Below are 57671 nucleotides of genomic sequence, written 5' to 3'. Positions count from 1 at the left end.
ATTGCACGAGGTGTCCGAATGTCGGGAGCTATTTCGCCCTGCGTTGACCCAGATGCGGGAGCCATTGCCTCTATTAGAAAACAAAAGCCCTCTTTCATTACAAGGGAAAATCTGATTGAGTGGGATACGGCTACAGCAGAGGAACTGGACTTTCTGACTCTATGTGTTAATAACGGCGTATCAGTTGCAATAGCCGGAGCAACCGGCAGCGGGAAAACCGCTGATATGGGATACATACTAAGCTGTGTACCTCCGGACAAACGCATTGTCACAATAGAGGACACCCGTGAACTGTCACTGGCAAAGTTTGATGAAAACGGTGTAATGATAAATGATGTCATACATCTTTTAACCAAGGAAGAACCTAATCCTATTTCCATGCTGGATTTATTGAAACTATCACTAAGGCTGCATCCTGAAATCCTTGTACCTGCAGAGATGCGTGGAAAAGAAGCATTGACCGTGCAGGAAGCCGGACGGACAGGGCACACCATTGTCAGTACCCTCCATGCCAACAGTGCACGGACGGCATACGACAGAATCCTTACAATGTGCCTTGAGGCAGGAACATCCTTATCAGAAGAAAGACTTCTGAAAAACATTGTTGAAGCTTTTCCCATTATGCTTTTCAAAATGCAGCTTCCGGACAAATCCCGCAAATACATGGAAATCTTTGAGGCTACAGGGGTAGAAAATGGTGAGGTAACAGGAAATACCTTATATAAATATGTTATTGACCATTATGAACGGGATAAAGACGGTAAGATTATTAAGGCTGTGGGCACCCATAAGCGTTTAGGTTGCATTTCCCCGGCACTTGCGGAAAAACTGCTGATAGGCGGTGTCCCTCAAGAAGAGATTCTTCGCTTTACGAAAGGGGGAGCAGAATGAATCTGATTTATATATCTTATGTCCTTGTTTTCACACTCATCAGCCTTTCCCTGATTCTCTTGCTTAATTTGAACCCGTTTATTAAAGAGCAGAATCTACTGAAAAAACGTCGTATGGATCTGGTGGGGACAAAGCTTAAAGTAACGGAGAGAATCTCAATACGTTTTGAAACCCTGTTTCGTCAGACTCGGTGCACTACGAGAAAATTTGTCATTATGATCCTTATATCAGTAGCAGGTGGCTTTGTTGCAGGAACCCTATTATTTGATAATACCAGCCTGGCGGCGGTAATGGCGGCCTGTATGTTCCCTGCCCCGTATTTATATCTGACAGTGAGAAGTTCTACGGCAGCAAGGGAAGAAATCGAAGGGCTGGAAAACACCATGTCCATCATTACCAATGCCTATGCAGGAAATAATGACATAATTAAGGCAGTGGAAACCTATGTGGAGGAAAAGAATCGGTATATTCCAGAACATTTAAGAATTCCTACACCTTTTGATGAATTTGTGTCGGAAATTCGGTTTATCAATCCCAATGTGGAGCATGGACTGTATCGGTTGGCAGCTAAAGTTAAAAACAGGTACTTTACAGAGTGGGTAAAAACCCTCATCCTTTGCCATCATGACCGAAGACTGAAATTTGCTTTGTTTCCCATCATTAAGGCCATGAATGATGCTAAATCCATGCAGATTGAAAGTGACAGTATGATGGTAAAGGTATGGCGTGACTATCTTATGACGGCAGGACTCATGTTCTCTGTGATCCCTATGATGCGCTTTTCCAATGCCGAGTGGTTTTCACTTCTCACCAAGACTGCCATAGGTAAGTTCCTAATTATTCTCATGCTTTTAACAGCTCTCGCTACAGCCTTTTATGTGATGAAGGCTACTAAACCGTCAAACAGATAAGGAGGTTTTCCTTTGTTTTATCAGTTTATTATATTTGTCCTGCTGACTTCGGCAGGCTTTTTAATATGCAGGCAGCTTCTTAAAATCCCGAAGCTTAGTATGAAAAAGAACATCAAAATCTTGCAGGCTGAAAAGGAAAAATCAAGCCAGCGGCTAGTAAACCGGATAATTATGCCGTTATCAAAGCCACTTGCAAGGTTCATCCCGATTGACCCGGTAAAGGAAGCAAGAATGGCATCTACACTGAGGCGCGGAGGGCTTGAACTGACTCCGAAAGAATATTACGCAAGAGCTATTTTATGTGCTTTTTTTACATTACCGCTTGCCTTGCTCCTTTTTGCCATTGGAGCGGCAAACCTTGCCCCTGTAGTTCTAATCTTTGCGGTAGTGGTGTACTTCCACTTCATGACAGACCTTAAAGACAAGATGAAGGAAAAGAAAAACCGGATCGAAATAGAGCTTCCGGGTTTTATCCGTTCCATCCTGTATAAGCTAGATGACATTAAGGATGATAGTAAAAGGGCAGTTGTTCAGGTGGATTTAATCCAGATATTCGAAGATTACCTGAAGGTAGCCAGTGATGTATTCCACTATGATGTCTCGGTTTTGGTCATGGAGATGAAAGCGAAGGATATTGAAACAGCTCTCCGGAATTTCAATGAACGCATTGGAATGACAGAAGTATCTTTTTTAGTGAATGCCCTTATAGGGCTGTACCGGGGCGAGCATCAGGGAGAAGCTCTGGCATACCTTGCAAGAGATATGGACATCAAAGCCAGAGAAGCACTCAGAAAAAAACTTCATAAGCTGCCACGAAGGGTCAAGATTGCATCCATACCCCTTGTGGCTGTGACGCTTGCCTGCCTGCTCTATGTTATAGGCTCCCACATGATTAGATCAATGGGGAGCCTTTTTTAATGTGAAAAAGGGAATCACCCTTTTCAAAATACAATTTCAGGAGGTATTACCTGTGAGAAACACTACAACTACAAACTCTATTACGCAAGAAAGGAGGGCAAATCCTGTGAGGAAACGCATTGCAAATGCTATATCGAATGCCGGAAATGTTCTGGCAAACAAGTCGGGTGACCAGATGACCGGCTGGCTTATTGTTGTGCTGGTTGTTGTGGTAGTAGGCGCAGTGTTTATGACGTTGTACCAGGGCTCTATCACCACTATCTGGAACAGCATTGTAGACAAAATCACCGGCCTTTTAAGTTAATCGCAGCTAAAAGGCAGCAGTACAGGGGGAGCATATCCAGTATGGCTTCCCTTTTTTCTTTTACCAAAATCTAAATTAACGGAGGTATTTACTATGCTTTTAACAGTGAAAAACAAAATACGGATGGCAGGACTTAAATGCAGGAATGTTTTGGCAAACAAATTCGGTGACCAGATGACCGGCTGGCTCATCGTAGTCCTGATCGTTGTGGTGGTTGGTGCAGTCTTCCTGACGCTGTATAAGGATTCAATATCTACAATCTGGAACAGCATTGTCACCAAGATTACCAGCCTTTTGAACTAAACGAAATTGCTTCTAAAGGCTCATGACACTCGGGGAGCTCTGCTCCCCCCTAAATTAAAACTAAGTTTAGAATAATGGAGGGATTAATTATGATGACTGCTTTGAAAAACAAAATGAGAATAGCAACTTTAAAGGGCAAAAACATATTGGCAAATAAGTCCGGCGACCAGATGACCGGTTGGCTTATCGTGGTCTTGATTGTTGTAGTAGTAGGTGCGGTGTTCATGACACTGTATCAAGGTTCCATAACACAGATCTGGAACAGTATCGTCAGCAAAATCACCGGTTTACTGAGTTGATGAAAAAATTAAAGGTAAACCTGCAGATGCGGGAGGTGCAACGCATATGAACAGCAGGCACCAAAGCACGGGGGAGAGAAATTCTCCCCTTCTGCTTTTTCAAAGACTCCTTCACGACAGAAAAGGCAGCAGCTATTTTGACCTGATGATTAAAACACTGGTTGTGATTACACTCATGGTTACGGTTTTGAGCTTTTTGAGTATCTTCACTACTTACCTTAATTTGAACCATATCTGTCGGCGTGTTGTACGGGTAGTTGAACTGGAGGGACAGGTATCAGATAAAGCCTATGATGTTTTCTACCGGCTTAAGCAGCAGACCGGCCTCTCACCGGAGATGACCGTCGAGGATGTGAATTACCATGACGGTCAGAAAATACAGTTAAGGGATACCTTCACGATTACGATGACATACAGTCATCCATTTACCATCTTTACACCATCCTTTGCACCTCCAGTTAAGATTATGATTCCTATGAGAGTAAGCATTACCGGTATGTCGGAAAAGTATTGGAAGCTCTCCGACTGAGATTGCTGAGGAGGATGGACGTGAACAGCTATAAATACATTTTGCAAAACCGTAAGGGCGATGTTTTTATTTTCATCGTGATTCTAGTCTTTTTCATCCTGACGCTTTCAGCTATCCTGATTGAATATTTCCGTATGGAAAGTCTGTACCAGCAGGTGGAATATGTCCTTCAAAGGGGTGTGAATGCCTCAGTGGAATATGCCATGCTGGACGAATACCGCAGGGACGGTCATGCCAGGATGGACAGCGCCCTTGCGGAAGAAAGATTATATGAGTACCTGCATGAAAGCATGAAACTTGATGCGGATTTAAGCAAATATATCGACGAAGAATGGGTTTACGAGCTTGAAATAAAGCACATTAATGCTACCGACATTCCGCCCCGGCTGACGCTGGAGGGGGCACTGAAGACCCGCAGTATCTTCAGTTTTCTGACCGGCGATGTGAGGCTTCCCTTTAGAATATCCAGCGTTAATACAAGAATTGAGGAAGGAGGTTTTTAATGAAAATAAAGTTATTTTATACCGTATCGCTTGTTTTTATATTTTGCCTGCTCCTTTCGGGCAAAGCATTTGCTTCAGTAAACAGTGACATTGAAATCAATATTACCTCTCCAATAGACAGCTTGCAAAGCGAAAGCGGTATGGTAGCCATAGAGCATTTTCCGGAGGAAATCTCAATTCAAGTAACGGCAAAAATCGGGACAATTACAGATATTCAACTGGAATATGGTAGACAGAGCATAAAGATAACACCGAAATATATTTTGACTGTTGAGAATAAGGAGTCATGCGGCCCGTATACAATAACAGCAAAAACAGATCAGGGTGCAGTCCTCACCATCACAGCTAATGTTATTTTTCAAGTGAAAGCTGTCTACGACATCCGGTATCGCACCATCGGAATGAATGTCAGAGAAATATATGATGGAGAGACGCTTATAAAGACCTTCCCGGAGCCGCAGAGAATTGATCTTGTGAATGCAAATACCGTTGCAGACTATGAAAAGGAACGGATTGCCGGGTGGATCGGTAAGTGTGACGGGAGGACTTATACACTAAAAGGCAGCAATGTTGTGGAGATTCACAATTTCAGTTCCGGCAAAATATATGGAACCTATGATACCAATACGCAATTTGAAACACTGACCACCAGTTACGGCTGGACACCTAAAAGTCTAACAGCCTTTGAAACCATGAGAAATACAGCACTATCCTACCAGGCTCCTGTTAAAGTTGACATAGAGGCTACCTGGTGCGATGTGAACAAACAGAAGGTTTACGGTAAGCTCACTGCTCAGGACAAGGGAGTGCCGGAGCTGCTCTATCCCTATCAGACTACTTCTGTTACTTTCACCAAGGATGATGTGCTGCTGTCCCGCAATTTTCAATACATGGGGCTCGAATGGGATTATACACCGGAGAGTGATGAATATTATGACGGAGAAAATAAAACGCAGACCAGTATCACGCAGAATATTCATTACAGGATTCCAGCAGCAGACTTCTATTTTAAGTTCAAAGCATGTGAAGGCAACGACCTATCGGTTGTCATTCGTGCCCCTGTTACAGTGAAACGTGGCGACAGCTATTCATTTACTATAATCTACATGAACAGCGGAACGAGTACAGCTTATGATGTACCTTTGAAAGGCACGATAGATGAAGTTCTGATTGAAGGAATACCTGAGATGAAGGACTTTTCACCCAATTCAAGTGTAACTTATGATGTTAAACGTACGGCTGATACTGATGCCGATGAAATTCACTTGTGGGCAAACATTGGTGTGCCTGAAGGCTTTATAGACGGAAATCTTAACAACAACACGGCTACAGCAGTTATACGGATAGTTAACCCCAAACCGGATGAAACGCCTGATAATTCTGATGATCCAGATGATCCTGACGACCCGGATAATCCCGATGACCTGAATAATCCTGATAATCCGGATAACCCGGACGAACCAGATGATCCACCAGGTTTACCTGATCTTTGCGATCTGTCTGCGTGTATCTTTGCACCGCCTACGGTATATGAACATGAGAATTACAGCTATACCGTAAGCTTTACCAATAACACTGATGTAGAACTAAAAGCTGTACACTTAAAGGGAAAAAATAATGAGATTGCATTGACGCAAATCCACGAATTAGCCAATTTCAAGCCCCGGGAGACAAAAGCTTATACTGTTACAGATAATGCTGGAAGTGCAGGTGAGGTTTATGGCTTGTGGGCTAATGTGGAGGCACCGGAAGGCTTTAGGGATGTAAATATCATCAACAATACTGCTGTTTCAAGCATTAAAGTTGTTAAGCAACCTGATGATGATTCAGATGATCCTGACGACCCTGACAATCCTGACGAACCGGATGACCCAGATAAACCCGACGAACCAGATGAGCCTCATAATCAGGATGACCCTGAAAAACCTGATGACCCCAATAATCCTGATGAGCCAAAAAAACCTGACAATCCGGATGACCCTGAGATACCTACCATAGTAAACCTATGCGATGTGTGGGTAAATTTGTCGTCTCCCCCGACTGTATATGAGCATGAGGAATACAGCTTTACAGTATACTTCGCCAACTCCACCGACAAGGATTTGTATGATGTTGAGCTAAATGTCACCATTAACGGTAAGAAGATTCCTGATGTGCCCGGTACATCTAATTTCAAAGCATTTGAAAAGAAAGCCTTTCTTGTAACAAAAACAGCTGGAGATAAAAGAGAGCGTATTCGTTTATCTGCTAAGGTGTCCGCACCTGCAGGCTACAAGGACAGCAATACCGGCAACAATCAGGTTTCGGCGGAAATCATGGTACTGGAACGTCCTTACGATTTGGATGTACAGAGAATCACCCCCGATGAGTATAAGGAAAACCAGTCTGTTATAACCACTGTTAAAGTATCCAACAAAGGCAGCCTGGACTTTACACCGGGACAAAATGTTACTGTACTGTTTCAAATACCTGAATTGTCTTTGTCAAAGCGAATTGATGCGATAGTAATGGAAAGGGATACTTGGAATGTTGTATCCATCCGCTGGGACACTCCTAATGTGCAGGCTGACAAAAATGTTACCTTGATTGCGATTATTAATCCTGAGCAGTCGCTGAGAAATGAAAGCACTGCTGAAAACAACACTTATACTCAAAAGGCTGTGATAAAGAATATATCCTATGGAGAACCGGAGGAAAGCCGGTCATTGCCTAACCCGCCGAAAAGAAGTGAACAGCCCAGGGTGACATGGTGGGAGCAGCGGTATGAGGGTGGAAAGTTTGTATGGAGGCAATTCTATGCCGAGTTGAAGGTAAACGCTGTGCTGGAATATGATACAAAAGCTAAAGGTTTTCTCAAGTCAGGCTATGGATACTCAATCCGTGTTACAGCCTATGTTGACACCAATTATGACAGGCCGGAGCTGATTACTGCTCCACAGACTGCAGAAGTCTATCTGCCGGAATATCGCTATGAAACCGCTATCCCTTTAATAAAGGAAAACGGTCAATTTATCTTTAAGGAAAATCCCGCATCTCCCTTCCGTTACAGGAAACATTACATACCGCTGTGGTTCCCGGATAACAGGGACTATATAGTACAGCTTCTTGTTACCGATGTGCATACTCCCGGAGGTACGCTGTCCCGCTGGATTACCGGAGGGGAACTAAAAATTCACGTAGTGGACAGTATGTATTCCGATGATGTCACTACTGGAAACTGATATAATAATACTTCTTTTTGCTGTTCCTCTATTGTGGGCAGCAGTAATGGATTATATGAAGCGGATTATTCCCGACTGGACATGGATAGCCATTCTCTTGCTCGGCATAATGTCCGCTTTTATTTTGCCGCAGCCCACACTAATGCAGCGAATTGCGGGGTTTTTGCTGCCAGGCATCTGCCTGTTGTTTCTTGCCATGAAATATGGCGGCGTGGGCGGTGGTGATATCAAGCTTACGGCTGCAATTGGTTTTAGCTTTGGCTTATATGGACTTACTTCCATTCTCTTTTTTGCCTTGCTACCGGCCTTGCTTTATTCAAAGCTAACACGGCAGAAAAGTGTTCCGTTGGCAGTATTCTTATGTACCGGCTTTTTTATTCATGCCGGTATTGCTTTGATTAACGGAAGATAATGTGAAAGCACAAATTTATTAGGACAAGGAGGTGCTTTGATGGAGCTAAAAACGATACTTGCCATCGTGATTTGCCTGGTGATTGCAGGTGGTGCATTATACCTGTATATCAGGCAAAGAAAGAAATAACGGTATGGCGGTAAAAGGGACTTGAAAACTGGAGTCCCTTTACTGCTGCCGGTTTGATTGGAGTGATTATAAGGATGGATGATGAAAAACGCTTGATGAATAACAATAAGGAAAATCACGTTGCCAATGCAGATAAGGAAGTCAATGCCGGTTATGTAATTACTGATCGGCTGACCGTTGGGAATTCTGAGTTTGTCATTGGTCAAAACGAAAATGCTCCTGCCAAGTTTGTGACATGGAAATGTACAAAGGGCGAAAAGAATTACTATTGGGGGCATTACTGTAAGGACCGCCTGACAGCCCTTGAAGATTTATGCAACCGTGCTCTCGATGAGATCCATTATTTAAAAAGTTATAAACAGGAAAAAGAGAATATAGAAAAAACGGCGCAGAGGGTTGAAAAGAAATGTGAACCGGTGCGATAAGGAGGGATAAAAGTTGGCAACAAAGCTGCAGCTGATTACAGAGCTTTCTCAAAATACGGCAAAAGATATTGTTAAAACACCTGGCAACTGGATATCCTTTCTGAAAACTGCTGCCTGGAACTATAAATATCCGTTTCAAGATCAATTGCTTATTTTTGCCCAGCGCCCTGATGCAACAGCCTGTGCTCCCATTGAAATATGGAATGAGAAGTTCGGCAGATGGGTAAACCGGGGTGCGAAAGGCATTGCCCTTATAAATGACAGCGGAAGCCGTTTAACCCTTCGTCATGTGTTTGATGTATCGGATACTAACAGCCGGTATAACCGTCCAGTTGTCCTTTGGTCATTAAGGAATGAATATTCTGAAGATGTGACAGAAACGCTGGAAAATGCTTTTGGTGATCTTAAGGACAAAAGTAATATCCCTGCAACACTTATTTCAGCAGCTTTCAACGCTGTCGAAGATAATTTCCCTGATTACCTCTCTGACCTGATGTATAGCAGGGAAAACAGCTTTCTCGAAGAACTGGATGATCTTAATGTTGAAGTCATCTTTAAAAATGCACTGAAAAATTCTGTGGCATATATGCTTTTAGTCCGTTGCGGCTATCCTGCAGATGAATTTTTCAGCTTTGATGATTTTCAGAGCATTATTAATTTCAACACACTTGAAACAATATCCGGTTTAGGTGCTGCAACAAGTGATATTTCAGAAATGATTTTAAAGGAAATCAGTGCAACAGTAAAAAGTATTCAGAGAGCAGAAAGAAATCAAAACCGTACATTTGCAAAAAGCCAGGATATACGACAGAATAAAAGTGAAGATAACAGGGTTGAAAGGAAGGATGATCATGGAGTTGACATACACGATGCAGGGCGATTATCTGGTACCGGATCTGGCGCTGCCGGAGGAAGAGATGCACATCGGCAAATATGGGATGTTGCGCAGGACATACCTGAAAAATCACAGGAAAGGAACATACGCCAGTCTGATGATGTCAGGGAAATTGAACAGCCATCTGATGGAAATCGATCGGATAGCGAAGGAACAAATAGAGATGATCACGACGGAACTTCTGGAGAGCAATCCGGCACCGGACAAAGCGATAGACCCGATGGGCTGGGCGGGACACATGAACAACCTGCGACACTCAGCAGAAGAGTCAGTGCTGACGGAGCTGGTTTACAGCTAAACCTTTTCCCTACAGTAGAACAGCAAATTGAAGCCATAGAACAGGCGGAGGATAAAAAAACCTCCGCTTTTTCTGTTTCGCAGGAAGAAATCGATCATTTGCTTTGCAGCGGTACAGGCTTTCAGGATGGAAAGTACCGTGTATACCTGCACTATCAGGAACCGCACAGTACAAAAGAAACTATTGATTTTCTAAAACGTGAGTATGGAATTGGCGGCGGCACACATATTTTCATCGATGGAACCAGAGGAAACCAATGGCATGACGGAAAAGGGATCTTCCTTAGCAAAAGCGGCAGCTTTATAACAAACCCTGAAATAAGACTATCATGGAATCAGGTTGCAAAACGACTTGGTGAGCTGATCGCTGCGGACAGGTATTTAAACAGCAAGGAAAAGGAGCGCCTTCCTGTAGCACAGCAGGAAATGGAAGAACAGCGTCGGAGACTTGCCGAGGAAGCATATGCACGACAAATCCTGAACCGGGAACCTACACCTACGGAACCTGAGCAAACTGTATCTAAAGATACGGCTAATTATGTCTTCCACCTTGGAGATACGGTGTACATAGGTGCGGAGGAATATGAGATCTTATCATTTAACAATAATTCGGTAGAGCTTCGTGATTTAAACTGTCCCCTGTTTACTAAACAATTTCAGCGTGAAACCTTTGAGGAAATGCTTAGAGATAACCCTCTGAATGATCATCTTCTTATGCGGGGGGAAATAACGGAGCAGCCGACTGTACTTAAAGCTGAAAAACTGTCTCCTCGCGACATCTACCAGGCATACCTGCCTGAAATCATCAACAAGATACGAAACGATGAGATTTACCCCTACCTGCGGGACAGGGATACCGATCCAGACAGTGCAAAATTGGAGCTTGATACTGCAATCGATCGCATTGTTCACTCTATGAAAGAGACACATCCGGATTTTTACGAAGCTTACATCAACCTGCCGCAGTTTAAAGAATGGTTTAGCGAGGATGTATTCCAGCGAACGTACCAGGACTATCTTACGGAAAAAAGGGATAGTGTAACCATTCATGCGGATGACCCCAACGCACCGGAATGGGTAAAGCAAACAGGGAATGTAACCATCACCCATGAGGGAGATACATTCACCATTGAACTTGAAAAAGGAAAAGAAGATAAAAAGCAATATGTAGAATTTAACATGGAGCTTGAGCTCCCAGAAGGTCAGAAAGATAAAAAGGAACCTGCCGAAAAAGAAGTAACTGTATCGGGAAAACCAAAACAGGAGCGTATCAACTTTCATATCACCGACAATGAGTTGGGGCATGGTGGTCAAAAGGCCAAATATGCCTGGAATGTTGCTGCTATCAGACTTTTATACAAGCTTGAAGAAGAAAACCGGCTTGCGACACCGGAAGAACAGGAAGTTCTGTCCCGGTATGTAGGATGGGGTGGTTTGCCACAGGTCTTTGATGAAAAGAACAGCCTATGGGTTAAGGAATATACTGAGCTGAAGGAACTGCTTGACGCAGATGAATATGCTTCCGCAAGAGCCTCTACATTAAACGCCCATTATACTTCCCCCACTGTCATCAAAGCCATGTATGCTTGTCTGGAAAACATGGGCTTTCAGACGGGCAACATTTTAGAGCCTGCTTGCGGTATCGGCAACTTTTTTGGGCTTATCCCCGACAGGATGAAAAACTCTAAACTGTATGGTATTGAACTGGATAGTATTTCAGGCAGGATCGCAAAACAGCTTTATCAGCAGGCAAACATTGCAATACAAGGTTTTGAGGAAACGAATCTGCCTGACAGCTTTTTTGACCTTGCTATTGGAAATGTACCTTTTGGCAGTTATGGAGTAGCTGATAAAAAGTATGATAAATATAAGTTTCTTATCCATGACTACTTTTTTGCCAAAACACTGGATAAGGTACGACCTGGGGGAATCATTGCATTTATTACTTCTAAAGGCACAATGGATAAGCAGAATCCGGAAGTCCGTAAATATATCGCGCAGAGGGCTGAACTTTTGGGTGCTGTACGCCTTCCGAACAATGCTTTTCTTGCGAATGCCGGCACTGAAGTAACGACCGACATCATATTCCTGCAAAAGCGCGACCGAGTGATTGATATTGAACCGGATTGGGTACACCTCTCTACCACTGAGGATGGCATACCTATTAACAGTTACTTTGCAGATAACCCTGATATGGTGCTGGGCACGATGGCATATGATAACAGGATGTATGGCAACGCCAGTGAAACCACCTGTATGCCTTATGAGAATGCTGATCTTGCAGAACTTCTACGTGAAGCGTTGGAGAATATCCATGCGGAAATAACCGAATATGAGCCAGAGGAAATAGTTGAGGAAGAAGATGCCTCCATTCCGGCAGATCCTAATGTGCGTAATTTCAGTTATACCGTTGTGGATGGCGAGATTTACTACCGGGAAAACAGCCGGATGAACAAGGTGGAAGTTTCAGTTACGGCAGCCAACCGTATAAAAGGCATGATTGCCATTAGAGATTGTGTCCGGGAACTTATTGAATACCAAACTGAAGACTATAGCGATGATGTTATATATGAACAGCAGCGCAAGCTGAATAAGTTGTATGATGAATTTACTGCGAAATACGGACTTTTAAGCAGCCGCGGCAACAACATGGCCTTTTCGGATGATTCTTCCTACTGCTTGCTTTGTTCCCTTGAAATTCTGGACGAAGATGGCAATCTGGAACGTAAGGCTGACATGTTCACCAAACGCACTATCCGGCAGCGAGCTGTTGTTACCCATGTAGACACTGCAACTGAGGCATTAGCGATCTCCATAGCGGAAAAAGCCTGCGTGGATATTGGTTTTATGCAAAGCCTTACCGGTCTTTCAGAGGAACAGCTTATAAAGGACCTGGAAGGTGTTATATTCCGCAATCCTGAAAAGCTGGACAGTGAAGGAAAGCCGGTATTTGAAACCTCCGATGCCTATCTTTCCGGTAATGTACGGGAAAAGCTTAAAACCGCCAGGCAGTTTGCCGAAATGCAGCCCGATCTTTACAGTATAAATGTTGCAGCACTTGAAAAGGTACAACCAAAGGATTTAAGTGCGTCTGAAATCGATGTCAGGCTGGGTGCCACCTGGCTTCCTCCAGATGTAATAAAGGATTTTATATTTGAGCTTTTGGAAACCCCATATATGTACAGGCGATATATTGATGTTTTCTATTCATCTTATACCGCCAACTGGAACATCAAGGGTAAAAACGACGACCGCAGCGGCAATATCAGGGCAGTAATGACCTATGGTACCAGCCGCATTAACGCCTATAAGATTATTGAAGAAACTTTGAACCTCAAGGATGTACGGGTTTTTGATACGGTTTATGAGGACGGTGTGGAAAAGCGTGTTCTGAACAAAAAGGAAACCGCGATCGCTCAACAGAAGCAGGAAGCCATTAAAGAAGCATTTCAAAGCTGGATATGGAAAGATCCCGGCCGCAGGGAACGCCTGACACGAATTTACAATGACCGTTTTAATTCTGTCCGTCCTCGTGAATATGATGGCAGCCACATCCGGTTTACAGGAATGAACCCGGAAATCACCCTGCGTAAGCACCAGGTGGATGCAGTAGCGCACATACTGTATGGAGGTAATACACTGTTAGCTCACTGTGTAGGTGCAGGCAAGACCTATGAAATGGCAGCTGCAGCGATGGAAAGCAAGCATCTGGGACTATGCCAGAAAAGCATGTTTGTTGTTCCAAACCACCTTACCGAGCAATGGGCAGCTGAATTTTTGCAGCTCTACCCTTCCGCTAATATCTTAGTGGCAACGAAAAAGGACTTTGAAACTAAAAACCGTAAGAAATTTTGTGCCCGTATTGCTACCGGCGACTATGATGCTGTAATTATCGGTCACAGCCAGTTTGAGAAAATACCGATTTCGGTCGAAAGACAAAAAAAGTTGCTTGAAGAACAGATTGATGAGATCACCAACGGCATCCGCGAACTTAAAGAAGAACGCGGAGAGCGCTTCGCTATCAAGCAGCTTGAAAAGACTAAAAAGACATTGAAGCTAAAGCTGGATAAACTTAATGATACCAGCCGAAAAGATGATGTAGTCACCTTTGAGGAATTAGGAGTTGACCGGCTGTTTGTGGATGAAGCTGACTTCTACAAGAACCTGTTTCTTTATACAAAGATGCGTAATGTGGCTGGTTTATCCCAGACAGAGGCGCAAAAATCATCCGACTTGTTTATGAAATGCCGCTACCTTGATGAACTGACTGAAGGGCGCGGCATTATTTTTGCAACTGGAACACCAATCAGCAATTCTATTACCGAGATGTACACCATGCAAAGATACTTGCAATATGAAACCTTACGTAAGAACGGACTTCAGCATTTTGATTGCTGGGCAAGTACATTTGGGGAGACGGTAACTGCTATAGAGCTTGCACCGGAAGGTACGGGATATCGGGCCAAAACAAGGTTCGCACGATTCTATAACCTGCCGGAGCTCATGAACATGTTCAAAGAAATTGCAGATATAAAAACTGCGGATATGTTAAACCTCCCTGTGCCAAAAGCCAATTACTGCAATATCGCTGTAAAGCCAAGCGAATTCCAGCAAGATATGGTAGCTGAGCTTGCTGTTCGAGCTGAACGGGTACGTGCCAAGGAGGTAGAGCCATACGAGGATAACATGCTCAAAATAACCAACGATGGTCGCAAACTGGCACTTGACCAAAGACTAGCTAATTCTGCACTTCCTGACCATGAAGAAAGCAAAGTAAATGCCTGTGTAGAGAATGTATTCCGTATTTGGCAGGAGAATAGCGATGATAAGCTGACACAGCTTGTATTCTGTGATTTATCCACGCCGAAGAATGACGGAAATTTTAACGTCTATGATGATATTAGACAAAAACTCATAGAGCGTGGTGTTCCTGCTGATGAGATTGCTTTCATTCACGATGCCAACACTGAAATCAGGAAAAAGGAACTGTATGCAAAGGTACGAAAAGGGCAGGTACGAGTCCTGTTAGGTTCTACATTTAAGATGGGCGCAGGAACCAATGTACAGGATCGCTTGATTGCGCTCCATGACCTGGATTGTCCATGGCGGCCAAGGGATTTGGAACAGCGTTCCGGACGTATTGTACGGCAAGGTAACAAAAATGATGAAGTGTATATTTTCCGGTATGTAACCGAAAACACCTTTGATGCTTATCTCTACCAGATACTTGAGAACAAGCAGCGTTTCATATCGCAAATTATGACTTCGAAGTCCCCGGTGCGTTCTGCCGAGGACATTGACGAAACGGCACTCTCCTATGCCGAGGTGAAGGCGCTGGCTACAGGCAACCCGTACATAAAAGAAAAGATGGATCTGGATATTCAGGTTTCCAAGTTGAAATTACTGAAAGCAAATCATCTGAGCCAGAAATATGCTTTGGAAGACAGGCTGCTAAAGTATTTCCCCCAGCAAATCAAATCCACAAAGGAACGCATAGCAGGCTATGAAAAAGATCTTGCTTTGTACAAGCAGCAAAGTGAATTGGAACATGCAGTGGACAGTTCAGAGGACAGTAAATTTGCTGGTATGTCTGTGAAAGGTACTTACTATACCGAAAAAGCAAAAGCAGGCGCAGCCATCCTGGAAGCCTGCAAGCAGATGACTTCCCCGGAACCACAGGAATTAGGCAGCTACATGGGCTTTCCGATGTTGTTTTCTTTTGATAGTTTCAATAAGCAGTACCAAATCACTTTGAGGGGTTCTATGAGCCATACGGTTACACTGGGCACGGACATCTACGGCAATATTACAAGGCTCAATAATATTCTTGCTGAAATCCCGAAGAAGCTTGAATATTGCAAAGAGCAGTTAAAAACTCTCCACCAGCAGATAGAAACAGCAAGGCAGCAGGTTGATGTCCCATTTGAAAAGGAAGAAGAGCTGCAAACAAAGTCTGCGCGGCTTGCAGAGCTGAATATTTTACTCAATATGGATAAGCATGAAAATGAAGTGTTGGATGCTGAACCGGACGAGGATATGGATGCACCTGAAAAAAAGAACATTGACTATGAAAGACCAGCTAATTAAAGTCAAGAGTTTTTAAGAAAAAGCTTTATGAATTTTTGAAAACTCCTGACATAGAAAAAATGCATAACAACAAGACCACCTTTGCGAAGTAGACATAAAATAGCTGGTCTAAAATGAAATACTGATCCTTGAAAACTAAACATCAAGTGCAGGTACTGCTAAGCTGCTATATGCTTTGCTGCTAATATCTGAGCATGTTCCTGAGGACTGCGTAACTGGTACGGTTTTCTGTCCCTTAGAACAGCAAAGATGTAAATGATGATCTTACGCATAACTGCTCCCAAAGCTACCTTCTTAGGTTTACTCTGGCATTTTTGCTTGTAGAATTCAAGTAATACAGGGTTGCAAGCCTCTTTATTCCGCTTAGTTCGGATATTGGCAAGAGCAGTTGTAAAAAGAACCCTGCGAAGTAGCCTGGAACCTCTCTTGGACATTTTATTCCGTGTGCCGGTAAATTCTCCGGATTGCATCACAGAGGGGTCAATGCCAAAGTAAGCAACCAGTTTTCCCGGCTTAGAGAAAGCGGAAAAATCGCCGATTTCTGCTAGAATGGTGGCAGCAGTAAGAAGGCCAATACCTGGCAGGCTCTGAAAAAGTTCAAGAGTTAATGCTAGCATGGGCATATCCTTTGCCATATCTTCAGCGATCAATAGATGAATGGTTTTTAGGACCTTCGCCAAGTTATCTTCCAGAGTTCTGATCATGGATATGTAGACACCCAGCATAGCAATGTTCGAGGAATTATGAACAGTCAAAGGCGCAAACTCTCTGGCTTTGGAGACCAAAAGATTATACTTTGCAGTTGACCACTTAAGGCTTCTGCGAGAATTCTTCTGGATCAGTGCAATCAACTTGTTCCTGTTCGCTTTAAGAATATGCGCAGGCGTAGGATATTTCTCCAATACTGCAAGAGCAGCCTTTGAAAAGATGTTGGGGAATACATCCTTGAAGTTTAACATGAGTTGGTCAACAATACCCGTAAGCCTGTTTTTGTAGGCAGTAAGTTCGTCAGAGAGCTTGTAGTACTGTCGGCAAAGACTTCGCAGGCATTCAATATCCTCATCGGGGATATTAGTAGTTTTAAGCTCCTGAAATCTGTATAGCAGGGCAATTTTCCGGGCATCAGCTTTATCATTTTTCACTTTTCTGATTCCAATATTTTTGATAGAATCAGTCTGGATGGGGTTTATGATGGAGACCTCCAATCCAGCTTTACAAAGTGAATGGAAAAGGATTTTGTGATAGTGCCCGGTGGATTCCATGACGACGAAAGGCCTAGAATCAAAGTCCTTTTCCGTTTTTTTCAGTAATTCAACGACTCTTTCAACGTCAGAACTGGAATCATGGTGGATCTTCATGCGGGCAATCACTTCATTGGATGGAGAAAGAATTGCCATCTCACTGAAGAATTTACCTACATCGATTCCTGCAATAGGTCTGAAATTCATCAAAATGCCTCCTTAAAAAATTAATGGACTTAAAAGCCTCCATTCCTTCTCATGTAAGCAAACAACCTTGCATGTGACACGAGGAACCAGCTAAAAAGCTGGCCTCAACCAGCCAAATCATGTAGACTTACCGGAATGGAAAAATACTCTTTCATACGGGTAATCGGCCCGCCAAGGTCCGTCCCAGGAGGTGAAACACACACCTTCCAAGTCCGGAAGATATTATACATGATTGTCAAAGTTCAGGCCAACAAACGCTGGCATAATGGCTAAGATGTGAAGCCGGATGATGTGCTTGATGTTTGGAAAAGAATAAAATTTGAAGTGTTATGTTAACTATGACTTTTAATGGGTCGAACAGTGGCTTTGGTCACTGATTTAATACAAAATAATTGTACAAGGTGAGGTGATACTGATGCCCTATGTAACACCGGAGCAGATTGAACGTGCAAAGCAAATGGATCTGCTGACTTATCTGCAACATTACGAACCTCAGGAGTTGGTGCGTTTCGCCGGGAATGTTTATACTACCCGTACCCATGATAGCTTGAAGATTAGCAATGGAAAATGGTACTGGTGGTCGCGCAATATAGGCGGACGTTCTGCATTGGATTATTTGATTAAGGTGCGGGGCATGTCGTTCCTGGAAGCTGTAATTCAGATAGACGGACAGGCGGTTGTCATACCGCCTGTTTTACCAAGGCCACAGAAATCCATTGAGCATAAAAAACTGCTTTTGCCGGAGAAAAGCGAAAACAATGACCGTGTGATTTCTTATCTCACTGGACGTGGCATCCACAGAGAAATAATTGATTACTGCATCCAGACCAACCGGCTATATGAGAGCCGTGATTATCACAATGCAGTATTTGTAGGCTTCGATCAGCACGGTATTCCCCGGTATGGTACACTTCGGGGCACATTGGGTAGAAGGTTTATGGGAGAAGTGAACGGAAGCGATAAGCACTTCTCCTTTTCTATCCCGGCCAGGAATGAATGTAGCAAACTGCACCTGTTTGAAAGCGCTATTGATTTATTATCATATTGTACTTTGGAATTACTCTCCGGCAGGGACTGGCGGCAGGATAATTACCTATCTCTCGCAGGAATTTATATGCCGAAGAAAATTATTGAAGAAAGCACCCTACCAGCTGCGCTCACGCAATACTTAAAGGACTCTCCAAAAATCAATGAGATAGCCCTACATTTGGATAACGATATGGCTGGTCGGCTGGCAGCAAAAACGATTCAAACTATACTCCCTATCTCATACACCGTTTATGATGAGCCGCCTAAGCACGGTAAGGATTATAATGATTATTTGAGAATTAAACTGAGGTCACAATGCCCACAAGAATATGTAAGATAACACAATTGCTAATTGATATCATAGCATGAAAGGAGTATAATATGATTAGAATGTTACTACAAGGAGTTGATACCATGCAGATTAAACCATCCGCAAGTATCCGGCAAAACTATAATGAAATTGCAGCTTTGTGCAAGTCCACCGGAGAACCTGTTTTTCTCACCAAGAACGGTGAGGGTGATCTCGTGGTTATGGATATAGAGGCTTTTACCCGTCGAGAAAAAATGCTGAAGCTAAGGGAAGAACTGCTGGCTGTTGAGGAAGACCGCTTGGCTGGCCGTGCCGGAGTTACACCGGATGAATTGGACAGCTATCTCGAAAGCATTATTGACGAGGTGGAACATGGAAAAGAAGAATCAGTATAAGGTTATTGTTTCCGACCGTGCCCGTCAAATGTTGGCGGGTCACGTACGTTTTTTAGCAAAGAAAAGCCCTTCTGCTGCACGTAAAGCAAAAAACGATCTTATGAATGCTATTCGCTCTCTTTCTATAATGCCTGAACGATTCCCATTTCTTACTGCAGAATTTATCCCACTAAATAAGTACCATAAGATGTTTGTTGAAAAATATTATCTGGTTCTGTATCAAATTAAGGATCAGACAGTGTTTGTTGATTATATTGTGGATTGCAGGCAGGATTATGAGTGGCTGGTACAATAAGTAGATTATTCTTACTAAAGTGAAGAATTTATTATCAACAAATAAAGAGAGGTTTTTGTTTTATTAACAGAAAAGATGAAATTGATTTATTTATAGCATGAGTTAAACACTAATAAGTATATATAAAAGGAAGTGGTTAAGTGGATATTCTGAAATTTGAAGATTATTTAAATATCTATGAAAATATATGTGCTCACGAATGGACTACTCTTTATGAAAATGTAAAACAAACTACTAATGGTATCCAAAATGATATTTTTACTTTTTGTGCATTACTTGATAATGATGATGAATATATTAAACAATATTTAAAGGATTTCGAGTGGGGGTTTTCGCCAAATTCTTTTGGGCATTCTTTTTTTGAGCAAGTATCTCGCAATATCGGGAATGGGCAGTTCAAAGATGAAATATATTTTGTTGTCGGAGATAAAAAGGACAAATTTGAATATTTGGTTGCATACAGGTATTTCAATAAAAAATACTCTGCCCAATATGATATAAATCCAAAACTAATCTGGTATAACAATTTAGTTAAGGTTGGAGAAAATTACCATGATCCGATTAGTGATGAAGTTATCATACGAGCTTCCGCTAATAAAGTTGAGGTATTAACAAAATATCTCCGGGATTTTTTATGTGCGCATAATAAAGTTTGTGTTATAGCATTTGACCACAGAAGATTTGCTAATATAAGTGAAAATATGAGAAACATACAAGAACATCGATCTAAAGATTTTTATAATATACTTTATAGTTTGAATAAATATGAATTTGATGACTTTAATGCATTGGCTTCTATTATTGGAAAGACAGTTATAAAGCCCTATAAGGAGTGTCAGCATAATAGTTTAAAATTTTTAATTGAGGATGAAAAGTTCGAAGAATTTATATACGATATTGATAAGGACACGGGTAAACCAGTTACATTTACATGCGATGAAAATAAGCTGGCAAATTACTTCGGCGCAAATCTTGAAGCTCCACACTTTTTAACGCCTGTTTTTTTTAACAAAGCTGTACTCAACAAATATAAGACTGATACTTCAAATTACACCATTAGTGATGGATTGATTCGATACTTGGACGAATGGGATATACCTTTTACCATAAATGAGGAAGATAAGGTTGTTGTTTGGCTAGGTGATTTAGGAAGAATACCTTATAATGAACAAAAATATTGGCGTACCGAGAATATTCCGCCACAAGGTAATATAGAGAAAAACTTTTGGAAACAGCAGATTGAAGCCACTTTTATAGATAATATTCTTCCAGAAAAGTGGATATTTACTTTAATTGACAAGGTAAATGATAAATTCGATAAGAGATACAATATTATAATTTTTAATCCATTATCGGAAGCTGATAAGCTAATTAAAAGTGCTTTTATGACACCTGTTACAAATAATATTGATGAGTTTAAGGAATTCTTAATTCAATTATGCAAAATTACTGTTGAAAGTATCAATAAAAAGGCAATACAAAAATATGTTGATAGTGATAAGCTAAAAGATGAACAAGGACAAACATTAGGAAGTATTGGACAACTGGAGATATTATTTAAAGAGCTAAACATAATTTCTGGTAATAAGTTGATAGATATTTTGAGACTAGTTTATAATTCACGTAACAAACTATCTGGGCACACTGCTTCGATAAAAGCATATAATAAGCTTTGGAGAAGAGAAGAAAATTATTCACCAAACTGGATAACTGACTCCAAAATATTGATAAGCTCTGTTAATGATGCTTTAAATGATTTGATAGAGGAGTTGAGATAAATGCAATTTGGAAAGCTGACTAATGAACAACTCCTCAACCCTAAAATAAGAACATGTTATAATGATATTATCAGAAAAACTAGATATATAGCATATAAAGTTGACATTATCAACGATATACGTAAAGATTTACTAGCGAAGATGCCTGACATATCTGAGACTGACAAGATTATCCTTTGTGGTGAAATCTCAGACTGTTTCGAAAAAATGTATTCTTGTATGGAGTATGCATCCATAATTTTGAAAGAGGTCTTAAGGGATAGAGGAAATTTAAAATCAAAATTTCACGAGATATTGAAAAAAACTTTAGAAAACTCAGATCCATTAAGTATATATGCCGATACTAGAATTGTAAGTTTTATTAGGAGGGCATTAGATTGGTATTCAGTTGTTCATGATATACGTTCTGAAGAAACACACTTTTCTATGGCAAGAATTGAAGTGGTAGATTCAAAAATTTTTTATAAAATTAGAAGGCAAACAAGTAGAGAAACAGTAAGTGACTTAATTCATCGCATAAAAAAACATCTCGAAAGACAGGACACAGAGTATATATTAGAAATAGGAGATGTAATTAAGCTTTATATTGGTTTTGTAGATTCAATAAGACAACTGGAAACAATTATACTTTCGAAAACAAACTAACCTTATAAATTATTAATAACAGGTAAAATAAAAGGCACTAAAATCAGTGCCTTTTTCTTTACCCAAAAATCAAGAAAGGAGGCTTCGTTTTATGATGAAAACCTATCAAGTGGAAATCAAAGAAACCCTTTGCATGACAGTTGAAATCGAGGCGGAAAATGAGCAACAGGCCGAAGAAAAGGTTCGGCAGGCGTACAGAAATGAAGAATACATCCTTGATTCAGAACACTTTGCCGGTGTGGAGTTTATCGCTCAAGAAAAAGAGATGGAAGAACGGTTTAGGAAGCAAAAACGACATGGACATGTGCGATAACGGCTCTTATTTTCGGCAGGTAATCTAATACCTGCCGTAAGTATTTCAACATAAGACAGGTGTCTTATGTTGTAGCAAGCACTGAATTTTGTCTCCCAAAATTCACTTGTTAAGGGGATACCCCCTAATACCCCCGTAAAAATGCAAATAGAAAGTGTGGTGATAACCATAGGAGCGTTTTTGCTAGGCATATTTATAGGCGGCATTGTCGGCGTTGCTTTTATGTGTCTTTTCCAAATCAACATCCCATATGCAAGGGATGAAGATATGATTTCAGCAGAAAGGAGTGGAAACGTTGAGAAAACGTAGTATTCGTGTTCAAGTGTGGCTGAACAAAGAAGAAAAGGCGAAGCTGGAAGCCAGCGCAAAGAAAGCAGGACTATCACAGGAAACCTATTTGCGTGCACTTATCAACGGTTATGTACCAAAGGAACTTCCGCCTCCCGATTATTACGCTGTAATGAAAGAGCTTCACGCTATTGGCAGCAACTTAAACCAGATTGCTGCAAGGGCAAATGCTATAGGGCATATTGACCGCACAACATTTCAGTATGAAGCCAACAGGCTCCGAAAAGCCGTGCTGGATATACAGACGGCAGTTACTTCGCCGGAAAGGAGAGTTGAAAATGGACAGAATGATTGATAAGCAGGAAAAACTTATGCGCCGTATAGAAAGGAATTTTGCAGACTACAAAGCGGCAGTTTTGAAACTTGATAAACAGAGCATTTTTGATAAAGCTGCTGAAATTGCCGCTGTTAAGCGTGTTGTGCATTATATGACCGATATTCACGGGTATTATGAAAGAGATATTGATTATCTTCTGAAATTTCAAAACCCATTGAAGCTTATTGTTGACCGCTATCAGGTCAATACCCGTGCATACCTGCATGATGTTGTTGCCAGAGTGTGTGATACTCACGACATGTCAGGTGAGTATCCCTTCAGACCGACGATAAGGGCAAAAGAGCTGGTGCGATAATCTATGGCGACCACAGCGATATGGGATGTTACAGACCGCCTTGACCGGGTAATTGACTATACCACAAATCCGGATAAAACAGAGAACCTTGATTTTAATAGTTCTGACTTTCGAGGCCTTCAGGAGGTTCTAAAATATACTGTAAAGGATGCAAAGACTGAGAAACAGTTTTATGTTACCGGTATCAACTGTTATCCTGAAACTGCCTGTACGCAGATGTCCAAGACTAAACTACAATTCCAGAAAACGGGCGGCATTCTTGCCTTCCACGGTTATCAGTCATTCGCGCCTGGGGAAGCTACTCCCGAAACTGCTCATGCTATTGGTGTAAAAATGGCACAAGAGTTATGGGGTGACCGTTTTGAAGTGGTTGTTTCCACCCATCTTGATAAAAATCATCTCCATAATCATTTTGTGCTTAATTCTGTTTCCTTTAAAGATGGCAAACGGTATTACGATAATAAGACTACCTACTCCCTTATGCGACAAACTTCTGACCGGTTGTGCCGGGAATACTCCCTGTCTGTTATTGAAAACCCGCAGCGGGGCAAATCTAGGCACTATGCTGAATGGAAGGCTGAACAGGAAAGTAAACCTACCTGGCGTGGCTTTATTCGTGAAGATGTAGACAAGGCGATTGATATATCTATGACTTTTACACAGTTTATTGCTAACCTTCGCAAACAGGGATATGAGGTAAAAACCGGTGTGAAATACATGGCAGTGCGTCCGCAGGGAAAGGAACGCTTTGTTCGATTAAAAACTCTGGGCGAGGATTATACTGAGGAAGTTATTAAGGAAAGGATACTCCATAACCGCACGCCGAAAAGGCCACAAATCCTGCCTGAACCAAAACGAAAACGATATACCATACGAGGTGGTATGAAACTAAAAAATAAAAGAAAACTCTCAGGATTGCAAGCTCTCTATTTTCACTATCTTTACAAAATGGGTATCCTACCGAAACAACGTGTGTCCAAGAAACGGACGCATTTTTTATTACGCGAGGATCTCCGGTACATGGAGGAACTAACTGCTCAAACAAGGTTTTTATGTAGCAATCACATTGAAAGCAAAGAGCAGCTTCTTGACTTTCAGAATGGACTTAACCAGGAAATATCAACCTTATTAGATTCTCGTAAATCTCTCTACCATCGACTACGGCGGTGTAAAGATGAATCGCAGAAAACAGAGTACAAAGAACAGATTGCAGAGCTTTCAAAGAAGTTGTCACTGCTTCGAAGGGAGGTGAAGCTTTGTGAGGGTATTCTAAGCCGCTCTGAGGATATGAAACAAAAATTGCTTCAGGTTAGACAGGAGAAAACTCATCATAGAAAGGAGGAAAAGGAATATGAACAGCGGAGCCGACGCAGCGGATCAAATCGTCAATATGAGTCTTAAAGGAATCGAGGTAATGGCGAAAATTTCCGGTGAAGGTGCAAAAAACCTTGCCACCTATTTGTATGCTGTATTGAAAGACCAGAAAAGGACAAAGGGTAAAATCCGCCTGGAAAGCTTATTACGCAGTGGCAAAGAATTAAAAGTCTTTGCTGTACGCAATGTGGACTTGAAAAAGTTTTGTCAGGAGGCTAAGCGCTATGGTGTTCTTTATTGTGCCTTGCGGGATAAAAAAAGTTTGGACGGTATGTGTGACATCATGGTGCGGGCAGAAGATGCATCAAAAATCAACCGTATTGTAGAGCGCTTCAAGCTGGCTACCGTAGATACAGCAAGTATCAAAAATGAAATTGAGAAAAGCAAGGCGGCCAAAGAATCACAAAAAGCACCGGCAGTAAAAGAAACACCTGCCGAAAAAAGTACGGATGCTTTTATCGACGAGCTTATGGCAAAGCCAGACCAGGTAGAACCGGTTATTGAATCAGCCGACAACCCAAACCCCACAACGGCGACGACGGAGAAATCCCGTCCGTCCGAGCCTATCTTAGATCACGAAGGGAAAGCCGCCGAGGGTATTATTGAGCCGGCGAAAAAATCAGTACGCGAAGAACTGAAAGAAATCAAAGCCGCTCGAAAGGAACAGGCGGAGCCTAAACGTGAATCAACAAAAGAACAGCCGCAGGCAGCAAAGCAAAATGCCAGGGCAAATAAGCCGCAACCCAAACCAAATAAACCGAAATCGAAAGCGAGGTAAACTATTATGGGAAGTTTTGATGATCTTTTCCATTATGGAAATGAACAGCCTGTATCCCGGAATAGCAAGTCCTTTGACAAAGAAGCATGGAAAAAACAGAAACAGGAACAGCGGGAAATGGTATATTCCATGATCGAAAATACAGCGGAAGATGTGGCACGGGATGGTGTGAAATTTCAAAGCTACCTGGATGTGCAAAGCCGTTTTGACCACTATAGCGTGGCTAACACTCTTTTAATTCTTTCACAAAAGCCTGATGCTACCCGCATTGCGGATTTTGACACATGGAAGGAACAAGGTGCTTACATTCGCAAGAAGGAAACCGGTTTTTACATTTTAGAGCCCGGTGATGAATATCGGCGTGACGATGGTACTGTCGGTATCAGCTATAACCTGAAGAAGATGTTTGACATTTCACAGACTGGAAACAGCCGCAAACGGGAAACATCTACCTATCCCGACGACCGCACCCGCATCAAGGCGTTAATGGATCATGCACCTGTGCCCATTTGTATCAGTGATACACTACCGGAAGGTACAAATGCCCTGTACCAGCCGGATACACGTGAAATCCAGATCAGAAAAGGCATGGATGCGGGCAGTATTTTCCGAGCCCTTTCCCAGGAACTTGCTCATGCAGAAATGGATACCGGTGATGGCAGGTACCGACGTTCAGATCACACCTTCCACGCTTATTGCGTTTCCTATATACTCTGCAAACAATACGGAGTGGATACGAGCGGTTACAGCTTTGATCGTACTCCCCAGGTGCTGGAGGGAATGAGTGCGAAAGAAATTCGAGCCGAGCTCTCGGCAATAAGGGAAACTGCAGGAGATTTCTGGCAGGATGAAACGGATGATTGCGCAGTATCGGCAGCAAAAACGGCAGGAGCCGGAACATTAGGAGGAATAGCCTATGAAAGAAGAAAGGGTGCTTACCCTTGATAATTATGAGTATGGCGTCGTGGTAAACGCTTTAAATGAGCTTAGAAATGACCTTATTAAAGATGATAAACCCACTGATGCCGTAGATGAACTGCTATTAAAAACTATTGACGCCCCGACAAAAAAACAGAAACGCAGGAGTTATAATGAGGCGCGATGAAACCGCAAGGAGCAACCTGATACTCTTTGTGGTTTTTTTAATTCCAGTCGTATGGGCGGCATTATTAACCGCCCCTTCTCTTTCAGGAGGACTTCCCGAAATCCTTACCAATCTTACGTCGGCAATGAACAATCCATTTCATATCCAATGGGTAGAAGATACACCAAGGTGCATCCTGCTGTTTATCACTGCTTATGGTATGGGCATTGGGATTTATATGTCTACCAAACGTAATTACCGGCGGAGAGAGGAACACGGCAGTGCGCGTTGGGGCGGCGCTGCAGCTGTCAATAAAAAATACCGGGATAAAGTACCACATAAGAATAAAATCCTGACAAGGAATGTCAGCATAGGACTTGACGGAAGAAAACACAGGCGCAACTTAAATGTTATGGTGGTGGGAGGCTCCGGCTCAGGTAAGACCCGATTTTATGCTAAACCTAACGTCATGCAGGCCAATACCTCTTTTGTCATCCTTGACCCAAAGGGTGAAATCCTGAGGGATACAGGGAACCTGTTAAAAGCAAATGGCTACGAAATAAAGGTGCTGGATTTAATCAATATGAATCTGTCCCACTGTTACAATCCTTTTGAATATCTCAAAGATGACAAGGATGTATTAAAGCTTGTAACAAATTTAATCAGAAACACTACACCAAAAGGCAGCAACACCAACGACCCCTTTTGGGAGCGTTCCGAAACTGCACTACTTGAAGCGCTTATCCTCTATCTTCTTTATGAAGCTCCTAAAGATGAACAGAATTTCCCCATGGTCATGGAAATGATTGCTGCCGCTGAAGTTCGGGAGGATGACGAAACTTATCAAAGCCCACTTGACGAACTGTTTGAGCGATTGGAAATGCGGGAACCGGAGCAGCTGGCTGTCAAACAGTACAACATTTTTAAACTTGCCGCAGGCAAAACCGCCAAATCCATTCTAATCGGTTTGGGTGTCCGCTTAGAAAAGTTTAACCTGACTACACTTGCAGGAATCACAACAGTGGACGAAATGGAGCTCTCATCTATCGGAGAGAAAAAGACGGCACTCTTCGCTGTAATACCCGATAACGACAGCAGTTTCAACTTTATAGTCGGTATGCTCTATACTCAGCTTTTTCAAAGCCTTATGTACATAGCTGATTATAAACATGGAGGGCGGTTGCCTGTCCACGTCCATTTTGTTATGGATGAGTTTGCGAATGTTGCCTTACCGGATGAATTTGATAAGTTGCTGTCTACTATGCGATCAAGGGAAATATCGGTATCCATCATACTGCAAAACCTGGCACAGCTAAAAGCCTTGTTCAAGGATACCTGGGAATCCATTGTGGGCAACTGTGACGAGTTTTTGTATCTGGGCGGTAACGAGCAATCCACTCACAAGTATGTGTCTGAGTTTTTGGGTAAAGAAACCATTGACACCAATACCTACGGGATGAGCAAAGGCAGAAACGGAAGCTACTCTACCAATTACCAGCTGTCGGGAAGAGAGCTTCTGACTCCCGATGAAGTACGGATGTTGGATAATCGTTACTCCCTTTTGTTCATTCGGGGTGAGCGGGCAGTAATGGATGAAAAATACGACATTTTAAAGCACCCAAATTTAAAGCTGACAGTTGACGGCGGCAGTGAACCCTATCGGCATGGTAATACTGAAAACGCTCTGGACTGGAAAGCTGTGACATTAAACGAGGAAAGTGATTACGAGCTTCTCTCTGAGGAAGAACTCGAAATAGTTATTCAATCTTAGAATACAAATCAGGAGGTATGATTTTATATGAAAATTTTAATGAAAACCAAAAAGTCAATTGCGATTTACTGTGTATTAGTACTGATGATTACTTTCTTTGCCGTTCCTGTCTATGCTGCAAATGATCCTCTAACCGTTGTTAACAATTTATCGGATTTTATATTTGGACTGATCCGTGCTATCGGATTGATCCTGCTTGGCTTTGGCATTGTGCAGATCGGTCTTTCTCTGAAATCTCACGACCCTTCCCAGAGAGCTAACGGATTTCTTACTCTTGCAGGCGGAGTAATTATTACCTTTGCGAAAGAAATCCTATCTCTCATTACAGGCTGATGAAGCACCTCAGATTTAAGGGGAACAGGCTGCCAACAGTCTGTTCCCCGATACTTTTCAAGGAGGTGAATATATTGTGTCCAGTGGAAATTGGGTAATTGATAATTTAAATAACGCACTTCAAACATGGAATGATAAGATGTCTGAGATCTGGCTACTCGTAACTCAATCTCCTATAGAATTTAAAGGTGGCGGTATCTGGAATGTTATTGTGAATATCCACGGAGCACTGCAGGCTACCGGCTTTGCCTTACTGGTACTGTTTTTTGTGATTGGTGTGGTTAAGACATGCGGCAGCTTTGCGGAGGTAAAAAAGCCGGAACATGCATTAAAGCTGTTTATACGATTTGCCCTGGCCAAAGGAGTTGTAACCTACGGACTGGAACTGATGATGGCGCTGTTCAACATTGTGCAGGGAATTATCTCTACCATAATAAACAGCTCAGGATTGGGTTCAGCCACACAAACTGTTCTGCCAAATACAATCGTTCAGGCTATTGAAGATTGTGGTTTTTTCGCAAGCATACCACTGTGGGCAGTGACACTCATCGGTGGATTGTTCATAACAGTGCTCTCCTTCATTATGATCCTGTCGGTGTACGGCAGGTTCTTTAAACTGTATTTATACACTGCTATTGCTCCTGTTCCTCTGGCCTCTTTTGCAGGAGAGCCAAGCCAGAGTATAGGTAAAGCCTTCCTGAAAGGATATGCTGCTGTATGTCTGGAAGGAGCTATCATTATCCTTGCATGTGTCATATTTTCTGTTTTCGCATCATCTCCGCTGGTGGTGGATACAAGTGTCAGCGCTGTAACGATGGTATGGTCTTATATAGGAGAACTTATTTTTAATATGCTGGTACTAGTGGGAGCTGTAAAAATGGCAGACCGTGTTGTGCGGGAGATGATGGGATTGTAAGGAATACCGGGTATTACAGTCAGGTAACCTTATAAATCCTTGAATTGAACACCATCCCCATAAACAATAGGCTGACCTGTTCTTGGATCCAGCAAATCCCCATGCTCGTTAAACTGAATTTTGTCAAGAGGTACACCCATCTCTCTTGCCCTTTGGATTTGCCATGCAACATCATCTTCAAAGTATTTTTCGTCACGTCTGCGCTGTATCACCTTTATAAGCGATATAATCCAGCTAATAACTGTCAGACCAAGCAAAGAGAAAAGAATGATGAATGCTAAAGTTTCATTTTCTCCTGCCCACTTGTTTAGCACAGTACTGAACAGCAGCAAGCAAAGAAAGGGAACTGCCAGCCGGGTTTTTCCGGCCACTTTAAATATAAAAGAGAGAATAAACAATCCTATCGTAAGGCAAAGGGAAATAACCGCCGCGATTGGCATAATGAAATCTCCTTTCCATGCAATCTGTATATTTACATTATCACATATGGAAGAAATAAATGGAAGGATGCGAACAATTTTAGGTTATTTTACCTCTTGTTCTAAATTAGTAAACAGATCGCTATCAAAAAAATCCCTTATACTTTACCAAGCCCGTCACACAATTTTTTTATAGTAGCAATTCCCGCATTATATGTCGTACCCTTTACAATATCATTTACAGTAGATTGTGTAACACCTGAAATATTGCTAAGAGCGTTAATGGTTAAATTCCTTTCCATGCACAACTCTTCAATTCGTTTAATAACTGCTTGAGAAATATTCATTTTATCACCTCATAAACGTTATTCCGTTAATCAGAGCATATCAGTTTACAATTTATATGTTTAACGGAATACCGTTGAAATAGTCATAAAGGTGACTTATACTACCGGTATACCGTTAATAGGGTTAATAACATGTAAAAAACAAAGGAGGGCCAATAGTGGCAAAAACGAGATATGATAAAGAGCTGGAAAGAGAAAAGGAAAAACTGAATAAGCTTTTGGATGAAGCTTTCAATAAAGGTACTCCCTTTACAGAAGATGATGCGGTTATGGAGCAGAATCGCATAGTTGATACATTGGTAGTCAAGATACAAAAGGGGAAAGGAAAGCAAAATAAGAATCAGATGGAACGTTGAAGTAAACGACACAATAGCGCTTCTTAAAGAGGCGTTATTTTTCATTTGGAGGTGATTGAATTTGGAAGTAAAAATCAATCGGGAGATCCGGGATTATACTGAAAGCCTGTTTTTTGGACTGTCCATGCGGCAGTTCATTTTTTCTGTCCTGGCTGTTGGTGTGGCCATTGGCATATATTTCGGCTTACAGGGATTACTGGGCACGGAGACTGTGAGCTGGATGTGTGTTTTAGGAGCATTCCCCTTTGCAGCTCTGGGATTTATAAAATACCACGGCATGACAGCAGAGCAGTTTTTATGGGCATACATCAAATCTGAGTTTCTCATGCCCAAAAAGCTGACCTTTTACCCTGTGAATGTGTATTACGAGGCGTTGAAACAGACTATTGAGAAGCATGAAAAGGAGGAATTGAGACGTCATGATTAAAACCCTACAAAAAATCATGAAACAGGATAAAGAAAAGTTTATCGTCCCCAAAGGTGTTCAGCAGGCAATTCCCATTCGAACCATATGGCCGGACGGAATTTTCCGGGTGGGCAACAAGTTTTCCAAAACCTTTCGTTTCGAGGATATCAATTATGCGGTAGCCTCCAAAGAGGATAAGGAAGCGATGTTCCTGTGCTATTCTGAGTTACTCAACTCCTTTGACAGCGGGGCGACTACCAAAATCACCATTAATAACCGACGCTTGAATAAAGCAGACTTTGAAAGCTCTATTCTAATCCCCCTAAAAGGTGACAGGCTGGACGAATATCGCAGGGAATATAACCAGATGCTTTTGGATAAAGCAACAGGTGCCAATAGCATTGTGCAGGACAAATATGTTACCGTGTCTGTAATGAAGAAGAATATTGAGGAAGCGCGGAATTACTTTTCCCGTATAGGAACAGACCTCATCACCCATTTCTCCCGCCTTGGATCAAAGTGTGTGGAACTGGATGCTACCGACCGCCTTAGAATCCTGCACGATTTTTTTCGTTCCGGTGAGGAAACGGATTTCTATTTTAACCTGTCTGAATCAATGAAAAAGGGTCATGATTTTAAGGACTATATCTGTCCCGATACTTTTGAGTTTGAGAAAGACCACTTCCGGATGGGAAACAAATACGGCCGTGTCATCTTTCTGCGTGAGTTTGCAAGCTATATAAAAGACAGCATGGTGTCCGAGCTATGTGATTTAAACCGGAATATGATGTTATCACTTGATATTATCCCTATTCCAACCGATGAGGCTGTTCGGGAGGTGGAAAGCCGTCTTCTGGGTGTGGAAACTAACATTACCAACTGGCAGAGAAGACAGAATCAAAGCAACAACTTTTCAGCAGTTGTACCCTATGATATGGAGCAGCAGCGCAAGGAAAGCAAGGAATTTCTCGACGATCTGACCACCCGTGACCAGCGGATGATGTTTGCAGTCCTGACAATGGTGCATATTGCGGACAGCAAAGAGCAACTTGACAGCGATACGGAAACCTTGTTTACTACAGCACGGAAACATCTGTGCCAATTCTCTACACTGACATTCCAGCAGATGGATGGTTTAAATACGGTATTGCCTTATGGCTTGCGAAAAATTGATGCAATCCGGACGCTGACTACCGAAAGCACGGCGGTGTTTATTCCCTTCCGGGCGCAGGAAATCTCCCACCATGGTGGCATTTATTACGGTCAGAACGTTATCAGCAAGAACATGATCATTGCCAACAGGAAACACCTGCTCAATGGGAACTCTTTTCTTTTAGGCGTTTCCGGCTCCGGTAAGAGTTTTACCGCTAAGAGGGAAATTGTTAACCAGATACTGTCCAGTGATGACGACATTATCCTGATTGATCCGGAAAGGGAGTATTCCTCCCTTGTAAAAGCAATGGGCGGTGAGATTATCCATATATCAGCAACTTCTCCCAATCACATCAATGCAATGGATATGAACAAGGACTATGGAGATGGGGCAAATCCTGTCATCCTGAAATCTGAATTTGTCCTGTCCCTGTGTGAGCAGCTTATCGGAGGCCATAACCTGGGAGCAAAGCAGAAGTCTCTGATTGACCGCTGTACTGCCAGCGTGTATAGGAAATATCTTCAAAGCAACTATAATGGAAATCCTCCAACTCTGCAGGATTTTCATGCAGAACTTTTGAGACAGGAAGAACCGGAAGCTCAGGAAATCGGACTTGCCATCGAGCTATTTACCAGCGGCAGCCTGAACACTTTTGCAAAACCAACCAATGTAGATGTAAACAACCGTCTGATCTGTTACGATATCCTTGATCTTGGTAAGCAACTCCTCCCTATTGGGATGCTGGTAGTGCTAGACAGTATTTTTAATCGCATCACGCAAAACCGTGCGAAAGGTAAAAACATCTTTATTATCATTGATGAAATATACCTACTTTTCCAGCATGAGTATAGCGCCAATTTCCTGTTTACTCTTTGGAAACGTGTTCGAAAGTACGGTGCTTTTTGTACCGGTATCACACAAAATGTTGATGATCTTCTGCAAAGCCATACCGCTCGTACCATGCTGGCTAATTCCGAATTCATAGTCATGCTTAATCAGGCAAGTACAGACGGCATAGAGCTTGCGAAGCTCCTAAACATTTCAGATCTTCAGCTTTCCTACATCACCAACGTGGATGCCGGTAACGGACTTATCAAGGTGGGTAGCTCTCTTGTTCCCTTTACCGACCAGTTTCCGAGAAACACTAAGCTCTACCGCCTGATGACCACAAAGCCTGGCGAGCAGGCGTAAATTTCAAAAGGAATAAATCCAAGGAGGGAAATTTAGTGGAGAGTATCCAATTTGCTAGTAAGGAACATGAGACTTTTTATTACAACATGATCAAAGTGGCACGCAACAACGATGTATTCCGCAAAGCGTTTTTCTATACAGTAGGGATTAGTGCAGAAACTAGAAACCATATTACCGCTCTCTTTGACTTTGAGGAGAGCCTTATAAAGCCGGAGGGACTTTCGGCTCCATGGCAGACCGGAAGTACAAAGCGTTTATGCCGGCTTGCATTTAACCTGTGGAACGGATGGACGGAGGAAGGTAAAGAACAATATTCTGCACCGTATTACTTATTTGACTGTAGTTTTGCTCCATACTTTTTCGAAGCAATCAGACTTCGGTATCCTGAGTATTGCAGGAGTTTGGAGCGTTCTGTATTGGGCCCTGCCGGGAAAGAACGATAATACTTGCAATATAAATCGAATGCTAACCATGGGAGGGGGTGTGTGTATTGAAGGAGATCAAAACAAAACAGACCAGGAAGTATATTAAGGTACTAGACAAGACAATGGATGTAACCAGGAGAGCAAAGAATTCTTATATTCGCACCAAAGAGCGGTCTGAACAGCTTGTGCAAAATGATGACAGTAACTATGTGGATTATGCCGAAAACATTGTCAGTGACGGTGCGAAAAACATCACCCGTAAAGGTGAATATATAGCGAAAATATACGGCAAGAAAGTAATAGAAAAAATCAAAAACCGTAAGGCGCAGGATAATGATTCCACTTGGTCTGATACCCATAATACCGATAATGTTTACCAGTCGTCACAGAGCGAAGCAAAGGAATTAGTTCAAAGAAATGCTGCCCGAACAGAAGCACATCAAACCACGCAACAAAATTACGCTCCGGCTAAAGTTAAGGATGCAGCAAAGCAGAAAAACACTCAATTTATATCGAACAAGGCTAATAAACAAAATTCTTCTCAAATGAGGTTAAAAGAAATTGCAAACAGAAAATTTACTCTATCAAAACCAGATGAAGCAAGAAAACGCTGGTTTGTTCAAAGCAGAGTGAATCCACAATTAACTAAGTCCAGTTCAATCCCGGAGGCAAGAAGAACTTTCCGGACGCAGGCAAGACAAACGTCCGGGTATATAACTACACACTCCCCTCAACATCCAGTACCCAGACCGACTGGAAACGCTTTAAGACGAAATACATACTTTTATAGTAAAACTGGCCACACCGTTAAGCAATCTGCTAAAACCAGCATTAAGACAATAAAGGAAGGCTCTAAAGGTACAGTCAAGACAGTAAAAAAATCGGTTATAACTGCTAAACGTACTGCTAAAACCGCCATTAAAACATCACAGGCAGCAGCAAAAGCCGCAGTTAAAACTGCACAGGCTACCCAGAGGGCGGTACAGGCGGCAAGGGCAGCAGCTAGAGCTGCAGCTTTTACGGCAAAGATGACGGTAAAAGCAATGATAGCTGCCATTAAAGCAATTATTTTAGCTGTAAAAGGAACGATTGCTCTCATTGCTGCAGGTGGATGGGTAGTGCTCGTTATTGTTCTTGTTATATGTCTTGCAGGGTTTTTATTAGGATCGGTTTTCGGAGTATTCTTCTCCAATGAAAGCCCAGGTGATAACATGCCGACCATGACAGAGGTAGTACAACAGCTTAATGAGGAATATTATTCAAGAATCGAACAAATACAGGCTGAAAACCCTCATGATACGCTTGAGTTGTCCTCCAATAGCGGGAGCAGTACTACCGTTAACAACTGGAGAGAAATATTGCCTGTTTATGCTGTCAAGACTGCTGCTGATCCCGATAATGGTATGGATGTCGCCACTCTTGATGATACAAAGGTAGGCATCTTGCGCAGTATCTTCTGGGATATGAACCAAATTAACTATTGGATAGAAACGATTGAGCATGAGGAGACCATTATAACCGAAGATGAGGACGGCAACGAGGTAGAAGAGACTATTACCACTACGGAAACAATCCTGCATATAGAATTAGCCTCAAAAACCCATGTTGATATGATTGCCGAATACCACTTCAATTCTGAACAGATTGAACTGTTAAATGAGTTAATGGAGGATGAATATCAGCAGTTATTTATGCAGCTTATTGAAGGTTAAGCATATGTAGCCTTATACAAGTTCCGGTTTCCATAGGGAGAACACCAAAAAGGAATATGTAATTCGTAAAACTAAGTTAAATGAAAGGCGGGATAACTCCATGAATTTAAAAGAAACAAGGAATACGGAATATTCAAAGTGTGTGAATATACTGGCTAAACTAATTGACCTGGACGATAACACAAACGAAAAAATCTACAAATGCTTTCAGTGCATGGGGATAAAAAACTTTTTTATAAATCTGGAATCAATTGATTTACCTCTTGAGACTTGTGAAAAGTTGAAAAGTATAAAGTCCGTCATTGAGATGTTTGATGAAGAAGGGGGGCAAGCATAGCATGAAACAGGAAATGCAACACACCGAAAAATTCTTAAAAGGACTGACAAGCTTAACAGGACTCCCCTATAAAAAGCTTCAACAGTACGTGAAAACAAACAACCCTTTCAATATCCTGGAACATCCTCACATCATGGAGCCGAATGAAAAACAGCTGGAAAAAATCGGACTTCTCAATGAATTTATTGCATCTTATAATATTTTGAAAGTCTATGAGAAAGATGATAAGATTATACTCAATTCATCAACTGCATCAGGACAGTACTTTTTAGCCCTTTTAGGAGGGATGAAGGATAAAGAAAGGTTTATGGTTTCTTTTTTAGACAGCGGTAATAACATAATCGAAACCAAAATCATGTCTGAAGGGAGTATCGGACAGGCACCAGTTTATCCGCGAGAAATATTAAAATATGCTCTTGCCTGCGATTGTAACGCAATAATTTTAGCCCATAACCATCCCGGAGGCTCCCAAAATTTCTCTATGGAAGATAAAACATTGACACAGAGAATAGTTGATATTTTTCATCCGCTTGGGATTAAGGTTTTGGATCATATTATTGTTGCCGATACAATTTATACTTCTATGGCAGAGAAAGGAGAACTTCCCAAAGAGAGCAGAAGTATTGCAAATTATGGGGTGATTGAATTAGGTGCATCTACTGCAAAGGAAAAGCTGAATAGGGTTCAGCATACACACTCACGTTAGAACTGGATTTTAAAGATTAGATTTGTAATCTTAAAGGTGTTTTCAAGTACACCCAAAGTGTTTTAAAGCACATGCTTGTGAGAAAAAGTAAAGATAATAAATGTTTCTTTCATATGGGGCATATTGTGAGTTTAATTATTCTGCTGCAAAGGCGGATATAATTGGTGTGACAAAAGCACTCGCCAAGGAGCTTACACCTTCAAATATACAGGTAATTGCATAGCTCCTGGTATTACCTTGAACAAATCAAATCATCTATAACTGAAAGCAATTACAGAACTGGACAAAATTATCTTATAAAACATGAAATAATCCATTGAAATAATCTGAATAATGATATAATATATTAATAATTTAATATAAAATCAGGTGCTGGTTATGCATTACTAGAAAATGTGTGAATCAGTGAAAAGGGAAGACGGGTGAAAATCCCGCGCGGTCACGCCGCTGTAAAAGTGGAGTTCTCCATAGATACCACTGGGAAACTGGGAAGGTTTGGAGAATGATGATGCTTGAGCCAGAAGACCTGCCTGCATTTTTAACACCATTTACTCTACGAGCGATAGGGGGTGTTGTGTATGTCTGCACAGTATTATTCCGGGTATGCATGACCTCTTGACTATTTATGTTGAGAGGTTTTTTGTTTGTAAAATAATATTTGTATGAGGAGTGAGTATTATGTCCAAAAAATTACAATTGGCTTTGGGTCTTGGACTTATGGTAATACTGATGCCAACAATGGCTTCAGCTATGCATATCATGGAAGGATTCTTACCTCCGGTCTGGGCAATCTCATGGGGAGTATTGTGCGTACCATTTATAGTTATAGGACTATTTTCAATAAATAAAACTGTACGAGAAAATCCGCGATTAAAAATATATCTTGCAATGGCAGGTGCATTTGCATTTGTACTTTCCGCACTCAAAATACCTTCTGTTACAGGAAGCTGTTCACATCCAACAGGATTGGGATTGGGAACTATCCTTTTTGGCCCAACAGCTATGTCAGTACTGGGTCTGATAGTGCTTTTGTTTCAGGCTATACTTTTAGCTCATGGCGGACTAACAACGCTTGGCGCAAATACCTTTTCAATGGCAGTTGTAGGACCTATTGTTGCATTTGCAACGTACAAGCTGGTAAAGAAAGCGAAAGGACCTCAATGGCTGGCAGTGTTTTTAGCGGCAGCACTGGGTGATCTGTTGACGTATATGGTGACATCAGTGCAGCTTGCGCTAGCTTTTCCAGCTGAAGTAGGTGGTTTTGCTGCATCACTGGCTAAGTTTATGGGTATTTTTGCAGTGACACAGATTCCTCTTGCAATCAGTGAAGGTATACTTACAGTATTAATATTTAATGCCATAGCTGCTTATGGCAAAGATGAATTGAAGAGCTTAAATCTATTACAAAAGGGGGCTTAATCATGCAAACTGAAGCGACAAGGCAAACAAAAAAAAATAATCTTTCTGTTAACCTGCTGTTGATTCTTATTATTATAGCTTTAGCAATTATTCCGTTGTTTATTGCTAAAGATGCTGAGTTTGGTGGAGCAGATGGGCAAGCGGAGGAGGCAATAGCAGAAATAAATGCAGATTATGAACCTTGGTTCTCACCCATTTTTGAACCGAAAAGCGGAGAGATTGAGAGCTTGCTTTTTGCATTGCAAGCTGCTATCGGCGCCGGCATAATCGGGTATGGATTAGGTTATTTGAAAGGCCGCAGAAAGAAAGAAGATGAGAAGAGCGCATGATTTCTATAGATAAATATGCTTACAGCTCAAAGCTTAAACATACAGACCCCTTGCAAAAGGTTACATTTGCCTTGCTGACGCTGGCTGTATGTCTATGGGCAGATAACTTGATAATATCGGTTGCAGTGATTTTTATTATGGGGGGTATGACCGTCTCAAGAGGTGGGACTCCCCTCCGTTTTTTTATAAAACTACTGTTATTGCCTGTTTCTTTTTTGATAATAGGGGTGTCTACCGTTGCAGTGAATATATCCGAGCAACCAGAAAGCCTGCTGGCAGCAATTCCTGTTGCAGGAACATGGATAGGTGTCTCAAATGAAGGGCTGCAAGAGGCGATTAAGCTGTTTTTCAAAGCACTGGGAGCTGTCTCATGCCTTTATTTTCTGTCCCTTAGTACCCCTATGGTGGATTTGCTGGCGGCACTACGGAGACTTCGGATGCCAAAGCTTTTAGTGGAGCTTATGGGGCTTGTATACAGGTTTATATTTGTATTGCTGGAAACTGCAGATACCATCTATAATGCACAGAATTGCCGTATGGGCTATTCAAGCCTGACTGCCGGATATCGCTCTTTAGGCTCATTGATTTCCATGCTCTTCATAAAATCATACAAGCGTTCGGATGAACTATACACTGCACTGGAGGCAAGAGGATACGAGGGAGAGCTCAATGTACTTGAAGAAACCTATGAAAAGCATTGGAAAGGATATGTCCTGGCAGTAACCATCAACGTCATACTTGTTTTATCTTCAATAGCTTTAAAGCAAGTATAGGAGGAGTTATTCATGATAGAGAACATCCTGGAGGTAAAGGACCTTCATTACACATATACTGATGGAACACATGCTTTAAAGGGAGTGACACTTGATATAAAGCAAGGAATGACAACTGCCGTACTGGGTGGAAATGGAGCGGGAAAATCAACACTGTTTCTTTCTCTAAACGGAACACTCAAACCAACGGCCGGTAAGGTGCTGTTTAAGGGACTTCAGCTGGACTATTCCCGAAAGGGCCTTAGAGACCTTCGCAAATCTGTGGGTATTGTGTTTCAAGACCCGGATAGCCAGTTGTTTTCGGCAAGTGTACTTCAGGATATCTCCTTTGGTCCAATAAATATGAAGCTGCCTGAAGAAGAAGTCCGCAAGAGAGTAAATGCTGCAATGGACAGGATTGGTATATCACACCTTAAGGATAAGCCAACCCACTGTCTCAGTTTCGGACAGAAAAAGCGTGTAGCCATTGCCGGAGTACTGGCTATGGAGCCCGAAGTGCTGGTGCTTGATGAGCCTACGGCAGGACTTGATCCCATGGGAGTTAGTGAAATTATGAAACTGCTTCGGAAAATACAAAAGGATTTAGGATTATCTGTGGTTATTTCAACCCATGATATTGACATAGTACCGCTTTACTGTGATTATGCCTATGTGATGGATCAGGGCAGGATTGTGCTGGAAGGTACTCCTAAAGAAGTATTCGCTCATAGGGATGAAATAAGGAGTGTAAACTTAAGACTTCCACGAATCGGACATTTGATGGAGATACTAAAGGAAAAGGATGACTTTGAATTTTCGGAGAATGCCAATACCATATCCGAAGCGAGAAAAGCTCTTAATGACTGGAAGAAAAGAAAAACTACCTAAAAAGGAAATTGCGTTGATACAGTACTATATAATTTGCGCCAAGAAACCACTAATTTCAATGAGCAAAATATCGATGCTTCTACGGTTTTTGTGAAATTGAAATAGTGAGTTTCCCGCATAATTTATATAAAGGCATAAGTGTGGGTGGAATAATGAATGATTATATAATAAAGTCTGGTAAAAAGCTAAGAAAAGGGTTTACAACCGGAAGCTGTGCGGCAGCTGCCGCAAAAGCCTGCGCAATTATGCTCTTTGAAAAGATAGAGATTCCGGAGGTTTCTTTAACTTTTCCCGGAGGGGAAGAAATAATTCTTAAGCCGGAAGATATCATTCTCAATGAAGCTTCCGCAAGCTGTTGCATCATAAAGGATGCGGGGGATGACCCTGATGTAACAAACGGAATAAGGATCTATGCCAGGGTTGAAAAGGCAAAAGCCGGTATTTCCATTGACGGAGGGATAGGTGTCGGAAGAGTAACCTCTGCGGGTTTGCCCTGCAAAATAGGAGAGGCGGCTATCAATCCCGGACCAAGAAAGATGATTTTTAATGCGTTGGAAGAGGTTGCCCGTCTATACAAATACGATGGCGGATTTCATGTGGAAATATTTGTTCCCCAGGGAGTGGAAATTGCAAAGAAAACCTTCAATGAAAGGCTTGGGATTGTCGAAGGCATATCCATCCTGGGAACTACAGGCATTGTGGAGCCCATGAGTGAAGCTGCATTGATAGATACAATCAAGCTGGAAATGTCTATCAGAAAGCAAAACGGTCAAAACGTGCTATTCATTTCTCCCGGAAATTATGGAGTTGGTTATGCCAGAGAGCATTTGGGCATTGATGTTGACAGCGCTGTAAAAATTTCAAATTATATTGGTGAAGCTCTTGATTATGCGATATATTTGGGCTTTAAAAAAATCCTGCTTGTCGGACATATAGGGAAATTGGTCAAGTTAGCTGCCGGTGTTATGAATACACATTCGAAAATTGCTGACTGCAGAAATGAAATATTTGCCGCTCACAGTGCATTAGCCGGTGCAGGAAAAGAAACGGTCGAAAAAATCATGAATGCAAAAACAACAGATGAAATTCACAATATCCTGTTGCAGAACAATATATCCAAAATGGTGTATGAAAGCATATTGGGAAAAATAGTATATCATTTAAATTATCGTGTGATGAATAAGGCAAGGATTGAGGTTCTTGTATTTTCAAATGAAAATGGCGTGTTAATGCAGACAGATAATGTGTTGGACTTTATCAATGAGCTAAAGGAGGTTGGGCATTGAAAGGAACTTTATACGGAGTTGGTGTTGGACCGGGAGATAAGAAGCTTCTTACTCTATTGGCGGTTGAGACTTTACATAAGGCAGATATTATTGCAGTACCTGATACCGGAGGCGAGAAAACAGCTCTGAATATTGTGGGTGAGTATATCTCCGGCAAAAAGATAATGTACTGCAGTATGCCTATGACAAGGGATACAGCAATACTGCGGGAGAGTCATAAAGCTTGTGTAGAGCTGATTTGTGCAGAGCTCGAAAAAGGCTTGAACCTGGCATTTATAACGCTCGGTGATCCTACAATTTATTCTACATATATGTATGTGCACAGGTTGGTTGTTGAAAAAGGATATTCTGCTGAAATTGTTAACGGGATTTCCTCGTTTTGCGCGGCTGCTGCCAAACTGGGCATTTCATTGTGTAATGGGAAGGAAGCATTGCATATTGTTCCTGCATCCTATGAAGGTGCGGATGAACTCTTACGTTTGAACGGAAGCAAGGTGCTTATGAAAAGCGGAAAGGGTATTTTAAACATAAAGCAGAAGCTGGAGAAGCATAATTTGCTTGACAATTCCAAAATGGTAGAATGCTGCTTTATGGAAAATGAGAAAATATATAACAGTCTTAGGGACTTAAATGAAGATAGCAGTTATTTTTCGATTATTATAGTTAAAGGAGAATAAAAATGGTCTATTTTATCGGAGCAGGACCGGGCGCGGTTGATTTGATAACAGTGAGGGGACAGGAGCTTTTGAAAAAAGCTGATGTTGTCATATATGCAGGGTCTTTGGTTAACCCGGAGCTCCTTAAGTGTACAAAGCCTGAGTGCAAGATTTACAACAGCGCTTCTATGACACTTGATGAAATTATAGATGTTTTCGTTAGAGAATATTCACCTGATAAGATACTGGTAAGGCTGCATACAGGCGATCCAAGTATTTATGGAGCAATCAAGGAGCAGATGAAGTTGTTGGACAAGCATAAAATTCCTTATAACGTTGTGCCCGGAGTCAGTTCATTTTGCGGTGCGGCAGCGGTGTTAAATGCTGAATATACACTGCCTGGTGTGAGTCAGACTGTTATTCTTTCAAGGATGGAGGGAAGAACGCCCGTACCTCCGGATGAGGATATAGAAAAGCTTGCATCTCATAAGGCTTCCATGGTTTTGTTCCTTACGACCTCAATGCTTGAGAAGCTTAGTGAGAAGCTTGTAAAAGGCGGATACAAATCCGATACGCCTGCTGCTATTGTCTATAAGGCTACATGGCCGGAGCAGAAGATTGTCCGTACCACAATTGCAGAGCTTCATAAAAGTGCAAAGGAAAACAATATTACCAAAACGGCCTTGATACTTGTAGGGGATTTTCTTTCTTGTGAGCACGAGCTTTCAAAGCTTTATGATGCAAGCTTTACCCATGAATTCAGGAAGGCGAAAGAACAATGAGGATAACCTTGATTTCCTTTACCCAAAAGAGCTCACTCTTATGTAAGCGCCTGGTTGATTATCTTAAAGAAGAGGGACATTCTATCGTTGCATATTCAAAGTATGGAGGCGGCGAGCTGCTTCAGATGGAAGACAATCTTAGCGCACTTACAGGAAAAGCCTTTGAGGACAGCAATTCAATAATATTTATTGGAGCTGCCGGTATAGCCGTAAGAGCAATTGCGCCATTCCTTAAAAATAAGGCATCCGACCCGGCGGTCATTGTGATAAATGAAACAGGAGAATATGTGATTCCCATATTGTCAGGGCATTTGGGCGGTGCAAACAGCCTGGCCCATAAATTGGCGTCTTTTTTGGGAGGAAGGGCAATTATTACTACTGCTACAGATATTAACGGCGTTTTTTCGGTTGATGTGTGGACAAAGGAAAACGGTCTTCATATTTTGAACATAGAAAACATAAAGCATATTTCTGCCGCATTGCTGAATGGTCAAAAAATTGGTTTTCGCTGTGATTTTCCGGTGGAAGGTGAATTACCGGAATTCTTTACAAAGGATACAACTGATTACGGAATATATATATATGATCACAAAAAGCAAAATGCGGACAAGCAGCCTTTTAAAAATACATTATTTTTGTGCCCTAAGCTATTTGCTGTGGGAGTGGGATGCCGGAAAGGAATTCCGGAAGAGATATTGGAAGAAGTATTTCTTGAAACACTGGCGGCAGAGAACATACCAAAGAATCTTGTTTACTGTGTTGCAACCATTGATATAAAAAAAGAAGAAGAGGCAATTATACGGCTTTGTGACAAATTCAGATACTGTCTTAAGCTTTATACCAATAAAGAGCTTATGGAGGCTAAAGGGAGCTTTTCATCATCGGGGTTTGTAAGGGCTGTTACAGGTGTGGATAATGTCTGTGAAAGAGCGGCCATACTGGCCAGCAATCATGGGAAATTGATAATGGGAAAAAGAGCTAGAGATGGAGTCACTGTTGCTATCGCAGAAAGGGCATGGAGGTGTAGCTTTTGAATATAATCATGGCTGGAGTTGATTATCGCAGCGCAAGCCTGGAATTAAGAGAAAAGGTTGGGTTCAACAAAAATCAAATAAGAGATATTCTAGCCAAAATAAATAAGGAGGCTTGTGTTTCCGGAGTGGTTTTGATTTCAACCTGCAACCGCACAGAGGCGTACATTTCATTAAGCCATTGCGAAGAAGCGGATCCGGTTGAAATATTCTGCAATGCTGCCAATCTTGATGATGATATGAAGAAGTGTTTTTATGTTAAAAAGGGTGAAGATTTGGCGGTTTATCTTTTTGAGCTTGCCTGTGGAATTCACTCAATGATATTTGGAGAAGACCAGATATTGACGCAGGTTAAAGAAGCAATGCTGATTGCTATTGATGAGGGAGCAAGCGATGCGGCATTGAACACACTTTTCAGGTGCGCCATAACCTGTGCCAAAAAGGTAAAGACTCAGCTGGTGCTCAATGCCGTTTCGCCTTCGGTAGCCGGGCAGTCGGTACAACTGGTAAGTGAATATATTGAAAAAAAAGCAGGTTGCAAAGCGTTGGTTATCGGTAACGGAGTAGTTGGAAGAAAAGTTTGTGAGGAACTGATTGCAAAGGGATGTGAGGTCCACATAACTACCAGAACCCACAACAACAAAAGCATAATTGTTCCTACAGGCTGTAAAGTTATTCCGTATCACGACAGGGAGTCATTGATACCATATGTGGATATTTTAATAAGCGCAACATCAAGTCCCCATCAGACTGTTACTATCGATATGATTGACAGATGTGCAAATAAGCCCAAATACATTATTGATCTTGCAGTACCCAGGGACATAGACCCTGAGGTCGGGAAGATAAACGGTATACTGTACTACAATATTGACAGCCTTGGGGAAACCGCACGGAAGGACAATTCTAAGGAAATATCAGCCATGAAGAGTTTGATAGCAGAGCATATTGAGAATTTTAACAAATGGTATGCCCAAAGAAAACGACTTATGGCGGTAAAATAATAAAAATAAATGGGTGGGGTAGAGTCATGATTAGTATTATTGGCATAGGGCCGGGAGAGAAAGCACAGATAACACCGCTTGCGATAGAGGCACTAAAAAACAGCGAGGTAGTTGCCGGATACACTTTATATATAGATATAATCAAAGATTTGATTGAGGGCAAGGAAATAATAGCAACCCCCATGATGCAGGAGGTAGAAAGGTGCAGGATGGCTGCGCTGGCTGCAAAAGGAAACAAAAATGTAGCTATGGTTTCAAGCGGAGACGCAGGGATTTACGGGATGGCGGCCCTGATGATTGAAATATGTGAGGAGCTTGGAATCCGTGAAGAGATCAGGGTCATAGCAGGAATTACTGCAGCAAGCTCTGCGGCAGCGGTTCTTGGAGCACCTTTAACACACGATTTTGCGGTAATATCCTTAAGCAACCTTCTTACAAAATGGGAGGACATTGAAAAGAGATTGGATCTGGCCTCGCAGGCCGGGTTTGTAATAGTGATTTACAATCCATCCAGCAAAAAGAGAGCGGATTTTCTTAAAAAAGCCTGTGAAATCGTGATGAGAAATATAAGCGGGGATACAATGTGCGGATATGTAAGAAATATAGGGCGAGAGGGACAAACTCACAAGATATTGCCGCTTAAAGAATTAAAAGACGAGGTGGTGGACATGTTTACCACAGTAATAATCGGAAATTCCACTACCAGGGTCATAAACGGGAAACTGGTAACTCCTAGGGGATACAGAATATAATTTCTGCATTGGATTGAAGGTAGAATAAGATGAAAAAAGTGATTGTATTTGCAGGAACAAATGAAGGAAGAAAGTTAAGTACTTTTTTAGCCGAAAACGGTGTTGAGGTTACAGCAGCTGTAGCCACCGGATACGGTTCACTGGTGATGCCTGACATGCCTTTTTTGTCGGTAAAGGAGGGAAGGCTTTCCCTTGAAGAGATTACAGAACTTATAAAAAGCTATGACTATATTGTGGACGCAACACACCCTTATGCCAAAATCATTTCGGAGAATGTAAAGGAGGCTGCGAAAAGATGCGGCAAGGCTGTGATGAGGCTGGTAAGGCCTTCATTGGAATATGAAAATGTCCTAGAGTTTTCAAGCATAGAAGCAGCATGTGCCTATCTTAACGGTACAGAGGGAAATATTTTTGTGACAACCGGAAGTAAGGAGTTGCTGCCATATTCAAAAATCGAAAATTACAGAGAAAGAGTTTTTGTCAGAGTACTGCCAACGGCTGAGGCAATAAAGGCATGTTCGGATGCAGGCTTTAGCGCGACGAATATAATTTGCATGCAGGGACCCTTCAGTGAGAATATGAATTTGGCGACCATGGAACAAATCAATGCTAAGTTTTTGGTAACAAAGGAAACCGGGAAAAGCGGAGGCTTTCAGGAGAAGATTGATGCAGCAAGAAAGCTGGGGACAAAGGTTATATTGATAGGAAGGCCTTGTAAAGAAGAAGGCATGACGCTGGAGGAAATGTTTATATATTTTCAAAAGGAATTTGGAATTACGCAAGAAGAATCCTTGTCCCATTTTCCAATGTTTATTAGCCTGAAAAACAAAAAGGTTGTTGTCATCGGAGGGGGAAGGATTGCCACAAGAAGAGTCCAGGTTCTTATACGCTATGGCGCGGAGTTGGTTGTGATTGCTGCCTGCCAGTCGGAAAGTATAAAGCTTTTAGCCGGCGAAAACAAGCTTACACTAATTGAAAGAAATTACCTGCCGGGTGACCTGAATGGCGCTTTCATGGCAATTGCTGCAACGGACGACAGGGATGTGAATGAAAAGGTCTGCAATGACGCACGGAAAGAGGGGATTCCAGTAAATGTATGTGACAGAAAAGAGCTGTGCGATTTTTACTTCCCTGCTATATTTGAAAACGGGGAGGTTACAGGCGGACTGATTTCAAAGGACGGCAGCAACCATAAAGCGGCAAAGGAAACGGCTGCAAGAATAAGGGAATTCTTAAAGAACCGGAGGGAGCAAACATGAAAACAGTGAGAGTTGGCAGCAGGGACAGTGGACTTGCAGTCATACAGGCTCAGATGGTCATAGATGCCATAAAAAAATACGACAGTAATATAGAAGTTGAATTAGTCACCATGAAAACAACAGGGGACAGAATTTTAGACAAAACCCTTGATAAAATCGGTGGCAAGGGATTGTTTGTTAAGGAATTGGACGAAGCGCTGCGAAACGGAGGTGTGGATATAACTGTACACAGTTACAAGGATATGCCCATGGAAATTAATTCTGAATTACCCGTGGTGGCCTTGTCGGAACGGGAAGACGAGAGGGATGTTCTCATCCTTCCTGTAAATCAAGGTGATAAAAGCAAGCCGCTAGGGTGCTCCAGCAAAAGAAGGATGCTGCAGCTTAAAGCTCTTGGCTTTGACAATATCGAGCCACTCAGAGGGAATGTTATCACCAGGCTAAAAAAGCTGGATGACGGAGAATACTGTGGAATTATTCTGGCTGCCGCCGGGATTAAGAGGCTTGGACTGGAAAACAGGATCAGCAGGTATTTTACAACGGAAGAAATAATGCCTGCGGCCTGTCAGGGAATCATTGCCGTTCAGACCAGGAAAGGTGAAGATACACGCTATCTCGCTAATTTCCATAGTGAAAGGTCAAAAATAGTTTCCGATGCCGAACGTGCCTTTGTTGCCGCTTTGGATGGAGGCTGCTCATCGCCGGTTGCAGCTTATGCATATTTCGAAAACGATAAATTAGTGCTAAGAGGGCTCTATGTGAACGAAGAAAAAAATATAGCAATAAAAGGTATAGAGTATGGCAGGGCTGAAGATGCAGTCAAAATGGGTATTTCGCTTGCAAAGAGGCTCAAGGGGGAGGCGTGCTGACTTCATGAAAAAGGGCTTTGTGGTTTTGGTAGGGGCAGGTCCGGGCGACAGGGGGCTTTTAACCCTTAAAGGAATGGAATATATAAAAAAGGCTGAGGTTGTTGTTTATGACAGGCTTGTTTCAGATGATATTCTGGAGCTGATACCGGACAATGCAAAAAAAATAGATGTGGGTAAGGAAAGCGGCAGGCATCCGGTGCCTCAGGAAGAAATCAACAGAATTCTTGTGGATGAAGCCTTAGCGGGAAAACTGGTAATAAGGTTAAAGGGTGGAGATCCCTTTGTATTCGGACGCGGCGGAGAAGAGCTGGAGCTTCTGGAGCTAAACGGGATTCCTTTCGAGGTGGTTCCGGGTATTACCTCAGCGATTTCTGCGCCTGCATTTGCAGGGATTCCCATAACCCACAGGGATTATTGCAGCAGCTTTCACGTCATAACGGGACATCAAAAGAAGGGCGAAGAGCTGTCGGTTAACTTCAAAGCACTTGTACAGTCAGGAGGCACATTAGTCTTTCTAATGGGGATTTCTTCTCTGCGACAAATACTTGATGGACTTTTGGCAGAAGGTATGGATAAGCATATGCCGGCTGCAATTATTGAAAATGGAACAAGAGCCGGTCAGAGAAAAATTCTGGGCACAATTGAAAACCTTTATGAAAAGGCTGTAGAGAAAAGCGTCAAATCTCCTGCCGTTATTGTGGTAGGAAAGGTTTGTGGTCTGAGTGACAAATTTGACTGGTTTTCAAAAAGAGAGCTCATGGGTGTGAAAATCATTGTAACAAGACCTAAGGACTCTGCCGGTACATTGACCGCCAAGCTTAAGGAACTGGGTGCAGATGTTATAGAATATCCATGCATTGAGATAAAGGAAATTGAAAATAACAGCCGGTTGGAAAGAGTAGTAAGCAACATCAAAGAGTACTCATGGATTGTTTTTACAAGTAAAAACGGAGTTAATATCCTGTTTGAATATTTGAATAGGCAAAACAAGGACATTAGAATTCTGGCCGGTCAAAAATTTGCCGCAATCGGGAGTCAGACTGCTGAAACGCTTGCCGGCTACGGAATTATAGCAGACTACATACCTGAGATTTTTGACGGAAAGCATCTGGCGGAAGGGCTTTGTAAAATAGCGGGTGCTGATGAAAAAATACTTCTTTTGAGAGCTTTAAAGGGTAGTGCTGAAATAACGGCTGTTCTAAAAGAAAATGAAAGAGCATTTGAAGATGTTCCGGTATATGATACCTTATATGTCAATAAGGGAAGCCGGGACATAGAGGCTCTAATAAATGGTAATCCAGGCATTTATGTGACATTTACGAGCGCATCGACTGTTGAAGGCTTTGTCGGATCAATACAAGGAATTGACTTAGGCAAGATAACGGGAATATGTATTGGCAGCCAAACTTCAAAAGCTGCTGAAAAATATGGAATCAAGCACTATATATCGGATGAGGCAACCATTGATTCAATGATAAGTAAAATTACGGAGGTGCAATATGAACGCAATACGGCCACGAAGACTGAGAAATGATAAAAACATAAGGGATTTGGCAAGAGAAACAAGGATTTCATCCAAAGCATTAATACTTCCATTGTTCATAAAGGAAGGGAACGGAATTATCGAGCCCATAGAATCTTTAGAGGGACATAACTATTACAGCCCCGATACCGTACAGGCAGGGATAGAAGATATTCTTAATGCCAACGTTAAATCGGTTTTGCTTTTCGGTATTCCCGATAAAAAAGATGATGAAGGGAGCGGAGCTTATAGCGAAGACGGAGTCGTACAAAAAGCCGTAAGGAAAATCAAGGAAAGGTATCCGGAAATAACTGTAATAACAGATGTCTGTATGTGCGAATATACGGCAAACGGACACTGCGGCATAGTGAAGGACGGCAAGGTCATAAATGACCTGACGCTTCCCTACATTGCTAAAATCGCTCTTTCCCATGTTGAAGCCGGGGCTGATATTGTCGCTCCGTCAGACATGATGGACAACAGGGTTGCAGAAATAAGGAAAACCCTTGAGGGCAAAGGCTTTCATGATACTCCAATCATGTCGTATTCAGTAAAATATGCTTCGTCGTTTTACGGACCGTTCAGAGATGTGGCCAAATCTGCTCCAGCCTTTGGGGACAGAAAGACATACCAGATGGATTATCACAACAGGCGTGAAGCTTTAAAGGAAGCCATGCTGGATATTCAGGAGGGTGCGGATATTTTGATGGTAAAGCCGGCCATGGCTTATCTTGACATTATAAGAGAGCTTAAGGATAAAACACAAAACCCCATTTGCGCATACAGCGTAAGCGGTGAGTACGCAATGATAAAAAGCGCTGCCAAGTTGGGCCTTGTTAATGAATATGCTGTTATGTGCGAAAGTGCCGTCAGTATGTTCAGAGCAGGTGCGGACATGCTTATAACGTACTATGCAAAGGAATTATCAAAAGCAATTGAGAAGGGAGATATCGGATGATGAGCAGCAGTTTGATTGACAGAGCCAGGAGTGTAATGCCGGGCGGGGTGAATAGTCCTGTGAGATCTTACAGGGCAGTTGGAGGAGAACCTGTTTTTATAAAAAGAGCGAACGGCTCCAAAATTTATGATGTAGAGGATAGAGAATATATTGATTATGTCTGTTCATGGGGGCCCATGATTCTGGGACATAACAATAAAAAGATAGCAGAAAGCGTCAAAAAGGCTGTCGATTACGGGTTGAGCTTTGGCGCACCGACGGAGAAAGAAGTAATAATGGCTGAGCTTATTACTTCCATGGTTCCGGGAATTGATATGATAAGGATGGTAAACAGCGGAACAGAAGCTGTCATGAGTGCCTTACGGCTTGCCCGTGCCTTTACTGAAACAAGTAAAATAATAAAATTTGATGGCTGCTACCATGGACACTGCGACAGTATGCTAGTTAAGGCGGGATCGGGGGCTTTGACTCTTTCACATCCCGACAGTCTTGGTGTAACTGGTGAATTTGCAAGAAATACTCTGATTGCAGATTATAATGATATAGAGAGTGTGAGACGACTCTTTGCAGAAAACAAGGGAGAAATTGCTGCTGTCATCCTTGAACCTGTGGCGGCCAATATGGGTGTAGTTCCTCCACGGGATAATTTTCTTGCCGGACTCAGAGCTCTATGTGATGAAAACGGAGCGCTTCTGATTTTTGATGAGGTCATTACAGGATTTAGGCTTTGCCCGGGAGGAGCACAGGAATATTTTGATGTCAGAGCGGATATTGTCACCTTCGGCAAAATTATCGGAGGAGGTATGCCTGTTGGGGCATATGGGGGAAGAAAAGAGATTATGGAGCTTGTATCACCCCTTGGGGGAGTTTATCAGGCGGGTACCCTTTCTGGAAATCCCATAGCGATGGCAGCAGGAATAGCACAGTTGACGGAACTTAAGGAAAACAAGGATATATATTTGCGAATAGACAGAATGGCAGAGTCACTGGAAAAAGGATTTAAGAGGATGGCAAAAGAGCTGGAGCTGACTCTCACTGTGAACAGGGTCAGATCCCTGTTATGCGTATTTTTTACAAAGGAAGCTGTAACTGATTTTAAAACTGCTAAAAGCAGCAATACAAAGCTTTATGCAAAATTTTTCAAGCATATGTTGGATAACGGTATACATATGGCGCCTGCACAATTTGAAGCCATGTTTGTGAGTGATGCGCATACAGAGGAAGACATAGAAAAAACATTGGAAAAAGCAGAAAAATCCTTGAGAGAAATGAAAAACGGAGGAGATTTTGCATGAGAGGAATACTGATACTGGCCCATGGAAGCAGGGAGAAGTCAACAGAGCAGACTTTACAGCAGGTTGTAAATTATCTTGGAGAAATATTCAGTGAGGAAATTATTGAAACTGCATACCTGCAGTTTTCAAACCTGGATCTTCATACCGGGCTTGAAAAGCTGAGAGCAAAAGGTGTTGATAACATAATTGTCATACCTTATTTCCTGTTTGAAGGTGTACACATAAAAGAAGATATTCCGAAGGAAATTGACAAATACCTTAAAGAAAATAAGGATGTAAAAATTACAATGGGAAAGACGCTGGGAGCGGATAAAAGATTGGCGGAAATATTAGCCGACAGGATAAGGGATGCATTATGAAAAAGCAAATATTCATAATCGGATGCGGCCCCGGGGCGCCGGAGGAAATCACAGGACATGGTGCGAAGCTGCTGGAAATCTGCCATGAGGTCTATGCATTTGACAGAATCGGAGATTTGTACAAAGACTTCAAAGAGGGTATTATTAAATGTTCATATCAGGACATCGAAGAGAAAATAAGAAGCTCAAAAGCTCAAAAAATGGCTGTTCTTGTTTCCGGAGATGTGGGATTTTTCAGTATGGCAAAAAGGCTGGATGAAAAATTCAGAATTGATTTTGATGTGTTCTTTACATGCGGAATCAGCAGTCTTCAATATCTTTGCAGTAAAATCAAGCTAAGCTATGAGGATGTCAGAGCTGTGAGCCTCCATGGAAGAGAAGGTAATCTTCCGGGGAGTATCGCATATAACCGGTACACTTTTGTTCTGACCGGCGGGGCTAACAACGCTTCGAAAATATTAAAGGATCTTAAGCAAAATGGCTTGTCAGGGATAAAAGTTACAGCCGGGGAGCTGCTTTCAATGCCGGGTGAAAGAATTTTATGCGGAACGGTGGAGGAGCTTTCTGAGATTTCCTTTGACAGCCTTACGGTTCTTTTGTTTGAGAATGAGAATTGTGTAAACAGGGATATGCCCCTTTTTGACAAGGAGCTTTCAAGGAATGAAACTCCAATGACGAAGCAGGAAGTGCGCTGGGTTGCAGTAAACATGATGAAGATAGAAGCACGGGATGTTTTGTTTGACATAGGGGCGGGCAGCGGCTCGGTAGCTATAGAAATGGCTAGAAAAGCCCACGAAGGATTGGTTTTCGCTATAGAGAAAAAAGACAATGCATTTGAGCTTCTCTGTAAAAACAAGTCCGATCTCGGCGCGTTAAATGTAATACCCGTCTTTGGAGAGGCATTGGAGGAAATAAGGAAGCTGCCTGTCCCGGACAAGGTGTTTATCGGAGGAAGCGGAGGCAATCTGGATAAATTGGTTAAAAGCCTGTATAGGGCAAATGAAGATGTAAAAATTTTGATTACGGCAATAACCCTTGAGACTTTAACTGAGGCCCTTGAGGCATTCAAAGAGATAAATTTTGAAACAGATATTGTTTGTCTGAATTGTTCAAAAAGCAAAAAGGCCGGAAGCTACAATATGATGATAGCAAACAATCCTATTTACATAATCTATGGTGAAAAGAATGATAAATAAAAAAATCAACAGAATCATGATAGCTGGAACAAACAGCGGCTGCGGAAAAACAACAGTGACCTGTGCAATACTAAAAGCGTTAAAGAACAGAGGGCTCAAGGTAGCTGCCTTTAAATGCGGCCCTGACTATATTGACCCTATGTTTCACAGCGAAATAATTGAGACAAACTCAAGGAATATTGATTTATTTTTATGCGGAGAAAGGCAGGCAAGATACCTTTTTGCCAAAAACAGCGAGAATACTGATGTTTCGGTCGTGGAAGGCGTTATGGGCTTTTACGATGGGGTGGGTGGAAATACCGGTGAAAACTCTTCATGGGATATATCAAACAAGCTTGGAATTCCTGCAGTTTTGGTAGTTAACTGCAAGGGAGCTTCGGTCTCCGTTGCCGCTATGATAAAGGGTTATCTGGATTTTGATAAAAACAGGATTGAAGCTGTAGTTTTAAATAATGTTTCAAAGCACATGTATAAAATGTACAAAGAAACTATTGAAAACCGTCTTGGAATAAGAGTGGCAGGTTATATGCCTTTTGAACCCGAGGCAGTCATTGGGAGCCGTCATTTGGGGCTGGTTACCGCAAAAGAAATAGGTTCGCTGAAGCAAAAGACGGAATTACTTGCTGCTATAGCAGAAGAGACTATAGATTTGGACCTGCTTCTTGATATTGCAAATAATGCGGAACATTTTGACTATGAGAAAATTGAAGTTGAGCAAATATCAGATGTAAGAATTGCAGTTGCTAAGGACAGGGCATTTTGCTTTTATTATCAGGACAGCCTTGAGCTTCTCGAAAAAATGGGTGCAAAGCTGATATATTTTTCACCTACTGAGGACATTAGGCTGACGGAGGATGTTGACGGCTTGATATTAGGAGGCGGATATCCGGAGCTTTATCTTGAAAAGCTCAGCAAAAATGCCGGAATGATAAACAGCATAAGAGCTGCATGGCGTGAGGGAATGCCGATTTATGCCGAATGCGGCGGCTTTATGTACCTGGGAAAAAGTATTAATTCCTATGCAATGACCCACATAATTGAACCGGGCTTTGAGATGACGGAGAAACTTCAGAATTTCGGGTATGTTACATTGACTGCAAAGGACAACACCATGCTTTTGGAGCATGGAGAGTCCGCCACTGCCCACGAATTTCATTATTCTAAAAATGATTCTGATTCCGGTAGCCTTACAGCCAGAAAAGCAAGCGGGAAAACGTGGGAAACCGGATATTGCAAGGAGAACGTATTCGCTCTTTACCCTCACATTCATTTCTGGGGGAACATTCAAATGGCAGCTAGATTTATTAAAAAATGTGAGGAGTACAAAAAATGAGATATCTGTTTGTTATTGGTATTGCTTTCATACTTGATTTGATATTCGGAGATCCATACTGGCTACTTCATCCCGTGTGTATAATTGGAAAGGCAATCAGTGCTTTGGAGAAAATGTTAAGAAAAATCGTAAAAAACGAGCTTTTTGCAGGGACAGTTCTCGTGCTGGTTATATCGGGATTAGCTTTTTTTGTTCCATTTTTGATACTGTATCTGGCAAATACTTTGAATTACTATCTGGCTATGGGGATTGAAATTTACTTCTGCTACCAGATTTTTGCCGTAAAATCCCTGAAAAAAGAGAGTATGAAGGTTTATTACCCTCTCAATGAAGGCAATTATCCGGAAGCTAGAAAATACTTATCCTACATTGTCGGAAGGGATACGCAGAATTTGGATGCTAAGGGTATCACAAAAGCCACAGTCGAAACGATAGCCGAGAACACCACTGACGGTGTCGTAGCTCCGCTTTTTTATATGGCAATAGGAGGCGCGCCCCTTGCTTTTTTATACAAGGCGATTAACACAATGGACTCCATGATAGGCTACAGAAATGAAAAGTATGAAAAATTCGGAAAGGTTGCTGCAAGGCTTGATGACATTGCAAACTTCATACCGGCAAGGATAACTGCACTGCTTATGATTGCGGCAAGCGCATTGAACGGCCTGGACTATAAAAATGCTTTTAGAATGTTTCTAAGAGATAGGAAAAACCATAAAAGCCCAAATTCTGCACAAACCGAGTCGGTATGCGCCGGAGCTTTGAATGTACAGCTGGCGGGCAATGCCTATTATTTCGGACAGCTTGTCCATAAGCCGACTATTGGTGATAATAATCGGGAAATTGTAGCTCAGGATATAGTTCTCACAAACAAATTGATGTATACGACTTCTGTTTTAGCAGTGATTGCTGCCATGATTGTAAGGGGGTGTATCTGGTGGATGATATAGCAATGCACGGCGGCGATATCTATTCATATATGGAGATGAATGGAGCAAAACCGCTTGATTATTCGGCTAATATAAACCCTCTGGGTTTGCCTGACAATGTTAAAAAGGCGTTGGCTCAGAGTATTGAAAGCTATAGTGCCTATCCGGATACTAATTGCCGTAAGCTGAAGGAAGCTGTAAGTGCCTATGAAAAATTTGAAGCGGACTGCATACTGTTCGGAAACGGCGCGGCAGATATAATCTACAGAATATGCTATGCCTTAAGACCGAAGATTGCTCTCCTCACAGCGCCAACCTTTTCCGAATACGGACAGGCCCTTGAGAACACCGGCTGTAAAATCGAGTATTTTGGATTAAGCCCTGAATATGGCTTTACTGTGGGAACCGGCATATTGGAGCAAGTGTCAGGTAAGGATATTGTTTTCATTTGTAACCCAAACAACCCGACGGGAAATTTGGCAGACAGGAGCTTAATATACAAGCTTGCAGAAAAATGCCGAAAGGAAAACTGTATTTTGGTCATTGACGAATGCTTCATGGATTTTGTCGCTGAAAAGAAGAGCTATAGCTTTATAGAGTATCTTGAGGATTTTGACAATGTGATAATTGTAAAGGCTTTTACGAAAATATTCGCGATGGCGGGGTTCAGGCTCGGGTATTGCTTATGCAGCAATAAAGAAATACTGTTGAAGATTGAAAAAGCCGGGCAGCCGTGGAGCGTGTCGACACCTGCTCAAGTAGCAGGGATCGCCGCAATTGGAGATAAGGATTATCTAATAAGGACTGCCAGGATCATAGATGAAGAAAGAGGCTATTTGTCAAAAAACTTAAGCAGCTTTGGCTTCACGGTTTTTGAAAGCCATACTAACTTTATTTTATTTAAAGCAGAACAGACGGATTTGTATGACAGGCTTTATAAAAAGGGCGTACTGATAAGGAAATGCGCCAACTTCAAAGGACTTGACGATACATATTACAGAATAGCTGTCAGATGCCGTGAAGACAATGAAAAGCTGATTAATGCAATAAGCGAGGTAATAAAAAATGGCTAAGGCAATCATGATACAGGGGACAACTTCTAATGCAGGCAAAAGCCTTATAACTGCAGGACTTTGCAGGATTTTTTCACAGGACGGCTATAGGGTGGCGCCTTTCAAGTCACAGAATATGGCACTGAATTCCTATATAACTGAGGACGGGCTTGAAATGGGCAGAGCTCAGGTTGTACAGGCCGAAGCCGCATATAAGAAGCCGGATGTCAGGATGAATCCCATCCTCTTGAAGCCCACAAGCGACAAAGGTTCACAGGTCATTGTCAATGGCGAGGTTGTGGGCAATATGAAAGCTATGGATTACTATAAAAACAAAACAAGATATATACCGGAAATTATGAAAAGCTATAGCTCCCTTGCCGCTGAAAATGACATTATAGTGATTGAAGGTGCAGGGAGCCCGGCAGAAATAAACTTAAAAGAAAATGACATAGTCAATATGGGCATGGCAAAGATGGCAAATTCCCCTGTGCTGATTGTTGGAGATATTGACAGAGGCGGTGTGTTTGCTTCACTTTACGGAACTTACATGCTACTGAATGAAACTGAAAAGAAGTATATTAAAGGGAACATCATCAATAAGTTCAGAGGCGATATCAAGATCCTGGAGCCGGGGCTTAAAATGCTGGAAGACCTTATACCTGTTCCAACAGTCGGTGTAGTTCCATACATGACTATGAGAATAGATGATGAGGACAGCCTTTCTGAAGTATTTGAAAATAGCAGTGTGTTGGTGGACATTGATATTGCTGTCATAAAACTTCCCCGAATCTCAAATTTTACGGACTTTAATGCTTTTGAATTGATTTTGGGAGCCAAGGTTAGATATATTTCGAGTGCAAAGGAATTTAAGTGTCCGGATTTGCTGATTCTACCGGGAACAAAAAATACAATTGACGATTTAAAATGGATGAGAGAGTGCGGTATTGAGGCTGAAATATTAAAATATGCAAGCAGGGGGAATCCTGTATTCGGTATTTGCGGCGGATATCAGATGCTCTGCAAAAGCCTTAAGGACCCTTACAATGTGGAAGGCGGCGGCGAAATAAAGGGCTTGGGACTCATTGATGCCCATACCGTATTTGAAAAGGAAAAGACAAGAACCAGAGTAAGCGGCATTTTTAAATGCGCTGGTGGTATTTTTTCAGAGCTCAATGGAAAAAGCTTCGAGGGCTATGAAATACATATGGGTATAACAAAGGCTGAAGGCTTTTTGTCGATGCTGAAAAGCATGGACGGCGGTGAGAAAACCGACGGGCTTTGCCAGGGGAATGTTTATGGCAGCTATGTCCATGGAATTTTTGACAGCGAAGAGGTTTTAAAGACCATTATAAAAGCTTTGTACAACAAAAAA

At 41.9% G+C, this 57671-nt stretch carries 57 protein-coding genes, 1 pseudogene and 1 riboswitch (2 of these 59 running past the window's edge); of the genes and pseudogenes, 55 read left to right on the top strand and 3 right to left on the bottom strand.

The features are described 5' to 3' along the window. From K412_RS0105565 to K412_RS22975, 12 genes are all read left to right on the top strand, one after another. On the top strand, positions 1–891 hold the 3' portion of the coding sequence (locus K412_RS0105565) for an ATPase, T2SS/T4P/T4SS family (RefSeq protein ID WP_024832190.1). 498 nt of this gene lie to the left of the window's left edge; the window shows 891 of its 1389 coding nt (coding positions 499–1389); its start codon lies off the left edge, out of view; it ends in the stop codon at positions 889–891. Positions 892–1106: 215 nt separating this feature from the next. Then, positions 1107–1802 carry a hypothetical protein gene (locus K412_RS0105560; RefSeq protein WP_242835542.1) on the top strand — a complete coding sequence of 232 codons (696 nt, stop codon included), beginning with the start codon at positions 1107–1109 and terminating at the stop codon, positions 1800–1802. 12 nt (positions 1803–1814) lie between these two features. Next, positions 1815–2720 carry a hypothetical protein gene (locus K412_RS22685; protein WP_242835540.1) on the top strand — a complete coding sequence of 302 codons (906 nt, stop codon included), beginning with the start codon at positions 1815–1817 and terminating at the stop codon, positions 2718–2720. Between the two features lie 52 nt (positions 2721–2772). Beyond that, positions 2773–3024: a hypothetical protein gene (locus K412_RS0105550; RefSeq protein ID WP_242835538.1), complete on the top strand. Its 252-nt coding sequence runs from the start codon at positions 2773–2775 to the stop codon at positions 3022–3024. A gap of 93 nt (positions 3025–3117) precedes the next feature. Continuing rightward, on the top strand, positions 3118–3327 hold the full coding sequence (locus K412_RS0105545; RefSeq protein ID WP_024832186.1) for a hypothetical protein: 210 nt from the start codon (positions 3118–3120) through the stop codon (positions 3325–3327). Positions 3328–3416: 89 nt separating this feature from the next. Next, positions 3417–3626, top strand: a complete 210-nt coding sequence (locus K412_RS0105540) for a hypothetical protein (RefSeq protein ID WP_024832185.1) — start codon at positions 3417–3419, stop codon at positions 3624–3626. 46 nt (positions 3627–3672) lie between these two features. Continuing rightward, a complete protein-coding gene (locus K412_RS0105535) occupies positions 3673–4155 on the top strand; it encodes a DUF4320 family protein (RefSeq protein ID WP_024832184.1) in 483 nt (160 codons plus the stop codon). A 20-nt stretch (positions 4156–4175) separates the two neighbouring features. After that, entirely contained in the window at positions 4176–4658 is a 483-nt protein-coding gene (locus K412_RS0105530) for a hypothetical protein (RefSeq protein WP_024832183.1), read from the top strand. Continuing rightward, entirely contained in the window at positions 4658–7879 is a 3222-nt protein-coding gene (locus tag K412_RS22290) for a DUF8195 domain-containing protein (RefSeq protein ID WP_024832182.1), read from the top strand. Before K412_RS0105530 ends, K412_RS22290 begins: the two co-directional genes overlap by 1 nt. Next, entirely contained in the window at positions 7857–8291 is a 435-nt protein-coding gene (locus K412_RS0105520) for a prepilin peptidase (RefSeq protein WP_034847197.1), read from the top strand. Before K412_RS22290 ends, K412_RS0105520 begins: the two co-directional genes overlap by 23 nt. Positions 8292–8494: 203 nt before the next feature. Continuing rightward, positions 8495–8845 carry a hypothetical protein gene (locus K412_RS20515; RefSeq protein WP_024832180.1) on the top strand — a complete coding sequence of 117 codons (351 nt, stop codon included), beginning with the start codon at positions 8495–8497 and terminating at the stop codon, positions 8843–8845. Between the two features lie 13 nt (positions 8846–8858). Next, entirely contained in the window at positions 8859–16124 is a 7266-nt protein-coding gene (locus tag K412_RS22975; protein ID WP_024832179.1) for a DEAD/DEAH box helicase family protein, read from the top strand. 158 nt (positions 16125–16282) lie between these two features. On the opposite strand, the gene K412_RS0105500 is transcribed toward K412_RS22975, so the two are convergent. Then, entirely contained in the window at positions 16283–17572 is a 1290-nt protein-coding gene (locus K412_RS0105500; protein WP_024832178.1) for an IS110 family RNA-guided transposase, read from the bottom strand. A gap of 415 nt (positions 17573–17987) precedes the next feature. Between K412_RS0105500 and K412_RS0105495 the strand changes: the two genes are divergently transcribed. The 15 genes from K412_RS0105495 (at position 17988) to K412_RS0105420 (ending at position 29573) form a co-directional block, all read left to right on the top strand. Next, positions 17988–18941 (top strand): DUF3991 and TOPRIM domain-containing protein, encoded by a 954-nt coding sequence (locus tag K412_RS0105495; protein WP_024832177.1) that lies wholly within the window; start codon positions 17988–17990, stop codon positions 18939–18941. Between the two features lie 74 nt (positions 18942–19015). After that, the gene (locus tag K412_RS0105490; RefSeq protein WP_024832176.1) at positions 19016–19306 is read left to right on the top strand and encodes a type II toxin-antitoxin system prevent-host-death family antitoxin; all 291 of its coding nucleotides are present in this window, start codon (positions 19016–19018) and stop codon (positions 19304–19306) included. Beyond that, positions 19284–19601, top strand: a complete 318-nt coding sequence (locus tag K412_RS0105485) for a type II toxin-antitoxin system RelE/ParE family toxin (RefSeq protein ID WP_024832175.1) — start codon at positions 19284–19286, stop codon at positions 19599–19601. The genes K412_RS0105490 and K412_RS0105485 overlap by 23 nt, the downstream gene beginning before the upstream one ends. Before the next feature lie 140 nt (positions 19602–19741). Further along, positions 19742–21379, top strand: coding sequence for a hypothetical protein (locus tag K412_RS0105480; protein ID WP_024832174.1), 1638 nt, complete (start codon positions 19742–19744; stop codon positions 21377–21379). Next, positions 21380–22024, top strand: a complete 645-nt coding sequence (locus K412_RS0105475; protein WP_024832173.1) for a hypothetical protein — start codon at positions 21380–21382, stop codon at positions 22022–22024. Positions 22025–22115: 91 nt separating this feature from the next. Then, positions 22116–22337, top strand: coding sequence for a DpnD/PcfM family protein (locus K412_RS0105470; protein WP_034847193.1), 222 nt, complete (start codon positions 22116–22118; stop codon positions 22335–22337). A 295-nt stretch (positions 22338–22632) separates the two neighbouring features. Then, positions 22633–22980, top strand: coding sequence for a plasmid mobilization protein (locus K412_RS0105460; RefSeq protein WP_024832171.1), 348 nt, complete (start codon positions 22633–22635; stop codon positions 22978–22980). After that, positions 22964–23317: a hypothetical protein gene (locus K412_RS0105455; RefSeq protein WP_024832170.1), complete on the top strand. Its 354-nt coding sequence runs from the start codon at positions 22964–22966 to the stop codon at positions 23315–23317. The genes K412_RS0105460 and K412_RS0105455 overlap by 17 nt, the downstream gene beginning before the upstream one ends. A 3-nt stretch (positions 23318–23320) precedes the next feature. Then, the gene (locus K412_RS0105450; RefSeq protein ID WP_024832169.1) at positions 23321–24718 is read left to right on the top strand and encodes a relaxase/mobilization nuclease domain-containing protein; all 1398 of its coding nucleotides are present in this window, start codon (positions 23321–23323) and stop codon (positions 24716–24718) included. Beyond that, positions 24669–25469, top strand: coding sequence for a PcfB family protein (locus tag K412_RS0105445; protein WP_024832168.1), 801 nt, complete (start codon positions 24669–24671; stop codon positions 25467–25469). The genes K412_RS0105450 and K412_RS0105445 overlap by 50 nt, the downstream gene beginning before the upstream one ends. A 6-nt stretch (positions 25470–25475) precedes the next feature. After that, positions 25476–26414, top strand: a complete 939-nt coding sequence (locus K412_RS20510) for an ArdC-like ssDNA-binding domain-containing protein (protein WP_242835534.1) — start codon at positions 25476–25478, stop codon at positions 26412–26414. Further along, a complete protein-coding gene (locus K412_RS0105435; protein WP_024832167.1) occupies positions 26386–26574 on the top strand; it encodes a hypothetical protein in 189 nt (62 codons plus the stop codon). Before K412_RS20510 ends, K412_RS0105435 begins: the two co-directional genes overlap by 29 nt. Beyond that, positions 26561–28324 (top strand): VirD4-like conjugal transfer protein, CD1115 family, encoded by a 1764-nt coding sequence (locus K412_RS0105430; RefSeq protein WP_024832166.1) that lies wholly within the window; start codon positions 26561–26563, stop codon positions 28322–28324. Before K412_RS0105435 ends, K412_RS0105430 begins: the two co-directional genes overlap by 14 nt. Positions 28325–28351: 27 nt before the next feature. Further along, complete coding sequence (locus K412_RS0105425) at positions 28352–28657, top strand: glutamyl-tRNA amidotransferase (RefSeq protein ID WP_024832165.1); 306 nt, start codon at positions 28352–28354, stop codon at positions 28655–28657. 139 nt (positions 28658–28796) lie between these two features. Beyond that, the gene (locus K412_RS0105420; RefSeq protein WP_051461048.1) at positions 28797–29573 is read left to right on the top strand and encodes a VirB6/TrbL-like conjugal transfer protein, CD1112 family; all 777 of its coding nucleotides are present in this window, start codon (positions 28797–28799) and stop codon (positions 29571–29573) included. A gap of 29 nt (positions 29574–29602) precedes the next feature. On the opposite strand, the gene K412_RS0105415 is transcribed toward K412_RS0105420, so the two are convergent. Both K412_RS0105415 and K412_RS20505 read right to left on the bottom strand, forming a co-directional pair. Next, positions 29603–30013: a hypothetical protein gene (locus K412_RS0105415; RefSeq protein WP_024832163.1), complete on the bottom strand. Its 411-nt coding sequence runs from the start codon at positions 30011–30013 to the stop codon at positions 29603–29605. A gap of 84 nt (positions 30014–30097) precedes the next feature. After that, positions 30098–30339 (bottom strand): annotated as a pseudogene (locus tag K412_RS20505) (helix-turn-helix domain-containing protein). Between the two features lie 158 nt (positions 30340–30497). Between K412_RS20505 and K412_RS0105405 the strand changes: the two are divergent. The 28 genes from K412_RS0105405 to K412_RS0105265 all read left to right on the top strand — a co-directional run. After that, the gene (locus tag K412_RS0105405; protein ID WP_024832162.1) at positions 30498–30695 is read left to right on the top strand and encodes a hypothetical protein; all 198 of its coding nucleotides are present in this window, start codon (positions 30498–30500) and stop codon (positions 30693–30695) included. A 61-nt stretch (positions 30696–30756) separates the two neighbouring features. Then, positions 30757–31122, top strand: coding sequence for a PrgI family protein (locus K412_RS0105400; protein WP_024832161.1), 366 nt, complete (start codon positions 30757–30759; stop codon positions 31120–31122). Continuing rightward, positions 31115–33445: a VirB4-like conjugal transfer ATPase, CD1110 family gene (locus K412_RS0105395; protein ID WP_024832160.1), complete on the top strand. Its 2331-nt coding sequence runs from the start codon at positions 31115–31117 to the stop codon at positions 33443–33445. Before K412_RS0105400 ends, K412_RS0105395 begins: the two co-directional genes overlap by 8 nt. Before the next feature lie 35 nt (positions 33446–33480). Further along, positions 33481–33888, top strand: a complete 408-nt coding sequence (locus K412_RS0105390) for a DUF6075 family protein (protein WP_024832159.1) — start codon at positions 33481–33483, stop codon at positions 33886–33888. A 47-nt stretch (positions 33889–33935) separates the two neighbouring features. Beyond that, entirely contained in the window at positions 33936–35582 is a 1647-nt protein-coding gene (locus K412_RS0105385; protein ID WP_024832158.1) for a hypothetical protein, read from the top strand. Positions 35583–35682: 100 nt separating this feature from the next. Continuing rightward, positions 35683–35919 carry a hypothetical protein gene (locus tag K412_RS0105380; protein ID WP_024832157.1) on the top strand — a complete coding sequence of 79 codons (237 nt, stop codon included), beginning with the start codon at positions 35683–35685 and terminating at the stop codon, positions 35917–35919. A gap of 1 nt (position 35920) precedes the next feature. After that, complete coding sequence (locus K412_RS0105375) at positions 35921–36625, top strand: JAB domain-containing protein (protein ID WP_024832156.1); 705 nt, start codon at positions 35921–35923, stop codon at positions 36623–36625. 350 nt (positions 36626–36975) lie between these two features. Continuing rightward, positions 36976–37173, top strand: a riboswitch (cobalamin riboswitch). 130 nt (positions 37174–37303) lie between these two features. Next, a complete protein-coding gene (locus K412_RS0105365) occupies positions 37304–38044 on the top strand; it encodes an energy-coupling factor ABC transporter permease (RefSeq protein WP_024832155.1) in 741 nt (246 codons plus the stop codon). A gap of 2 nt (positions 38045–38046) precedes the next feature. After that, positions 38047–38373: an energy-coupling factor ABC transporter substrate-binding protein gene (locus K412_RS0105360; protein WP_024832154.1), complete on the top strand. Its 327-nt coding sequence runs from the start codon at positions 38047–38049 to the stop codon at positions 38371–38373. Further along, positions 38370–39146: a cobalt ECF transporter T component CbiQ gene (gene cbiQ, locus K412_RS0105355; protein WP_024832153.1), complete on the top strand. Its 777-nt coding sequence runs from the start codon at positions 38370–38372 to the stop codon at positions 39144–39146. Before K412_RS0105360 ends, cbiQ begins: the two co-directional genes overlap by 4 nt. A gap of 12 nt (positions 39147–39158) precedes the next feature. Further along, positions 39159–40013, top strand: a complete 855-nt coding sequence (locus K412_RS0105350; RefSeq protein WP_014256594.1) for an ATP-binding cassette domain-containing protein — start codon at positions 39159–39161, stop codon at positions 40011–40013. A gap of 152 nt (positions 40014–40165) precedes the next feature. Next, positions 40166–41299, top strand: coding sequence for a cobalt-precorrin-5B (C(1))-methyltransferase CbiD (cbiD, locus tag K412_RS0105345; protein ID WP_014256593.1), 1134 nt, complete (start codon positions 40166–40168; stop codon positions 41297–41299). After that, positions 41296–41976, top strand: coding sequence for a precorrin-2 C(20)-methyltransferase (gene cobI, locus K412_RS0105340; RefSeq protein ID WP_024832152.1), 681 nt, complete (start codon positions 41296–41298; stop codon positions 41974–41976). Before cbiD ends, cobI begins: the two co-directional genes overlap by 4 nt. 2 nt (positions 41977–41978) lie before the next feature. Further along, positions 41979–42737: a precorrin-4 C(11)-methyltransferase gene (gene cobM / locus K412_RS0105335; RefSeq protein WP_014256591.1), complete on the top strand. Its 759-nt coding sequence runs from the start codon at positions 41979–41981 to the stop codon at positions 42735–42737. Then, the gene (locus K412_RS0105330) at positions 42734–43771 is read left to right on the top strand and encodes a cobalt-precorrin 5A hydrolase (protein WP_024832151.1); all 1038 of its coding nucleotides are present in this window, start codon (positions 42734–42736) and stop codon (positions 43769–43771) included. Before cobM ends, K412_RS0105330 begins: the two co-directional genes overlap by 4 nt. Then, positions 43768–44772, top strand: coding sequence for a glutamyl-tRNA reductase (hemA, locus tag K412_RS0105325; protein ID WP_024832150.1), 1005 nt, complete (start codon positions 43768–43770; stop codon positions 44770–44772). Before K412_RS0105330 ends, hemA begins: the two co-directional genes overlap by 4 nt. 26 nt (positions 44773–44798) lie before the next feature. Next, entirely contained in the window at positions 44799–45524 is a 726-nt protein-coding gene (cobJ, locus tag K412_RS0105320) for a precorrin-3B C(17)-methyltransferase (protein WP_014256588.1), read from the top strand. Positions 45525–45553: 29 nt separating this feature from the next. Next, entirely contained in the window at positions 45554–46783 is a 1230-nt protein-coding gene (gene cobK, locus K412_RS0105315; RefSeq protein WP_024832149.1) for a precorrin-6A reductase, read from the top strand. Further along, positions 46780–47652, top strand: a complete 873-nt coding sequence (gene hemC / locus K412_RS0105310; RefSeq protein WP_024832148.1) for a hydroxymethylbilane synthase — start codon at positions 46780–46782, stop codon at positions 47650–47652. The genes cobK and hemC overlap by 4 nt, the downstream gene beginning before the upstream one ends. Before the next feature lie 4 nt (positions 47653–47656). Beyond that, positions 47657–49186 (top strand): uroporphyrinogen-III C-methyltransferase, encoded by a 1530-nt coding sequence (gene cobA, locus K412_RS0105305; RefSeq protein ID WP_024832147.1) that lies wholly within the window; start codon positions 47657–47659, stop codon positions 49184–49186. Further along, positions 49152–50132, top strand: coding sequence for a porphobilinogen synthase (gene hemB / locus K412_RS0105300; RefSeq protein ID WP_014256584.1), 981 nt, complete (start codon positions 49152–49154; stop codon positions 50130–50132). Before cobA ends, hemB begins: the two co-directional genes overlap by 35 nt. After that, entirely contained in the window at positions 50129–51427 is a 1299-nt protein-coding gene (gene hemL, locus K412_RS0105295) for a glutamate-1-semialdehyde 2,1-aminomutase (RefSeq protein ID WP_024832146.1), read from the top strand. Before hemB ends, hemL begins: the two co-directional genes overlap by 4 nt. Continuing rightward, a complete protein-coding gene (locus tag K412_RS0105290) occupies positions 51424–51786 on the top strand; it encodes a sirohydrochlorin chelatase (RefSeq protein ID WP_014256582.1) in 363 nt (120 codons plus the stop codon). The genes hemL and K412_RS0105290 overlap by 4 nt, the downstream gene beginning before the upstream one ends. Further along, positions 51783–52982, top strand: a complete 1200-nt coding sequence (locus tag K412_RS0105285) for a bifunctional cobalt-precorrin-7 (C(5))-methyltransferase/cobalt-precorrin-6B (C(15))-methyltransferase (RefSeq protein WP_024832145.1) — start codon at positions 51783–51785, stop codon at positions 52980–52982. The genes K412_RS0105290 and K412_RS0105285 overlap by 4 nt, the downstream gene beginning before the upstream one ends. Next, the gene (locus tag K412_RS0105280) at positions 52972–54315 is read left to right on the top strand and encodes a cobyrinic acid a,c-diamide synthase CobB (protein ID WP_024832144.1); all 1344 of its coding nucleotides are present in this window, start codon (positions 52972–52974) and stop codon (positions 54313–54315) included. The genes K412_RS0105285 and K412_RS0105280 overlap by 11 nt, the downstream gene beginning before the upstream one ends. Continuing rightward, positions 54312–55265, top strand: coding sequence for an adenosylcobinamide-phosphate synthase CbiB (gene cbiB, locus K412_RS0105275; RefSeq protein WP_024832143.1), 954 nt, complete (start codon positions 54312–54314; stop codon positions 55263–55265). The genes K412_RS0105280 and cbiB overlap by 4 nt, the downstream gene beginning before the upstream one ends. Continuing rightward, a complete protein-coding gene (cobD, locus tag K412_RS0105270) occupies positions 55253–56317 on the top strand; it encodes a threonine-phosphate decarboxylase CobD (RefSeq protein WP_024832142.1) in 1065 nt (354 codons plus the stop codon). The genes cbiB and cobD overlap by 13 nt, the downstream gene beginning before the upstream one ends. Further along, on the top strand, positions 56310–57671 hold the 5' portion of the coding sequence (locus K412_RS0105265) for a cobyric acid synthase (protein WP_024832141.1). 141 nt of this gene lie beyond the right edge of the window; only the first 1362 of its 1503 coding nucleotides appear in the window; it begins with the start codon at positions 56310–56312; its stop codon lies off the right edge, out of view. The genes cobD and K412_RS0105265 overlap by 8 nt, the downstream gene beginning before the upstream one ends.

This window comes from Ruminiclostridium josui JCM 17888, from assembly GCF_000526495.1.
GTDB lineage: Bacteria > Bacillota > Clostridia > Acetivibrionales > DSM-1351 > Ruminiclostridium > Ruminiclostridium josui.
This window is presented reverse-complemented; position numbering and strand designations above follow the sequence as displayed.

Bases quoted from the DNA above. Each gene is read 5' to 3' on its own strand.
- K412_RS0105330 (WP_024832151.1), top strand. From the start codon at position 42,734: ATGAGGATAACCTTGATTTCCTTTACCCAAAAGAGCTCACTCTTATGT.
- K412_RS0105360 (WP_024832154.1), top strand. From the start codon at position 38,047: ATGCAAACTGAAGCGACAAGGCAAACAAAAAAAAATAATCTTTCTGTT.
- K412_RS0105485 (WP_024832175.1), top strand. From the start codon at position 19,284: ATGGAAAAGAAGAATCAGTATAAGGTTATTGTTTCCGACCGTGCCCGT.
- hemL (WP_024832146.1), top strand. From the start codon at position 50,129: ATGATGAGCAGCAGTTTGATTGACAGAGCCAGGAGTGTAATGCCGGGC.
- K412_RS0105430 (WP_024832166.1), top strand. From the start codon at position 26,561: ATGAGGCGCGATGAAACCGCAAGGAGCAACCTGATACTCTTTGTGGTT.
- K412_RS0105425 (WP_024832165.1), top strand. From the start codon at position 28,352: ATGAAAATTTTAATGAAAACCAAAAAGTCAATTGCGATTTACTGTGTA.
- hemC (WP_024832148.1), top strand. From the start codon at position 46,780: ATGAAAACAGTGAGAGTTGGCAGCAGGGACAGTGGACTTGCAGTCATA.
- K412_RS22290 (WP_024832182.1), top strand. From the start codon at position 4,658: ATGAAAATAAAGTTATTTTATACCGTATCGCTTGTTTTTATATTTTGC.
- cbiB (WP_024832143.1), top strand. From the start codon at position 54,312: ATGAGATATCTGTTTGTTATTGGTATTGCTTTCATACTTGATTTGATA.
- cobA (WP_024832147.1), top strand. From the start codon at position 47,657: ATGAAAAAGGGCTTTGTGGTTTTGGTAGGGGCAGGTCCGGGCGACAGG.
- K412_RS20515 (WP_024832180.1), top strand. From the start codon at position 8,495: ATGGATGATGAAAAACGCTTGATGAATAACAATAAGGAAAATCACGTT.
- K412_RS0105490 (WP_024832176.1), top strand. From the start codon at position 19,016: ATGCAGATTAAACCATCCGCAAGTATCCGGCAAAACTATAATGAAATT.
- K412_RS0105520 (WP_034847197.1), top strand. From the start codon at position 7,857: ATGATGTCACTACTGGAAACTGATATAATAATACTTCTTTTTGCTGTT.
- cbiQ (WP_024832153.1), top strand. From the start codon at position 38,370: ATGATTTCTATAGATAAATATGCTTACAGCTCAAAGCTTAAACATACA.
- K412_RS0105470 (WP_034847193.1), top strand. From the start codon at position 22,116: ATGATGAAAACCTATCAAGTGGAAATCAAAGAAACCCTTTGCATGACA.
- K412_RS0105535 (WP_024832184.1), top strand. From the start codon at position 3,673: ATGAACAGCAGGCACCAAAGCACGGGGGAGAGAAATTCTCCCCTTCTG.
- K412_RS0105500 (WP_024832178.1), bottom strand. From the start codon at position 17,572: ATGAATTTCAGACCTATTGCAGGAATCGATGTAGGTAAATTCTTCAGT.
- cobJ (WP_014256588.1), top strand. From the start codon at position 44,799: ATGATTAGTATTATTGGCATAGGGCCGGGAGAGAAAGCACAGATAACA.
- K412_RS0105375 (WP_024832156.1), top strand. From the start codon at position 35,921: ATGAAACAGGAAATGCAACACACCGAAAAATTCTTAAAAGGACTGACA.
- cobM (WP_014256591.1), top strand. From the start codon at position 41,979: ATGGTCTATTTTATCGGAGCAGGACCGGGCGCGGTTGATTTGATAACA.
- K412_RS0105365 (WP_024832155.1), top strand. From the start codon at position 37,304: ATGTCCAAAAAATTACAATTGGCTTTGGGTCTTGGACTTATGGTAATA.
- hemB (WP_014256584.1), top strand. From the start codon at position 49,152: ATGAACGCAATACGGCCACGAAGACTGAGAAATGATAAAAACATAAGG.
- K412_RS0105395 (WP_024832160.1), top strand. From the start codon at position 31,115: ATGATTAAAACCCTACAAAAAATCATGAAACAGGATAAAGAAAAGTTT.
- K412_RS20510 (WP_242835534.1), top strand. From the start codon at position 25,476: ATGGGAAGTTTTGATGATCTTTTCCATTATGGAAATGAACAGCCTGTA.
- K412_RS0105455 (WP_024832170.1), top strand. From the start codon at position 22,964: ATGGACAGAATGATTGATAAGCAGGAAAAACTTATGCGCCGTATAGAA.
- K412_RS0105435 (WP_024832167.1), top strand. From the start codon at position 26,386: ATGAAAGAAGAAAGGGTGCTTACCCTTGATAATTATGAGTATGGCGTC.
- K412_RS0105495 (WP_024832177.1), top strand. From the start codon at position 17,988: ATGCCCTATGTAACACCGGAGCAGATTGAACGTGCAAAGCAAATGGAT.
- K412_RS0105445 (WP_024832168.1), top strand. From the start codon at position 24,669: ATGAACAGCGGAGCCGACGCAGCGGATCAAATCGTCAATATGAGTCTT.
- K412_RS0105380 (WP_024832157.1), top strand. From the start codon at position 35,683: ATGAATTTAAAAGAAACAAGGAATACGGAATATTCAAAGTGTGTGAAT.
- K412_RS0105285 (WP_024832145.1), top strand. From the start codon at position 51,783: ATGAAAAAGCAAATATTCATAATCGGATGCGGCCCCGGGGCGCCGGAG.
- cobK (WP_024832149.1), top strand. From the start codon at position 45,554: ATGAAAAAAGTGATTGTATTTGCAGGAACAAATGAAGGAAGAAAGTTA.
- K412_RS0105560 (WP_242835542.1), top strand. From the start codon at position 1,107: ATGATCCTTATATCAGTAGCAGGTGGCTTTGTTGCAGGAACCCTATTA.
- K412_RS0105290 (WP_014256582.1), top strand. From the start codon at position 51,424: ATGAGAGGAATACTGATACTGGCCCATGGAAGCAGGGAGAAGTCAACA.
- cbiD (WP_014256593.1), top strand. From the start codon at position 40,166: ATGAATGATTATATAATAAAGTCTGGTAAAAAGCTAAGAAAAGGGTTT.
- K412_RS0105420 (WP_051461048.1), top strand. From the start codon at position 28,797: ATGTCTGAGATCTGGCTACTCGTAACTCAATCTCCTATAGAATTTAAA.
- K412_RS0105475 (WP_024832173.1), top strand. From the start codon at position 21,380: ATGCAATTTGGAAAGCTGACTAATGAACAACTCCTCAACCCTAAAATA.
- K412_RS0105280 (WP_024832144.1), top strand. From the start codon at position 52,972: ATGATAAATAAAAAAATCAACAGAATCATGATAGCTGGAACAAACAGC.
- K412_RS0105415 (WP_024832163.1), bottom strand. From the start codon at position 30,013: ATGCCAATCGCGGCGGTTATTTCCCTTTGCCTTACGATAGGATTGTTT.
- K412_RS0105540 (WP_024832185.1), top strand. From the start codon at position 3,417: ATGATGACTGCTTTGAAAAACAAAATGAGAATAGCAACTTTAAAGGGC.
- K412_RS0105545 (WP_024832186.1), top strand. From the start codon at position 3,118: ATGCTTTTAACAGTGAAAAACAAAATACGGATGGCAGGACTTAAATGC.
- K412_RS0105350 (WP_014256594.1), top strand. From the start codon at position 39,159: ATGATAGAGAACATCCTGGAGGTAAAGGACCTTCATTACACATATACT.
- K412_RS0105450 (WP_024832169.1), top strand. From the start codon at position 23,321: ATGGCGACCACAGCGATATGGGATGTTACAGACCGCCTTGACCGGGTA.